We start from the raw sequence: 54392 nt of genomic DNA, 5'->3' as shown, positions 1-54392 counted from the left end.
ACGCCGACCACTTCGAGCACGGCGCGCATCGCACCGCCGGCAATCACGCCGGTACCCTCGGAAGCGGGCTGCATGTAGACCCGAGCCGCGCCGTGGTTGGCCTTGATGGCGTACCACAGCGTGCCGTTGTTGAGCTCGATGCTGACCATCTGGCGCCGGGCGCGCTCCATGGCCTTGGAAATGGCCACCGGCACTTCGCGCGCCTTGCCATAGCCGAAGCCCACGCGACCCTCGCCGTCACCGACCACGGTCAGCGCGGTGAAGCTCATCTGGCGGCCACCCTTGACGGTCTTGGCCACGCGGTTGACGGCAATCAGCTTTTCGAGCAGGCCATCCGAATTTTCGCGATCGTTAGAAGACATGTTTTTTCCATGTGCCCGGCAGCCCGGGGCTTTTGCTTGCGGCTGGGCCGCTTGGAGTTGTAGGTACTTCAAGCGGCTGCCACGCCGGGGCGCGGCAGCCGGCAGATCAGAACTTCAGGCCGGCCTCGCGGGCCGCATCGGCCAGCGCCTTGATGCGGCCGTGATAGCGGAAACCGGAGCGATCGAACGCCACGGCTTCGATGCCGGCGGCCAGCGCGCGCTCGGCGACAGCCTTGCCCACCGCCGCGGCGGCGGTCAGATTCTTGGTGCCCTTCAGGCCATCGGCGACAGCTTTCTGCACCGTGGACGCAGCAGCGACCACCTTGGTGCCCGAGGCATCGAACACCTGGGCGTACAGATGCTGCCCGGTGCGATGCACCGACAGACGCGGCACCGCCAGCTTGCGGATGTGCGCGCGGGTGGACTTGGCGCGACGCAGGCGGGATTCGTTCTTGTTCATCGTCATATTCTCCAGGAAGCGGATCGACTTCGGCCGGCACCCGGGCTTCCCCGGGGCACCGCCTTAAGCCTTCTTGGCTTCCTTCAGCGTGATCTTCTCACCGGCATAGCGCACGCCCTTGCCCTTGTAGGGCTCCGGCGGCCGGAAACCGCGAATCTTGGCAGCCACCTGGCCCACGCTCTGCTTGTCCGAACCCTTGATCAGGATCTCGGTCTGCGTCGGGGTCTCGATTGTCACGCCTTCTGGGGCGTTGAACACCACCGGATGGGAAAAACCGAGGCTGAGATTCAGTGCCTTGCCGGCCATCGACGCGCGGTAACCGACGCCGACGAGTTCCAGCTTGCGCTCGTAACCTTCGGAAACACCCTTGATCATGTTCGCGAGCAGGGCGCGTGCGGTGCCGCCGAACTTGTCGCCCGCACCCTCGGCCAGCTCGATCGTGGCGACACCATCGTTGACCGCCACACTGACGCCCGGCAGGGCATGCACCGACAACGAACCCTTCGGACCCTTCACCGAGATACCCTCGGCGGCAATCTTCAGCTCAACACCCTTGGGCAGACTGATCGGCTTTTTAGCAACACGGGACATCGTCGACTCCTTATGCCACTTGGCCGATGACTTCGCCGCCCAGGCCCTTGGCACGGGCCTGCGCGTCGGTCAGCAGACCGGCGGAAGTCGAAATGATCGAGATACCGAGGCCGCCGAGCACTTTCGGCAGCTCGTCCTTGCCGCGGTACACGCGCAGGCCGGAACGGCTGACTCGGGAAATGGTCTCGATGGCCGGGCGGCCTTCGAAATACTTGAGCTTGATCTCGAGCACCGGCTTGCCTTCCTGCTCGGAAGTCTTGGCGTCGAGGATATAGCCCTCGTTCTTGAGAAGGTTGGCGATCGCCACCTTCAACTTCGACGACGGCATGCTTACGGCCTGCTTGCCCGACAGCTGGGCATTGCGCACACGCGTAAACAGATCGGCGATGGGATCAGTCATGCTCATGAAAACGTCCTTCAGAGTGCACCGATATCCGATAAAACCGGAAATCAATTCTAGATTGTGAGCTGCTGCAAGGCAGCCTGCGTTGCGCAGACCGACAAGTATAACAGCCTTTTCCGGCCTTGGCGAATAACGAGCGCCGTAGCGTCGGCGGCCGGAACACTCCGTCCGCTGGATGGAAGCGTGCCGGGCTGGCGCCCGGCACAACCATCCGATGAGGTATTACCAGCTGGCCTTGCGCAGGCCCGGCACGTCGCCACGCATGGTGGCCTCGCGCAGCTTGTTGCGGCCGAGACCGAACTTCTTGTAGACGGCGCGCGGGCGGCCGGATAGCGCGCAGCGCGTGCGCTGGCGAACCGGGCTGGCGTCACGCGGCAACTTCTGCAGCCGGGTCTGGGCCTCCATCTTCTCGTCGTACGAGGCGTTGGGGCTCAGCACGACCGCCTTCAGTTCGGCGCGCCTGGCGGCGTACTTCTGGACGAGCTTGGTCCGCTTCAGATCGCGGTTGACCATCGAGGTCTTTGCCATGGTTTGTCTCTCGCGTATCAGTTGCGGAACGGGAAGTTGAAGGCTTCCAGCAGCGCCTTGGCTTCGGCGTCGGTCTTGGCGGTGGTGGTGATGGAGATGTCCATGCCACGCATCGCGTCGATCTGGTCGAAATCGATTTCGGGGAAGATGATCTGTTCCTTGATGCCGAAATTGTAGTTTCCACGGCCGTCGAACGCGCGACCCGAGACGCCGCGGAAGTCGCGGACGCGGGGCAGCGAGATGTTGATCAGGCGATCGAGGAATTCCCACATCTGGGCGCGGCGCAGGGTGACCTTGCAACCGATCGGCCAGCCGTCGCGGATCTTGAACGAGGCGACGGACACGCGCGCCTTGGTCGTGATCGGCTTCTGGCCGGCGATCTTGGCCATGTCGGCAACGGCATTTTCGAGCACTTTCTTGTTGCCTGCCGCCTCACCCACACCCATGTTCAGCGTGATCTTGGTGATGCGGGGAACCTGCATCACGTTCTCGTAGCCGAACTTCTCGGTGAGCTTGGCGATGACCTGCTCTTTATAAAAGTTTTGAAGGCGCGTCATGATCGTGTTCCTTACGCGTCCACGACCTCGCCAGACGAACGGAACACGCGGACCTTGCGCCCATCTTCGAGCGTCTTGGTGCCGACGCGTTCACCCTTGTTCGTGGCGGGGTTGAACAGCTGCACATTGGAGAGATGGATCGAGGCCTCACGCTCGACGATACCGCCGGGCTGGTTGGCCTGCGGATTCGCCTTGGTATGGCGCTTGACCAGATTCACGTTGGCGACGAAGACGCGGTCGCCATCGACGCGCAGCACATCGCCACGCTGGCCCTTGTTCTTGCCGGTGATCACGAGGACCTGATCACCCTTGCGGATACGGTTCATGGTTATTACTCCGCTCAGAGCACTTCGGGCGCGAGCGAGACGATCTTCATGAACTTCTCGCTGCGCAGCTCGCGGGTGACCGGCCCGAAAATACGGGTGCCGATCGGCTCGAGCTTGTTGTTGAGGAGGACAGCCGCGTTGCCGTCGAAACGGATCAGCGAACCGTCGGGACGACGCACACCCTTGGCGGTACGCACGACCACGGCGTTGTACACCTCGCCCTTCTTCACCTTGCCGCGCGGGATGGCATCCTTCACGGTGACCTTGATCACATCACCGATCGCGGCGTAACGACGCTTGGAGCCGCCGAGTACCTTGATGCACATCAGTTCCTTGGCACCGCTGTTGTCCGCTGCGGAAAGCGTGCTTTGCATCTGGATCATGTCTGCACCCTCCCCTTAGACGTTGGCGCGCATGAGGATTTCCACCACGCGGTGGTGTTTGGTCTTGGACAGCGGGCGGCATTCCGCGATGCGCACCACGTCGCCCTCATTCGCACCCAGGTCGTCCTGGGCATGAAGCTTGGTGGAGCGGCGGATGATCTTGCCGAGCAGGCCGTGCTGCACCTGGCGCTCGACCAGCACCGTGACCGTCTTGTCCATCTTGTTGCTGACCACGCGCCCCTGCAGGGTGCGTGCCTGTTTCTGATTGTCGCTCATGTCCGCCGTCCCTTACTTCTTGCCGCCGAGCACGAACTTCGTGCGGGCGATGTCGCGCCGAACGCGGCGCAGCTGGTGCGGCTGGATGAGCTGGCCGGTGCCCTTCTGCATGCGCAGATTGAACTGCTCCTTGCGAAGGTCCAGCAGATGCTGGTTCAGCTCTTCGACCGACTTGTTGTTGATCTCTTTGATGGCCATCACATCACCGCCCGGCTGACGAACTGGGTCTGCACCGAGAGCTTGGCGGCGGCCAGGCGGAACGCCTCGCGCGCCGTCGGCTCGTCGACACCCTCGATTTCATAGAGCATGCGACCGGGCTGGATCGGTGCGACCCAGAACTCGACGCCGCCCTTGCCCGCACCCATACGCACTTCGATCGGCTTCTTGGTGATCGGCTTGTCCGGGAACACGCGGATCCACAGCTTGCCGCCGCGCTTCACGAAACGCGTGATGCAACGACGGGCCGCCTCGATCTGACGGGCCGTCAGCGCACCGTGGGTGGTCGCCTTCAGGCCGTACTCGCCGAAACTCACGAGGTTGGAGCTGAAGGCCAGACCGTCGTTGCGGCCCTTGAACTGCTTGCGGAATTTGGTTCGCTTGGGTTGCAGCATGGCAACTCTCCTTACTTCGCCGACCGCTCGCGACGGCCGTCACCGGCCTCGCGACGTGGCTCACGACGACCCTCGCCACTTTCGCGGCGCGGCTGCGACTGCTCTTCCTTCGACTCCTGGCCGATCTGCGCCATGTCGAAGACTTCGCCCTTGTAGATCCACACCTTGATGCCGATGATGCCGTAAGTGGTCTTCGCCTCGGCGGTGCCGTAGTCGATGTCCGCGCGCAGCGTATGCAGCGGCACGCGACCTTCGCGGCTCCACTCGGAGCGGGCGATCTCGGCACCGTTCAGACGGCCCGACACGTTGATCTTCACGCCCAGGGCACCGAGGCGCATCGCGTTGCCCACCGCGCGCTTCATCGCACGACGGAACATGATGCGGCGCTCGAGCTGCTGTGCGATCGACTCGGCCACCAACTGCGCGTCGAGTTCCGGCTTGCGGACTTCGTTCACATTGATGTGCGTCGGAACGCCCATCATCTGGCTGACTTCCTTGCGCAGCTTCTCGATGTCCTCGCCCTTCTTGCCGATCACCACGCCTGGACGGGCGCTGTGGATCGTCACGCGGGCGGTCTTGGCCGGACGCTCGATCTGGATCTTCGAAATGCCGGCCTGCGCCAGCTTCTTGCGAAGCATGTCGCGGACCTTGAGGTCGGCGACCAGATACTTGGCGTAGTCGGCCTTGTTTGCGTACCACTTCGAATTCCAGTCCTTGGCGATGCCGAGGCGGATACCGGTGGGATGAACTTTATGACCCATCGTCTATACCCTCAGTCAGTTGCCAACGACCACAGTGATGTGGCTGGTGCGCTTCAGGATGCGCGAGCCGCGGCCTTTGGCGCGGGCGTACATGCGCTTCATCGCCGGACCTTCGTCCACGAAGATGCGCGAGACCTTCAGTTCGTCGACGTCAGCACCAAGGTTGTTCTCGGCATTGGCGACGGCCGACAGCAGCACCTTGCGGACAAGGGTCGCAGCCTTCTTGTTGGTGAACTGCAGCACGTCGCTGGCGCGACCCACGGGGAGACCGCGGACCAGGTCAGCCACCAGGCGTGCCTTCTGCGCCGAGATGCGGGCGCTGCGCAGGATCGCTTTGGCTTCAGTGCTCATCACTTGCCCTTCTTGTCGCCGCCATGGCCCTTGAAAGTGCGGGTCACCGCGAACTCGCCGAGCTTGTGCCCGACCATGTTCTCGTTGACGAGCACCGGCACGTGCTGGCGACCGTTGTGGATGGCGATGGTCAGGCCGACCATTTCCGGCAGGATCATCGAGCGACGCGACCAGGTCTTGATCGGGCGCTTGTTGTTGGCGGAAACCGCAGCTTCCACCTTCTTGACAAGGTGAAGGTCGACGAACGGACCTTTCTTCAGAGAACGCGGCATGACGGCTTCCTGTTACTTGCGACGACGCACGATGAACTGCTGCGTGCGCTTGTTGTTGCGGGTCTTGTAGCCCTTGGCCGGCGTGCCCCACGGGCTGACCGGATGACGACCACCAGAAGTCTTGCCCTCGCCGCCACCGTGCGGATGGTCGACCGGGTTCATCACCACGCCGCGCACGGTCGGGCGGATACCCTTCCAGCGCTTGGCGCCGGCCTTGCCGAGCTTCTTCAGGCTGTGCTCGGAGTTGCCGACCTCGCCGATGGTGGCGCGGCAGTCGACCGGCACACGGCGCATCTCGCCGGAGCGCAGGCGCAGCGTGGCGTAGCCGGACTCGCGGGCCACCAGCTGCACGGAGGCGCCGGCGCTGCGGGCGATTTGCGCGCCCTTGCCTGCCTTCATCTCGATGCAGTGGATGGTCGAGCCGACCGGGATGTTGCGCAGGGGCAGGCAGTTCCCGGCCTTGATCGGCGAATCCGAACCGGAAACCAGGCGATCGCCCACCGCCACACCCTTGGGCGCGATGATATAGCGACGCTCACCATCGGCGTAGCACAGCAGCGCGATGTGCGCGGTGCGGTTCGGATCGTACTCGATGCGCTCGACGAGGCCGGCAATGCCTTCCTTGTCACGCTTGAAGTCGATGATGCGGTAATGCTGCTTGTGACCGCCGCCGCGATGACGCGTGGTGATGCGACCGTAATGGTTGCGACCACCCGTCTTGGACTGCGACTCGGTCAGCGGCGCGTAGGGCTCGCCCTTGTGCAGACCCTCGGTGCGGACGCTGACTGCGTCGCGGCGCCCGGGCGAGGTCGGCTTGTGCGTAATTAGTGCCATCTCACAGAACTCCTGGCTCAGGCCTTGGCCGACACGTCGATGGTCTGACCATCGGCGAGGCGCACATAGGCCTTGCGCTTGCCCTGGCGGCTGCCAGTGCGGAAACGGAAGGACTTGACCTTGCCCTTGGCGTTGACGAGGTTCACCTGCTCGACCTTGACGTCGAACATCTGCTCCACGGCGGCACGGACATCGGCCTTGGTTGCCTCGGGGGCGACGACAAATACGTACTGGCTGTTCTCGGCGAGGCGCGCGGCCTTCTCGGAGATGTGCGGAGCACGCAGCGTGTTGAGAATGCGTTCGTTGCTCATGCCAGCCACTCCTCGATCTTCTTCACAGCGTCGACGGTCATGACCACGTAGTCGGAACCGACCAGACTGACCGGATTGAGCGCCAGCACGTCCACGACGTGGACATAGGGGATATTCCGCGCGGCCAGGAACAGCGCCTCGTTCGCATCCTCGGACACCAGCAGGACGCGGCCGGACACCTGCAGTTCGGCCAGCCTGGCCACCATGGCGGTGGTTTTCGGACTGTCGATGCCGAACCCTTCGACCACTTTCAGGCGATCGGCACGATTGAGCTCGGCCAGGATCGAACGGATGGCCACGCGATAGGCCTTGCGGTTGACTTTCTGCTCGAAGCTGCGCGGCTTGGCGGCAAACGTCACGCCGCCGCCGACGAAGATCGGGGCGCGGTAGTCGCCGTGACGGGCGCCGCCGCCCTTCTGCTTCTTGAACTTCTTGGTGGTGCCGGACATCTCACCGCGCGACAGCTGCGCCTTGGTGCCCGCGCGACCGCCAGCCTGGTAGGCGACGACCACCTGGTGGACCAGGGCCTGCTTGTACTCGCCGCCGAACACTTCGTCCGATACGCTGAGCGCGGCATTGTCAGGCGATGTTGCGCCAATGACATTCAGTTCCATGGCGTCTCTCCTCAACCCTTGGTGGTCGGACGGATGACGACGTCGCCGCCGGTTGCACCCGGCACCGCGCCCTTCACCGCGATCAGGTGACGCTCGGCGTCGACCCTGACCACTTCCAGCCCCTGCTGCGTGCGGTTGACCGCACCCATGTGGCCGGACATCTTCTTGCCCGGGAACACGCGGCCCGGGGTTTGGCGCTGGCCGATCGAACCCGGCGCGCGATGCGACAGCGAGTTGCCGTGGGTCGCGTCGCCCATCTTGAAGTTCCAGCGCTTGATCGTGCCCTGGAAGCCCTTGCCCTTCGATACGCCGGCTACGTCGACGATCTGCCCGGCGGCGAAGATGTCGTCCGCCTTGATCTCGGCGCCGACGGTGTACTTGCCGAGATCATCGTCAGACACGCGGAACTCCCACAGGCCACGACCCGGCTCGACCTTCGCCTTGGCGTAGTGCCCCTTCAGCGGCCGGGTCAGCAGCGAGGCGCGCTTGACGCCCGCCGCAACCTGCACAGCGCTGTAGCCATCATTCTCTTCCGTCTTCACCTGGGTCACGCGGTTCGGCGTCGCTTCGATCAGCGTCACCGGAATCGAGCGGCCATCCTCAGTGAAGAGTCGGCTCATGCCGCACTTGCGGCCAACCAGTCCGATACTCATCTTCCCGCTATTCATAAGAATGCCCTGTCTATCGCTCAACCGAGCTTGATCTGAACATCGACGCCAGCGGCGAGATCAAGCTTCATGAGCGCGTCCACGGTCTTGTCGTTGGGGTCAACGATGTCGAGTACACGCTTGTGCGTACGGGTCTCGTACTGGTCGCGTGCATCCTTGTCGACGTGCGGCGACACCAGAATGGTGTAGCGCTCGATCTTGGTCGGGAGCGGAATCGGGCCGAGCACCGTCGCGCCGGTGCGCTTGGCCGTCTCGACGATCTCGCTGGCCGAGCGGTCGATCAGACGGTGATCGTACGCCTTGAGCCGAATGCGAATCTTCTGGTTCGCCATAACCGTGTCCTGTTGTCTAAAGAACAATTTCTGTGATCCGGAACGGCTTCTCACCGCCCCGCACAACCCGTGTCGCCACTTGCAGGGACGGTCACCACGGACCGCCCAAAATGTTCGGCAAGCCGGTAAACCGACTTGCCGAGCAGGAAAGTATAAAAGGCGTAAAAACAAAGATCAACAAGGCGCGAGCCCTGATGATCGGTGTCATGGCCTCAGGCGATCCGTGCCAGCGAATTCGAAGCACATCCTGCGCCTCATTTCGCGGTGGGGAGACGCGCCGTTTTGCGGCATGTCATCCATACAACTCATCAAGCATAGCAAGCCTCGATCGGAAAGGAAAGCACAACGCGCAAAATTTCCTGCCGATCGCTCACCGCCACAAAACACAACGGCGGCGATGGCCGCCGTCGTGCTGCACCGCCCTCGGCGCCCCGCAGATGCGGCCCCCCCCCCCCCCCCCCCCCCCCGAAACGGGCTGGTTACTTGATGACCTTGGCCACCACGCCGGCGCCGACGGTGCGGCCGCCTTCGCGGATCGCGAAGCGCAGGCCTTCGTCCATCGCGATCGGGTGGATCAGGCTCACCACCATCTTCACGTTGTCGCCCGGCATCACCATCTCCACGCCTTCCGGCAGCGTCACCGCACCGGTCACGTCCGTCGTGCGGAAGTAGAACTGCGGCCGGTAGCCCTTGAAGAACGGCGTGTGGCGACCGCCCTCGTCCTTCGACAGCACGTACACCTCGGCCTCGAAGTCCGTATGCGGGGTGATCGAACCGGGCTTGGCCAGCACCTGGCCGCGCTCCACGTCGTCACGCTTCAGACCGCGCAGCAGCAGGCCCACGTTGTCGCCCGCCTGGCCCTGGTCCAGCAGCTTGCGGAACATTTCCACGCCCGTCACGGTGGTCTTCTGCGTGTCGCGGATGCCCACGACCTCGATCTCCTCGCCCACCTTGATCACGCCGCGCTCCACGCGACCGGTCACCACGGTGCCGCGGCCGGAGATCGAGAACACGTCTTCCACCGGCATCAGGAACGGCTTGTCGATGTCGCGCTGCGGCTGCGGGATGTAGCTGTCCAGCGCATCCACCAGCGCAATGATCGCCGGCACGCCGATCTCGCTCTGGTCGCCTTCCAGCGCCTTCAGCGCCGAACCCTTGATGATCGGCGTGTCGTCGCCCGGGAAGTCGTACTTCGACAGCAGCTCGCGCACTTCCATCTCGACCAGCTCCAGCAACTCGGCGTCGTCCACCATGTCCGCCTTGTTCAGGAACACCACGATGTACGGCACGCCCACCTGCCGCGACAGCAGGATGTGCTCGCGCGTCTGCGGCATCGGGCCGTCCGCGGCCGAGCACACCAGGATCGCACCGTCCATCTGCGCCGCACCCGTGATCATGTTCTTCACGTAGTCGGCATGGCCCGGGCAGTCCACGTGCGCGTAGTGGCGCTTGGGCGACTCGTATTCCACGTGCGCCGTCGAGATCGTGATGCCGCGCGCCTTCTCTTCCGGCGCCGCGTCGATCGCGTCGTACGCCTTGAACTCGCCACCGAAGCGCTCTGCGCCGATCTTCGTCAGCGCCGCCGTCAGCGTCGTCTTGCCGTGATCCACATGACCGATCGTGCCCACGTTGACGTGCGGCTTGGTGCGCTCGAATTTACCCTTTGCCATGATTCTGACCTCTGGAAAAAAAGAACCGGAATTATAACGAAAGTTGGCCTTGTCAGACCCTCTTGGTGACTTGCTCGGCAATCGACGCCGGCACCTCGGCGTAGTGATCGAATTCCATGGTGTAGGTGGCCCGCCCCTGAGTCTGCGAACGCAGGCTGGTGGCATACCCGAACATCTCGCCCAGCGGCACGAGTGCATCGATCACCTTGCCGGACGTGGCATCGCCGGAACCCCGCAGCATGCCGCGGCGCCGGCTGAGGTCGCCCATCACATCGCCCATGTGCTCCTCGGGCGTGACCACCTCGACGCGCATCACCGGCTCCAGCAGCACCGGACCGGCCTTGGCGAAGCCCTCCTTGAACGCCAACGACCCGGCGATCCGGAAGGCCATATCGGTGGAGTCGACCTCGTGGTACGAGCCGTCGACCAGCCGAACCCTGACATCGACCACCGGGAACCCCGCGAGGGGGCCGACGGCCATCGCCTCCTGGATACCCTTCTCGATCGACGGGATGTATTCCTTAGGAATTGCCCCGCCAACCAGCGCATTCTCGAATTCGAAACCTCTGCCACGCTCCTGCGGAAGGATCTCGATGATCACGTGGCCGAACTGGCCCTTGCCGCCGGACTGGCGCACGAACCGGCCTTCCTGGCGAACCGCCTTGCGAATCGTTTCACGATAGGCGACCCGGGGCTTGCCGACGTTCGCCTCGACCTGGAACTCGCGACGCATGCGGTCGACCAGAATATCCAGATGCAGCTCGCCCATGCCGGCGATGATGGTCTGTCCGGACTCTTCGTCGATACGCACCCGGAAAGACGGATCCTCCGCCGCCAGGCGACCGAGCGCGACGCCCATCCGCTCCTGGTCGGCCACCGTCTTCGGTTCCACCGCCATGGCAATGACCGGCTCGGGGAAGCTCATTCGCTCAAGCGTGATCACGTGATCGCTGGCGCAGAGCGTGTCGCCGGTGGTCACGTCCTTGAGCCCGACCGCCGCGGCGATGTCTCCGGCACGGACCTCGCGGATCTCGTGGCGCTCGTTGGCGTGCATCTGCATGATGCGGCCGATCCGCTCCTTGCGCCCTCTCACCGGGTTGTAAACAGCGTCGCCGGAGTTGAGCGTGCCGGAATACACGCGAAAAAACGTCAGCGCCCCGACCGTCGGATCGATCATGATCTTGAAGGCCAGCGCCGCGAACGGCTGATCATCGGCGGCCGTGCGCGAGTCTTCGCGATCGCGCTCGTCGAGGCCCTTCACGGGAGGGCGATCGGCCGGCGACGGCAGGAACCGGATCACCGCGTCCAGCAGTGCCTGCACGCCCTTGTTCCTGAAGGCCGAGCCGCAGAACACCGGAATCAGGGAAGTGGCGAGCGCCCCTGCGCGCAGCCCGGCCAACACCTCCTCCTCGCTCAGCTCGCCCTGCTCGAGGTACTTGTCCATCAATGCCTCGGAGGTCTCGGCTGCCGCCTCGATCATGAAGCAGCGCGCGCGGCGCGCGGTCTCCAGCAAGTCCTCGGGAATGTCCCGGTATTCGAACTTCATGCCCTGGGATTCATCGTCCCAGTAGATCGCCTTCATCTTGACGAGGTCGACGACACCCTCGAAATCGTCTTCGGCGCCGATCGGCACCTGCATCGGCACCGGGTTGGCACCGAGCCGCGTCCTGAGTTGCGCGACGACCTTGTCGAAATCCGCGCCGGTCCGGTCCATCTTGTTGACGAAGGCCAGGCGCGGCACCGAATACTTGCTGGCCTGGCGCCAGACCGTCTCCGATTGCGATTGCACGCCGCCAACGGCACACAGCACGAACACGGCACCATCGAGCACGCGCAAGGAGCGCTCCACCTCGATGGTGAAGTCGACGTGACCGGGGGTATCGATGATGTTGAAGCGATGCTCGGGCAGCGAACGATCCATGCCCCTCCAGAAGGCCGTGGTCGCCGCGGAGGTGATGGTGATCCCCCGCTCCTGCTCCTGCTCCATCCAGTCCATCGTGGCTGCGCCATCGTGCACTTCACCGATCTTGCGGCTCACCCCGGTGTAGAACAGGATGCGCTCGGTGGTCGTGGTCTTTCCGGCATCGATGTGCGCCATGATGCCGAAGTTGCGATAGCGCTCGATCGGGGTCGTGCGTGCCACGATGCTGACCTCTGAAATGCGAGAAGGCAGTGGACGAGCCTTCGGGCCCGCCCACTGCCTTGCCAGTCACACTTACCAGCGGTAGTGCGAGAACGCCTTGTTGGCTTCCGCCATGCGATGCGTTTCTTCGCGCTTCTTGATCGCGCCACCGCGATTCTCGGAAGCTTCCAGCAGCTCGGCAGCCAGCTTGCGCGGCATCGAGGTCTCGCCGCGCTTGCGCGCCGCGTCGATCGCCCAGCGCATGGCCAGCGCCATGCGGCGACCGGGACGGACTTCGACCGGCACCTGGTAGGTGGCACCGCCCACGCGGCGGGACTTCACCTCGACCGCCGGAGCGATGTTGTTGAGTGCCTTCTCGACCAGAGCCACCGGCTCCGGATTCTTTTCGCCCAGCTGGGTGAGCGCGCCGTACACGATGCTCTCGGCGACGGACTTCTTGCCGCTCTTCATCACCATGTTGATGAAGCGGGCAATCAACTGGCTGCCGTGCTTGGGATCGGGCAGGACCAGACGGGCGGGATGTGAACCTTTACGCGACATGTTGGGTGTCCTTGACTCTTATTTCTTCGGGCGCTTGGCGCCGTACTTGGAGCGCGACTGGCGGCGCTTGGTCACGCCGGCACAGTCGAGGCTGCCGCGCACGGTGTGGTAACGGACGCCCGGGAGGTCCTTGACGCGGCCGCCGCGGATGAGCACCACCGAGTGCTCCTGCAGGTTGTGGCCTTCGCCACCGATGTAGCTGATGACCTCGTAGCCGTTGGTCAGACGCACCTTGGCGACCTTGCGCAACGCCGAGTTCGGCTTCTTCGGGGTGGTCGTGTACACGCGCGTGCAGACGCCACGGCGCTGCGGGCTGCTCTGCAGGGCCGGCGAAGCGCTCTTGTAGCTCTTCGGGCTGCGGGATTTGCGCACCAACTGATTGACTGTCGTCATGCGGAACTGTTCCTGAGAAACATAAAGGCAGACCGATACGTTCGGCCTGCCAAGAAGCGGAAATTTAACATGGGCCATCTGCACAGGGCAAACGGACACCGCGCATCCATGACCCGAACACGAGGCGCCTCCATGCGCCTCATTTCGTATGTCAGCAAGTGAAGCCCGCGAGGGGCCTACTCGACACCACCGTCGCTGACCGGCGCTTCTGCGAAGGAGTGGGTCGAACCGGAGAGGGTTTCCAGTTCCGAGGCGGTGAGACCACCCTGGCGACGACGCTGCGCGTGGTACGCCAGACCCGTACCTGCCGGAATCAGACGGCCGACAATAACATTTTCCTTCAGGCCTCGCAAGGTGTCGCGGGTGCCACGGACCGCCGCCTCGGTAAGCACGCGGGTGGTCTCCTGGAACGACGCGGCCGAGATGAACGACTCGGTCGCCAGCGACGCCTTGGTAATGCCCAGCAGCACCGACTGGTACTCGGCCGGACGCTCGCCACGGGCGACCGCACGATCGTTTTCCTCGTTGATGCGCACGCGCTCCACCTGCTCGCCGCGCAGGTAGTGGCTGTCGCCCGGCTCGGTGATCTCGACCTTGCGCAGCATCTGGCGAATGATCGCCTCGATGTGCTTGTCGTTGATCTTCACGCCCTGCAGGCGATAGACGTCCTGGATCTCCTTGACCAGGTACGAGGCCAGCGGCTCCACGCCGAGCAGGCGCAGGATGTCGTGCGGGCTCGGCTCGCCGTCGACGATGGTCTCGCCCTTCTCCACGTGCTCGCCCTCGAACACGATGACCTGGCGCCACTTCGGGATAAGCTCCTCGTGCTCGTTGCCGTCGACGTCCTTGATGATCAGGCGCTGCTTGCCCTTGGTGTCCTTGCCGAAGCTGACGATGCCCGAGCGCTCGGCGAGGATCGCCGGCTCCTTCGGCTTGCGCGCCTCGAACAGGTCGGCCACGCGCGGCAGACCACCGGTGATGTCGCGGGTCTTGGAGGTTTCCTGCGGGATACGTGCGACCACGTCGCCCACGCCCACTTCCGCACCGTTCTGGATCGACACGATCGCACCGGCCGGCAGGAAGTACTGCGCGGCGATGTCGGTGCCCGGCAGCTTGAGCTCGCGGCCCTTGCTGTCTTCCAGGCGCACGATCGGGCGCAGATCCTTGGCCTGCGTGCCGCGGCGCTTCGGATCGGTCACCACCGCCGACTCCAGGCCGGTCAGTTCGTCGGTCTGGCTCTGCACGGTGACGCCATCGATGAAGTCGATGAAGCGCACGATGCCGGCCACCTCCGACACGATCGGATGGGTGTGCGGATCCCAGTTGGCCACGGTCTGGCCGGCCTTGACCGGATCACCGTCCTTGACCGCGATGGTCGCGCCATACGGCACCTTGTAACGCTCGCGCTCGCGGCCGTTGGCGTCGATCACCGACACTTCGCCGGAGCGCGAGACCGCCACCAGGTGACCCTGGTTGTGCTGCACGGTCTTGAGGTTGTTGAACTTCAGCGTGCCGGTGGTCTTCACCGAGACGTTGTCCACGGCGGCGGCACGCGAGGCGGCACCACCGATGTGGAACGTACGCATGGTCAGCTGGGTGCCCGGCTCACCGATCGACTGCGCGGCGACCACGCCGACGGCCTCACCCATGTTGACCAGATGGCCACGAGCCAGGTCGCGGCCGTAGCACAGGGCGCACACGCCGTGGCTGGCCTGGCAGGTGATCGGCGAGCGGACCTTGATCGACTGCACGCCGGCCTTGTCGAGCTTCTCGACCAGGGCCTCGTCCAGCAGGGTGTCACGGGTGACGATCGGCTGATCGTCGTCGCCAGGGGCGTAGACGTCCTCGACCACCACGCGGCCCAGCACGCGGTCGCGCAACGGCTCGACCACGTCGCCGCCTTCCACGATCGGCTGCATGGTGACGCCGTCCTCGGTGCCGCAATCGGTCGAGGTGATCACCACGTCCTGCGCCACATCAACCAGTCGGCGGGTCAGGTAGCCGGAGTTCGCCGTCTTCAGCGCCGTGTCCGCCAGGCCCTTGCGGGCGCCGTGGGTGGAGTTGAAGTACTGCAGCACGTTCAGGCCTTCGCGGAAGTTGGCCTTGATCGGGGTCTCGATGATCGAGCCGTCCGGACGGGCCATCAGGCCACGCATGCCGGCCAGCTGGCGAATCTGCGCCACCGAACCGCGGGCGCCGGAGTCGGCCATGATGTACAGCGAGTTCATCGACTTCTGGTTGACCGTCTTGCCGTCGGCATCGGTCACCTTCTCGGTGCCGATGCCGTCGATCATCGCCTTGGCGACCAGTTCGTTGGTGCGCGACCAGATGTCGACCACCTTGTTGTAGCGCTCGCCGGCGGTCACCAGGCCCGACTGGTACTGCTCCTGGATCTCGACCACTTCCTTCTCGGCCTCTTCCAGGATCGGCTTCTTCTCGGCCGGGATGATCATGTCATCGATGCCGATGGAGATGCCGGCGCGGGTCGCGAAGCGGAAGCCGGTGTACATCAGCTTGTCCGCGAACACCACGGTTTCCTTCAGGCCCAGCAGGCGATAGCTGGAGTTGATCAGGCGCGAGATGGCCTTCTTGGTCAGCTCGGTGTTGGCCAGCGCGAACGGCAGGCCCTCCGGCAGGATCTCGGCCAGCAGCGAGCGGCCCACGGTGGTGTCGACCAGCGAGGTGGTGGTGGTGCGCGCACCCTCGTCGTCCACGTGCACCTGCTTCAGGCGCACCTTGACCTTAGCGTGCAGCTCGACCGCACGGTTCTCGTAGGCGCGGCGCACTTCGCCCAGTCCGGAGAACACCATGCCCGAACCCTTCACGTTCACCAGCTCGCGGGTCATGTAGTACAGGCCCAGCACCACGTCCTGGGTCGGCACGATGATCGGCTCGCCGTTGGCGGGCGACAGGATGTTGTTCGACGACATCATCAGGGCGCGCGCTTCCAGCTGCGCCTCGATCGACAGCGGCACGTGCACGGCCATCTGGTCGCCGTCGAAGTCGGCGTTGAACGCGGTACAGACCAGCGGATGCAGCTGGATCGCCTTGCCTTCGATCAGCACCGGCTCGAACGCCTGGATACCCAGGCGGTGCAGCGTCGGCGCGCGGTTCAGCAGCACCGGATGCTCGCGGATCACGTCCTCGAGGATGTCCCACACCTGGGCCTCCTCGCGCTCGACCAGCTTCTTGGCGGCCTTGATCGTGGTCGCCTCGCCGCGCGCCTGCAGCTTGGCGAAGATGAACGGCTTGAACAGCTCCAGCGCCATCTTCTTGGGCAGGCCGCACTGGTGCAGGCGCAGCGTCGGACCGACCACGATCACCGAGCGACCGGAGTAGTCCACGCGCTTGCCGAGCAGGTTCTGGCGGAACCGGCCCTGCTTGCCCTTGATCATGTCGGCCAGCGACTTCAGCGCGCGCTTGTTGGTGCCGGTGATGGCACGGCCGCGGCGGCCGTTGTCGAGCAGCGCATCGACCGACTCCTGCAGCATGCGCTTCTCGTTGCGCACGATGATGTCCGGCGCATTGAGCTCGAGCAGGCGCTTGAGGCGGTTGTTGCGGTTGATGACGCGGCGGTACAGGTCGTTGAGGTCGGAGGTGGCGAAGCGGCCACCGTCCAGCGGCACCAGCGGACGCAGGTCCGGCGGCAGCACCGGCAGCACCGTGAGCACCATCCACTCCGGCTTGTTGCCGGATTCCAGGAATGCCTCGATCAGCTTGACGCGCTTGGTGAGGCGCTTGAGCTTGGTCTCGGAGTTGGTGGAGGCGATCTCTTCCTTCAGGCGGATCACCTCGCCCGGCAGGTCGAGCGACTTCAGCAGCTCGTAGACGGCCTCGGCACCCATGCGGGCGTCGAACTCGTCGCCGTGCTCTTCCACGGCTTCCAGGTACTGGTCCTCGCTGAGCAACTGGCCGCGCTCGAGCGCGGTCAGGCCCGGATCGATCACCACAAAGGCCTCGAAGTACAGGATGCGCTCGATGTCGCGCAGCGTCATGTCCAGCATCAGGCCGATGCGCGAGGGCAGCGACTTGAGGAACCAGATGTGCGCGGTCGGGCTGGCCAGCTCGATGTGGCCCATGCGCTCGCGGCGCACCTTGGCCAGGGTGACCTCGGTGCCGCACTTCTCGCAGACCACGCCGCGATGCTTCATGCGCTTGTACTTGCCGCACAGGCACTCGTAGTCCTTCACCGGACCGAAGATGGCGGCGCAGAACAGGCCGTCACGCTCGGGCTTGAAGGTGCGGTAGTTGATCGTCTCGGGCTTCTTCACTTCACCGAAGGACCACGAGCGGATCAGCTCCGGCGAGGCCAGCGCGATCTTGATCGCGTCGAAATCCGGTGTCGCGCGCTGCTGATTGAACAGATTGAGCAGGTCTTTCATTTGAGTCTCCGGTCGGAGCAATTCTTTGGGTCAGGATCCGCGAATGAACAGGGTCCGGTTGCCGGGACCCGGGACCCGGAACCCGGGACTCGGTAGAGCAAAAGCGCGAAGCCTTCTGGCTCTTTCCGAGTTCCGGGTTCCGGGTCCCGAGTCCCGACCTTCACTTGACCTCTTCCAAATCGATGTCGATACCGAGCGAACGGATTTCCTTCACCAGCACGTTGAAGGACTCCGGCATGCCCGCCGTCATCTCGTGGTTGCCGTCGACGATGTTCTTGTACATCTGGTTGCGGCCCTGCACGTCGTCGGACTTCACCGTCAGCATTTCCTGCAGGGTGTAGGCCGCGCCGTAGGCTTCCAGCGCCCAGACTTCCATCTCACCGAAGCGCTGGCCGCCGAACTGCGCCTTGCCGCCCAGCGGCTGCTGGGTGACCAGCGAGTACGGACCGGTGGAGCGCGCGTGCATCTTGTCGTCGACCAGGTGGTTGAGCTTCAGGTAGTGCATGTAGCCCACGGTGACCGGGCGATCGAACGCCTCGCCGGTGCGGCCGTCGTACAGCGTGGTCTGGCCCGACTCGGGCAGATCCGCCAGCTTCAGCATCGCCTTGATCTCGGATTCCTCGGCGCCGTCGAACACCGGCGTGGCCATCGGCACGCCTTCCTGCAGGTTGGTCGCCAGGGTCAGGATCTCCTGATCGGTGAGCGACTTGAGATCCACGTGCTGCACGGCGCCGGAGACGTGGTGGTTGTAGATCTGGTCGAGGAACTCGCGGACCTTCGCCACCTTCTCGCGCGCCTCGAGCATCCTCTGGATCTTCTTGCCCAGGCCCTTGGCGGCCCAGCCCAGATGGACTTCCAGAATCTGCCCGATGTTCATGCGCGAGGGCACGCCCAGCGGATTCAGGCAGATGTCGACCGAGGTGCCGTCCGCCATGTACGGCATGTCTTCCACCGGCACCACGTTGGACACCACGCCCTTGTTGCCGTGACGACCGGCCATCTTGTCGCCCGGCTGGATGCGACGCTTCACGGCCAGGAACACCTTGACCATCTTGAGCACGCCCGGTGCGAGGTCGTCGCCCTGGGTGATCTTGCCCTGCTTCTCCTTGAAGCGCTTGTCGAACTCTTCCTTGTGGCGCTTGATCTGGTCGGCGGCACGCTCGAGGAACTCGGTGACGTCCTCGTCCTTCACGTTGATCTTGAACCAGTCGTCCTTCTTCAGGCCATCCAGGTAGGCGTCGGTGATCTCGGTGCCGCGCTTGAGGCCGCCCGGACCGCTCATCGCGGACTTGCCGACGAGCTGGGTGCGCATGCGGTTGTAGATCGCGCCCTCGAGGATGCGGAACTGGTCGTCAAGGTCCTTGCGGATGCGCTTGATCTCCATTTCCTCGATCTGCTTGGCGCGCTTGTCCTTCTCGATGCCGTCGCGGGTGAACACCTGCACGTCGATGACGGTGCCGTCCATGCCCGGCGGCACGCGCAGCGAGGAGTCCTTCACGTCGGACGCCTTCTCGCCGAAGATCGCGCGCAGCAGCTTCTCTTCCGGCGTGAGCTGGCTCTCGCCCTTGGGCGTGACCTTGCCGACCATGATGTCGCCGGCCTTCACTTCCGCACCGATGTACACGATGCCGGACTCGTCCAGGCGCGCCAGCGCCTGCTCGCCCACGTTCGGGATGTCGGCGGTGATTTCCTCGGCGCCCAGCTTGGTGTCGCGCGCGATGCACGACAGCTCCTCGATGTGGATCGAGGTGTAGCGGTCTTCCTGCACGACGCGCTCGGACAGCAGGATCGAGTCTTCGAAGTTGTAGCCGTTCCACGGCATGAAGGCGATCAGCATATTCTGGCCGAGCGCAAGCTCGCCCAGGTCGGTCGACGAACCGTCGGCCAGCGTGTCGCCCTTCGCCACCACGTCACCGACGTTCACCAGCGGGCGCTGGTTGAGGTTGGTGTTCTGGTTGGAGCGGGTGTACTTGGTCAGCGTGTAGATGTCGACGCCGGCGTCGTTGTCGCCGACTTCTTCCTCGTTCACGCGCACCACGATGCGCGCCGCGTCGACCTGCTCGATCTCGCCGCCGCGCCTGGCGGTGACGATGACGCCGGAGTCGCGCGCCACCGCGCGCTCGATGCCGGTGCCCACCAGCGGGGTCTGCGAGCGCAGCGTCGGCACGGCCTGGCGCTGCATGTTGGCGCCCATCAGCGCACGGTTCGCGTCATCGTGCTCCAGGAATGGCACCAGCGCCGCCGCGACCGACACGGTCTGCATCGGCGAGACGTCCATGTAGTCGACTTCCTTCGCCGGGCGCAGCTCGGATTCGCCGCGGAAGCGGCAGGACACGAAGTCCTCGATGAACGCGCCGTGCTTGTCCAGTGGCGAGTTTGCCTGGGCGATCACGTGGTCGCCCTCCTCGATCGCCGACAGGTAATCGACCTTGTCGGTGACCTTGCCGTTCTCGACCTTGCGGTACGGCGTCTCGAGGAAGCCGTACGAGTTGGTGCGGGCGTACACGGCCAGCGAGTTGATCAGGCCGATGTTCGGGCCTTCCGGCGTCTCGATGGTGCAGACGCGGCCGTAGTGGGTCGGGTGCACGTCGCGCACCTCGAAGCCGGCGCGTTCGCGGGTCAGGCCACCCGGCCCGAGCGCCGACACGCGGCGCTTGTGGGTCACTTCCGACAGCGGGTTGTTCTGGTCCATGAACTGCGACAGCTGCGAGGATCCGAAGAACTCCTTCACCGCCGCCGCCACCGGCTTGGCGTTGATCAGGTCCTGCGGGGTCAGGCCATCGGACTCGGCCAGGCTCAGACGCTCGCGCACCGCGCGCTCGACGCGCACCAGGCCGATGCGGAAGGTGTTCTCGGCCATCTCGCCGACCGAGCGCACGCGGCGGTTGCCGAGGTGGTCGATGTCGTCCACGGTGCCGTGGCCGTTCTTGATGTCGATCAGCACCTTGAGCACGTCGAGGATGTCCGACGTCTCGCCCTGCGCCTTCACCAGCTCCTGCGCCGCCTCTTCCTTGCGTTCGGCGAAGTACTTGTGGTCGTACAGCACGCCCGGGCCCAGGATGTCCTGGCGACCCACGCGGCGGTTGAACTTCATCCGGCCGACGCCCGACAGGTCGTAGCGGTCGAAGGTGAAGAACAGGTTGAAGAACAGGTTCTGCGCGGCATCCTTGGTCGGCGGCTCGCCCGGACGCATCATGCGATAGATCTCCACCAGCGCCTCCAGCGGCGTCTTGGTGTTGTCGATGCGCAGGGTGTGCGAGATGTACGCGCCGCGATCCAGATCGTTCACGTACAGCGTGGGCACCGTCTCGATGCCGGCCTTGCGGAACGCCTCCAGCTGCTCGGCGGTGATCTCGTCGTTGGCCGAGGCCAGCAGTTCACCGGTCTTCGGATCGACCACGTCGATCGCCAGGATGCGGCCGACCGGGTAGTCGTCCGGCACTTCCAGCGCGGTGATGTTCTCGGCCGCCAGCTGGCGCACGTGGCGCGCGGTGATGCGCTTGCCGGCTTCCACCAGCACCTTGTCGCCGACCATCAGGTCGAAGCTCAGGGTCTCGCCGCGCAGGCGCTCGGCGACCAGCTCCAGCGTGGTGCCGCCCTTCTTGCCGAGGTGGAACACGTTGTGCTCGAAGAAGATGCCCAGCATCTCCTCGTTGGTGTAGCCCAGCGCGCGCAGCAGCACCGTCACCGGCAGCTTGCGGCGGCGGTCGATGCGGGTGAACAGGGCGTCCTTCGGGTCGAACTCGAAGTCCAGCCAGGAGCCGCGGTAGGGAATCACACGCGCCGAGAACAGCAGCTTGCCCGAGCTGTGCGTCTTGCCGCGGTCGTGGTCGAAGAACACGCCGGGCGAACGATGCAGCTGCGAGACGATGACCCGCTCGGTGCCGTTGATGATGAAGGTGCCGGTGTCGGTCATGAGCGGAATCTCGCCCATGTAGACCTCCTGCTCCTTCACGTACTTCACCGCCTTCTTCGAGGCCGGGCTGTCCTTGTCGTAGATGACCAGGCGCACGGTCACGCGCAGCGGCGCGCCGAACGTCATGCCGCGGTTGCGGCACTCGCGCTCGTCGAACGCCGGCTCGCCCAGGCGGTAATCCACGTACTCCAGTGCAGCATTGCCGGAGTAGCTGGTGATCGGAAACACCGACTTGAGGGCCGCATGCAGACCCTTCTCCTCGCGCTGCTTGGGCGCAACATGCTCCTGCAGGAACTCCCGGTAGGAGTCGGTCTGGATCGTCAGCAGGTTGGGCACGCCCAGCACGGGCGGACGCTTGCCGAAATCCTTGCGGATGCGCTTCTTCTCGGTAAACGAGTAGGTCATGGTCGGTGACGCCTCGGTTCGCAGTGGCGCCGGCGGTGCACACACCGGCTGAATGATGGAAAGCGGCGATGCTCCGGTCGGTCGCGAAGACCCGACGGGACATCAAAAAGACAGGAGTCAGAGGTCGGCCCGCGGCCTCTCAGTACTGCCTTCCCGGGTGATGCGGTACAGCGGTGAAACTGGCCATCGAACAGCAACAGGCCTTGCAACAGGCAAAGCCCGGGGGCTTACGCCCCCAGGCTTGCGTAACGCTGGATCCAACTGATGGCGCGCAAGAGCGCCAATTACTTCAGTTCGACCGTGGCGCCGGCAGCTTCCAGATCCTTCTTGAACTTCTCGGCGTCGTCCTTCGAGACCGCTTCCTTCACGACACCACCGGCTTCGGTGAGGTCCTTCGCTTCCTTCAGGCCCAGGCCGGTGATCGCGCGGACCGCCTTGATCACCTCGACCTTCTTGTCGCCGGGGCTCTTCAGGATCACGTCGAACTCGGTCTGCGCTTCGGCCGCCGGAGCAGCCGCAGCCGGGCCGGCCACGGCCACGGGGGCGGCGGCGGTCACGCCAAACTTCTCTTCGATGGCCTTCACCAGGTCCATCACTTCCATCAGCGACTTGGCGGCGACGGCTTCAACGATCTGTTCGTTGGACAGGGACATTTGATTTACCTCTGGAAATAGAATCGGTTTGAAAAGGCGTCGAGCTTAAGCGGCGGTTTCGGTTTCGGCCGGCGCGGGCGCGGCATCGCCACCACCCTGCTGATCGGCCACGGCCTTGATGACGCGGGCAAACATCGAAGCCGGTTCGGCCAGCACGCGGGCCAGCATGGCCAGCGCCTGTTCGCGGGTCGGCAACGAGGCCAGCACGTCGACATGCTCGGCCGGGAACAGCTTGCCTTCCACGGAAACGACCTTCGCCTTCAGCTTGTCGTTGCCCTTGGCGAACTCCTTGATCAGGCGTCCGGCGGCACCGGGCTCCTCGGTCGAGAACGCGTACAGCAACGGACCGGTCAGGACGTCCTTGACGACCTCGAAATCGGTACCGACCACGGCGCGCGAGGCCAGCGTGTTCTTGACAACCTTCAAGAAAACGCCGATTTCGCGGGCCTTGCGGCGCATCGCGGTCATCTGCGCGACCGTGGTGCCTGCGTACTCGGCTGCAACCAGGGAGTGGGCCTTGGCGGCGACTTCTGCCAGCTCGGCGACTACTTCTTGCTTCTGGGACAGATTGAGAGCCATTGCACTCCTCCAAATGAACTCCGCTCACGGCTCCTGCCGCTTGCGGTCCTGGGCGACGCCATCCGTGACGTCGGGGACCCGATGAGGTCCCGGGTGGTGGCCTTTCCAGAAGCGATTCCAGAAGGGGCAGCACCATCTGCGCAGGCCGAACTCCCGAGGGACTTCGATTAAGCGGCCCCGCTTGCAACGACGGCGATTCCCTGCCGGCACGAGCTCCCTGCCCGTCGTCGTCGCGCGCTGAACGCGCCTGCGGTCTTTGACGGCGGCCCCGGCACAAGGCCGGGGCTACCCTCAAAAACTGCCTGCCCGGCCCGAAGGCCGGCAGGACTTGAAGTTGCTTATTTCGCCGCGATGGTCAGCGACGAGGTATCGACCGGCACGCCCACGCCCATCGTGCTCGACAGGGCGACCTTCTGCAGGTACTGGCCCTTGGCCGAGGACGGCTTCGCCTTCAGCAGGTCGTTGATGAGCGTGTTGAGGTTGTCCGCCAGCTGGGCGGCCTCGAATGTGGCCTTGCCGATGGTGGCGTGGATGATGCCGGCCTTGTCGTTGCGGAACTTGACCTGGCCGGCCTTGGCGTTCTTTACCGCAGTGGCGACGTCGGCGGTGACCGAACCGTCCTTCGGATTCGGCATCAGGCCGCGCGGACCGAGCAGCTGGCCCAGCTTGCCGACCACCCGCATCGCGTCCGGCGTGGCGATCACGCGACCGAAGTCGAGGTCGCCCGCCTGCATGCGCTCGGCCAGGTCGTCCATGCCGACCGCATCGGCACCGGCGGCCCTGGCGGCCTCGGCCTTCTCGCCGGCCGGCACGAACACGGCGACCTTGACGGTCTTGCCGGTGCCGTGCGGCAGCAGCGAGGAGCCGCGCACGCCCTGGTCGGACTTCTTCGCGTCGATGCCGAGGCGCACGGCCACGTCGACCGACTCGGCGAACTTCGCCTTGGCGTTGTCCTTGATGATCTTCAGTGCGTCGTCCAGGGCATACACCTTGCCCGGCTGCACCGCGGCACGGGCCGCCTTCAAACGCTTCGTCAGCTTTGCCATGTCTCAGCCCTCCACTACCAGGCCCATGGAACGGGCACTACCGGCGATCGTACGAACCGCCGCATCCAGATCGGCCGCCGTCAGGTCGGCATCCTTCTGCTTGGCGATCTCTTCCAGCTGGGCGCGGGTCACCTTGCCCACCTTGTCGGTGTTCGGCTTGGGCGAACCCTTCGGCGTATTGGTGAGCTTCTTCAGCCAGTAGGTGGCGGGGGAGGTCTTCATCACGAAGGTGAAGCTGCGGTCCGAGTACGCGGTGATGACCACCGGCACCGGAGCACCCGGCTCCATCTTCTGCGTGGCGGCATTGAACGCCTTGCAGAACTCCATGATGTTCAGGCCACGCTGACCGAGCGCGGGGCCGACGGGCGGCGACGGGTTGGCCTGCCCGGCCTTGACCTGAAGCTTGATGTAGCCAGTGACTTTCTTTGCCATGGGATTTTCCTCGCGAGTGCAGGCGCCTTGCGGCTCCTCGCAGCATGTCGTTCCTTGACGATGGAATACCCGCCTCCTGGCGGACATCTGAAAACGCGGACACGCAGAGACGGGAAGTCTCCGGCGTGAACCGCGCAGTTTAGAGATTGATCATGTTTTAAGCAAGCGCCGGGCCAGCGCCACAGGATCCGGCAGCGAGCATCCATACGGAGCGACCCGCTGCGCCGACGCGGCGGCGCAGCGAAGCCGGGTCAGGCCTTCTCGACCTGGCCGAACTCCAGCTCCACCGGCGTCGAACGACCGAAGATCAACACGGCCACGCGCAGGCGGCTCTTCTCGTAGTTGACCTCCTCGACGACGCCGTTGAAGTCGTTGAACGGACCCTCGGTGACGCGGACCATCTCGCCCGGCTCGAACAGCACCTTGGGACGCGGCTTCTCCACGCCCTCACGGACGCGGCTGAGGATGGCATCTGCCTCGCTGTCGCGAATCGGCAACGGCTTGTCGGCGGTGCCGCCGATGAAACCCATTACCTTCGGGGTTTCCTTCACCAGATGCCAGCACTCGTCGTCGATGCGCGGCCCCTTGCCCTCGGTGTTGGTCTCGATCTGCACCAGCACGTAGCCCGGAAAGAACTTGCGCTCGCTGCGGCGTTTCTGGCCGGCGCGCATCTCGATCACTTCCTCGGTCGGCACCAGCACCTCACCGAAGCGCTCCTCCATGCCGGCGCGCTTGATGCGCTCGTCCAGCGCCCGCTTCACCTGATTCTCGAAGCCCGAATAGGCGTGCACCACATACCAACGCTTGCTCATGCCCACACCTCACGAACCCAGCTTGAGCAGCCAGTCGAGCACGACCGACTTAAGGATCAGGTCGATCAGACCCAACAGGAGCGACAACACGATGACCACCAGGATGATGACCGCCGTGGTCTTGACCGTCTCGTCACGCGTGGGCCATACGACCTTGCGCAACTCGAACTGCGACTCGGCCACGAAACCCTTGACGCGGCGACCCGGCGCGGTGAACGCGGCGATGGCCAGCGCGGCGATGATCGACACGATGACGCCGAGCACGAGTACCGACTGCGGCACGCTGCCGTCATTGTCATACCAGGAGTACGCAACAATGCCGGCGGCGAGCACCAGCCCGGCCAGCACCAACTTGCCAATGTCACCGGCGCTCGTGCCCCGGGATTGTTCTGCCTTGGTATTCATGCGCACCCGACGGATGCAGCGACGACCGTCATGGCGACCGATCCCGCGCTATCCGCCCATCGCTCCTCGCAAAGATGGCACGCCAGGAGGGACTCGAACCCCCAACCTGCGGTTTTGGAGACCGCTGCTCTGCCAATTGAGCTACTGGCGTAACTAAAACGGGATTGGGGATTCGGGATTCGGGATTCGCCGGATGCGAAAGAGCCCACGCCCTTCCGAATCCCGAATCCAAAATCCCGAATCCCCGCTTTCAGCTTACTTGATGACCTTGGCCACCACGCCGGCGCCGACGGTGCGGCCGCCTTCGCGGATCGCGAAGCGCAGGCCCTCGTCCATCGCGATCGGGTGGATCAGGCTCACCACCATCTTCACGTTGTCGCCCGGCATCACCATCTCCACGCCCTCCGGCAGGGTCACCGCGCCGGTCACGTCCGTCGTGCGGAAGTAGAACTGCGGCCGGTAGCCCTTGAAGAACGGCGTGTGGCGACCGCCCTCGTCCTTCGACAGCACGTACACCTCGGCCTCGAAGTCCGTGTGCGGCGTGATCGAACCGGGCTTGGCCAGCACCTGGCCGCGCTCCACGTCGTCGCGCTTCAGACCGCGCAGCAGCAGGCCCACGTTGTCGCCCGCCTGGCCCTGGTCCAGCAGCTTGCGGAACATTTCCACGCCCGTCACCGTCGTCTTCTGCGTGTCGCGGATGCCCACGACCTCGATCTCCTCGCCCACCTTGATCACGCCGCGCTCCACGCGACCGGTCACCACCGTGCCGCGCCCGGAGATCGAGAACACGTCTTCCACCGGCATCAGGAACGGCTTGTCGATGTCGCGCTGCGGCTCCGGAATGTAGCTGTCCAGCGCATCCACCAGCGCGATGATCGCCGGCACGCCGATCTCGCTCTGGTCGCCTTCCAGCGCCTTCAGCGCCGAACCCTTGATGATCGGCGTGTCGTCGCCCGGGAAGTCGTACTTCGACAGCAGCTCGCGCACTTCCATCTCGACCAGCTCCAGCAACTCGGCGTCGTCCACCATGTCCGCCTTGTTCAGGAACACCACGATGTACGGCACGCCCACCTGCCGCGACAACAGAATGTGCTCGCGCGTCTGCGGCATCGGGCCGTCCGCGGCCGAGCACACCAGGATCGCACCGTCCATCTGCGCCGCACCCGTGATCATGTTCTTCACGTAGTCGGCATGGCCCGGGCAGTCCACGTGCGCGTAGTGGCGCTTGGGCGACTCGTATTCCACGTGCGCCGTCGAGATCGTGATGCCGCGCGCCTTCTCTTCCGGCGCCGCGTCGATCGCGTCGTACGCCTTGAACTCGCCACCGAAGCGCTCTGCGCCGATCTTCGTCAGCGCCGCCGTCAGCGTCGTCTTGCCGTGATCCACATGACCGATCGTGCCCACGTTGACGTGCGGCTTGGTGCGCTCGAATTTACCCTTTGCCATACGCTTTAAACCCCGATGGAGTCAATTGAAATGAAGAAATCTCTTTCGCGGAGAAAGCCGGACAAGCCGGCCTTCCGCTGGACTGGTGCTCATGACTGGAATCGAACCAGCGACCTCTTCCTTACCAAGGAAGTGCTCTACCGACTGAGCTACATGAGCGAATTGCGTGAGGCCGAGTTCAATGGAGCGGGAGACGGGAATCGAACCCGCACCATCAGCTTGGAAGGCTGAGGTTCTACCGTTGAACTACTCCCGCCTCGATCGAATCAACCTTTGCGGAACCTGACTGGTGGAGGGAGGTGGATTACTCCGGGCATCCCGCCCTTCGCCCTCCGGGCCGCGCCGCTTTCGCGTCGCGTTCGACATCGCATCCTGCGATGTCGTCGAACCGTCATCCCGTTTCGGTGGTTCAAATCCACCTCCAAGGCTTCGATTCACGATCCATCGCCAGTCGACCGTCTCGCCATGATCGAACTGGTGGAGGGAGGTGGATTCGAACCACCGAAGGCGTAAGCCAGCAGATTTACAGTCTGCCCCCGTTGGCCGCTTGGGTATCCCTCCAACAAAGAACGCCTATTGTCGCCACGCCCCCGGAAACTGTCAACAGTGTTGCGGACATTTCCGGACCACGGGACGACCGCACCAAGGCGCGGGGAACGAATCATGCGCGGATGGGGCAACAGCCACAAGGCTCGCCCGTCGCGGCCCGCCTCGGAATCCCAGGAAGCTCAGGGCAGCGGCAGCGGCACGGCGGCATGCAGCGACAACACCTGCCGCTCCATCGACTTGGACAGGTCCATCAGCCGGCGCGCGTATTGCTGCAGGCGTACGTCCTCGTCGTTGCGGGGCTGCCACGCCGGCACCGGCGTGGGCCTGCCGTCGGGACGATCGAGCGCCACGAACACCATCACGCAGCTGGTCGCCAGGCGCGGCTCGCCGCTGCGCAGGTCGCTGGCCTGCACGTCCACCGCCAGGTGCATGCTGCTGGTGCCGGTGTGGATCAGCCGCGCCTTCACCGTTACCAGGTCGCCGATCAGGATCGGCTTGACGAATTGGATGCCGCTGACCGACGCGGTCACGCAATACGCGCCGCTCCAGCCCACGGCGCAGGCGTAACCGGCCTGGTCGATCCACTTCATCACCATGCCGCCGTGCACCTTGCCGCCGAAATTGACGTCGGTGGGCTCGGCGAGGAAGCGGAAGGTGACTTCGTTCTGCTGGCCGGGCATGACGGACTCCAGGGGACGGAAAGTGTGAAGTATGCGGCCTGCTGCGGCCTTGCGGCTGACCTCCTGCCGAGCTGGATGCGCCGGGAACGGGAGGTGTCCATGAGGGTTCGCAGTAGCGCCGCACGCCTGTCGTCGTGATGCCTGCCCGGCTCGCACGCCGTGCCGACGGCCACCGGCGTGCGGCCGCCGGGCGATGTGCACGAACAGTGGCCGCCCACCGCGCACCGCGAGGGAGGTGCGCTCAGACGTTGAACAGGAAGTGCAGCACGTCGCCTTCCTTGACGATGTACTCCTTGCCTTCCTTGCGCAGCCGTCCGGCCGCCGCCGCGCCCGCTTCGCCCTTGTACTGGATGAAATCGTCGTAGCCGATCGTCTCGGCACGGATGAAGCCACGCTCGAAATCGGTGTGGATCACGCCGGCGGCCTGGGGGGCGGTGGCGCCCTTCTTCACCGTCCAGGCGCGCACTTCCTTCACGCCCGCGGTGAAGTAGGTCTGCAGGCCCAGCAGCCTGTAGCCGGCGCGGATCACCCGGTTCAGGCCCGGCTCTTCCAGCCCGAAGTCCTTGAGGAATTCATCGCGGTCGGCGTCATCCAGCTGCGACAGCTCTTCCTCGATCGCCGCGCACACCGGCACCACTTCGGCGCCTTCGCTGGCGGCGCGCGCACGCAGCGCGTCCAGGTGCGGATTGTTCTCGAAGCCGTCCTCGCGCACGTTGGCGATGTACATCAACGGCTTGAGCGTGAGCAGGAACAGGTCGCGCACCAGCACCTGCTCTTCCTCGTCCAGACCGAGGCTGCGCGCGGAACGGCCCTCGTTGAGGCCGGCGGAAAGCTTCTGCAGCACCGGGTTCTTCGCCAGCGCCTCCTTGTCGTTGGCCTTCGCCGCACGCTCGGCGCGGTTCAGCGCCTTGTCCACCGACTCCAGATCGGCCAGCGCCAGCTCGGTGTCGATGGTCTCGACATCGGCGATCGGATCGACCTTGCCAGCCACGTGCACGATATCGCCGTGCTCGAAGCAGCGCACGACGTGGGCGATCGCGTCCACCTCACGGATGTGCGCCAGGAACTTGTTGCCCAGCCCCTCACCCTTCGACGCGCCCGCCACCAGACCGGCGATATCGACGAATTCGACCGCGGTGGGAATCAGCTTCTGCGGCTTGACGATCTCGCCCAGTGCATTGAGGCGCTGGTCGGGCACCGGCACCACGCCGACGTTCGGCTCGATCGTGCAGAACGGGAAGTTCGCCGCCGCGATGCCGGCCTTGGTCAGCGCGTTGAAGAGCGTGGACTTGCCGACGTTGGGCAGGCCGACGATGCCGCATTTGATGCCCATGGTTTGGATCCGGGAATGGGAAATGGAAAATCGGGAATGGTAGAACCTGGAGCGCGGGACGCCTTTGCGATTCCCCTCTCCCGATTCCCTATTCCCGGCTGGTATGTAACTGCTGCATCGCCTTGTCGAACTGCCCGTCCACCGCCAGCGGCAGCACGTCCAGCGCGCGGGAAATACCGGCAAGGATCAGATCCTCGTCCTGTGCCGACGGTCGGCCGAGCACCCACGGGGTGACCCGATCCTTGTGGCCGGGATGGCCGATGCCGATGCGCAGCCGATGGTACTTGCCGTGGCCGAGGTGCGCGGCGATGTCGCGCAGGCCGTTCTGGCCGCCGTGGCCGCCGTCGAATTTCATCCGCACGGCGCCCGTCGGCAGGTCGAGTTCGTCATGCGCCACCAGGCACTCGGACGGCTCGATCTTGTAATAGCGCAGCGCCGAAGCCACGGCGATGCCGCTCTTGTTCATGAACGTGGACGGCTTGAGCAGCCACACCGGCTCGCCGCCGATGCGCACGCGGCAGGTCTCGCCGTGCAGCTTGCCGTCGAAGGCGAACCGCTCGCCCTGCGACGCCGCCAGGGCGTCCACAAACCAGAACCCGGCGTTGTGCCGGGTTCGGAGATATTCGGTACCGGGGTTGCCCAGTCCGACGATGAGTCGAAGTCCCGCCATGCGTCCGGCCAGCCGATTCCGCCCGCGCCACGAGGGACGCGGGCGGATGCAGGCTTACTTCTCCGGCTTCTCTTCGCCTTCGGCGGCGGCCGGGACCTCTTCGACCTCTTCCTTCACCGTGTTGGCGGTGACCACGGCGATGTCGTGGTCGGCGCCCAGCGCCAGCGCCGGCAGCTCCACACCCTTCGGCAGCTTGATCTGCGAGAGGTGGATGATGTCGCCGGGCTTGAGCTCGGACAGATCGAGCTCGATGAACTCCGGCAGGTCCTTCGGCAGGCAGGACACGTCCAGCTCGGTCAGGTTGTGCGATACGACCACGCCGGAGGTCTTGCCGGCCGGCGAGCTTTCCTGGTTGAGGAAGTGCAGCGGCACGCTCACGCGCACGGCGGCGTTCTCGTCGATGCGCAGGAAGTCCATGTGCATCATCTGCTGCTTGTACGGGTGCTTCTGCCAGTCGCGCACCAGCACCTTCTGCACGGTGCCGTCGACGTTCAGGTCGAGCACCGAGGAGAAGAACCACTCGTGCTTGGCGGCGAGCAGGATGGTGTTGTGCTCGATCTGGATGCTCTGCGGCGGCAGCTTGCCACCGTAGACGACGGCCGGCACGAACGACGCACGACGCAGGCGGCGGCTCGCACCTTTCCCCTCGTCCTTGCGGCTCTCGGCCTTGATTTCATGGGTCTGGGACATTGTTTGTTACCTTGGGTTGGAAACGCGGCCTCGCGGCGGCTTGGGTGACTTCCCCGCGACCAGGGAAGCCGGTCTTTTTGCGGGATTCGGAATTCGATATTCGGGATTCGAAAGAGCTCCGTTGTCGGCTCTGACGAATCCCAAATCCCAAATCCCAAATCCCGAATCTCAATCCACGTACAGCGAACTCACCGACTCGCCGAAGGCGATGCGGCGAATGGTTTCGGCCAGCAGCTCGGCCACCGAGAGCTGGCGGATCTTGGGGCATGCCAGCGCGTCGGCGCGCAGCGGCAGCGTGTTGGTGACCACCAGCTGGTCGAGCTGGGAGCCCTCGATGTTGCGGATGGCCGCGCCGGACAGCACCGGGTGCACGCAGTACGCCACCACCTTGCGCGCACCGCGCTCCTTCAACGCCGCGGCGGCCGCGCACAGCGTGCCGGCGGTGTCGACGATGTCGTCCACCAGCACGCAGGTCTTGCCGTCGACGTCGCCGATGATGTTCATCACCGTGGCCACGTTGGCCTTCGGGCGGCGCTTGTCGATGATCGCCAGGTCCGCGTCGTCCAGCCGCTTGGCCAGGGCGCGGGCGCGCACCACGCCGCCGACGTCCGGGCTGACCACGATCAGGTCGTCCATCGAGTGGTTGCGCCAGATGTCCGCCAGCAGGATCGGCGAGGCGTAGACGTTGTCCACCGGGATGTCGAAGAAGCCCTGGATCTGGTCGGCGTGCAGGTCGACCGTGAGCACGCGGTCCACGCCGACGGTGCCGATCAGCTTGGCCACCATCTTCGCCGTGATCGGCACGCGCGCCGAGCGCGGGCGGCGGTCCTGGCGCGCGTAGCCGAAGTACGGGATCACCGCCGTGACGCTGGCCGCCGAGGCGCGCGTGAGCGCATCGACCAGGGTCAGCAGCTCGAACAGGTTCTCCGCGCTCGGCGCGCCGGTCGGCTGCAGCACGAACACTTCCTGCCGGCGCACGTTCTCCTCGATCTCGATCTGCACCTCGCCGTCGCTGAAGGTGCCGACCAGCGCCTTGCCCAACGGCATGCCCAGGCGGTGCGCCACATCCTCGGCCAGTGCGCGGTGCGCATTGCCGGTAAAGAGCATCGGACTGGATGACATGTCCACGGAATTCCTCTCGACCTACGGCCCTGGTTGGATGGCTGGGGCGGCAGGATTCGAACCTGCGCATGCGGGAATCAAAATCCCGTGCCTTAACCAGCTTGGCGACGCCCCAGGATGACTACGTTGTATGTCGCACCCGCCCTGGCTGCGGCGCGCCCTGGAAACGCGCCAGCGAGCGGTGCAGCATCGAGCGATCCGCTCCGGCGGCGACCTGCGCGATCCATGCGTCAGGACAGCGCGCGGCAACCGACAGCGCCCGCCACGCGGAGGGTGCCTCCAGAAACACGCACCCACCACTGCCGGACAGCTTCGCCCGCCCGAAACCGCCGAGCCACTCCAGCGCCGCGTCCACGCGCGGATGCAGCGCGCGGACGACCGGTTCGAAAGCGTTCTCGGCTGCTTCGCCCGAAACAAAGGACGAAATTGTCGCCCGGGCGGCATTTCGTGTCAATTCAGGTGCTTGAAACAGCGCCGCGGTCGACACGTGTTCGCGCGGATCGAGCACCACGTAGTGGCGCCGCGGCAGGTCGAGCGGCGTGAGCAATTCGCCGACGCCCTCGGCCCAGGCCGAGCGGCCGCGCACGAACACCGGCACGTCGGCGCCGAGCCGGCGGCCGAGCCCGGCCAGCGCATCCTCGTCGAGCCCGGCGCCCCACAGGTGATTGAGCGCCACCAGCACGGTGGCCGCGTCGGAGCTGCCGCCGCCCAGTCCGCCACCCATCGGAATGCGCTTGTCGATGCCGATGTCGGCGCCGAGCGCGACGCCGGCCCGCGCCTGCAGCAGGCGCGCGGCGCGCACCGTGATGTCCTCGTCCGCCGGCACGCCGGGCAGTTCGCCGTGGCGCCGGATCGCACCGTCGGCGCGCACCCGCAGGCGCAGCTCGTCGCCCCAATCGAGCAGGCGGAACACGGTCTGCAGCTCGTGGTAGCCGTCCGGCCGGCGGCCGGTGATGCGCAGGAACAGGTTCAGCTTGGCCGGCGCCGGCCACACGCTCCATTCGTCCGCCGCCAGTGGCCGCAGCGGACGGCTCATGAACACGCGCAGCGCGTCGGGAAAGCCGTTCTCGCGATCGCGCTTCCACGCGCGGGCAAACGCGGGATCGCGCTTGTCGACCACCGCGAAACCGTGCTTCGCGTAGAACGGGGCGTTCCACGGCACGTCCGCCAGCGTGCCCAGGCCCACCCGCCGGTAGCCTGCCGAACGCGCCCATGCGCAGGCATGCTCCAGCAGCGCGGCGCCGATGCCGCGACGACCGTGCGAAGGCAGCACGTCCAGCTCGCCGATGCCCACCGCATCGCCGCCCAGGTCGTCGTCGAGCCAGACGAAACCCACCGGCTCGCCCTGCTCGACCGCCACCCACACCAGCCCGCGCGCCACGGCGCCGTGCAGCAGCTCGGGCGGAATCGCCATGGCGGCGTAGGCGCGCCACGCCGGATGGCCGCGGAACAGCTGTACCGCGGCGCGTTCGATGGCGCACAGGGCGTCGACCTGGGAAGGCCGGGCGCGCTCGATGAGAACGGTCATGACGGCTCGGGAAGTGGCACGGGCGCCGGCATGACGCCCACGAGGGCCGCCAGCCTAACCCAGATCAGCGAACACGCTCAGGGTTGATCTGAGCAACCCTAGCAGCCCGGCCGAGCAAAGCCCGACAGGCTGCTAGTGCAGGGTCCAGGCGTTCACCGAGAGCCGCACCTTGTACGGCGGCTTGCTGGCGAACACCTTGGTCGGCAGTGCGGGCTGGCGGCTGGTGTCCCAGGCGCGGTACTCCACGTGCCAGCCGTCCTGCTCCAGCACCGCGGGCAGTCGATCGGTGCCGAAGCGGAGCTGCGCCGGCGAGCCCGGTGCGCGCAGCCCCAGCACCCAGGCGCGCAGCGATTCCAGCGGCACCGACCAGCCGGTCGCCTTGCGCATCAGCGCTTCGGCGTCCGTGCCGCGGATCGGCTGCTTGCCCACGCCTTCGAGCACGGCGCCCCGGGGATCGCCGCTGAGCCGGTAGTCGTAGCCGAAGCCGCCGTTGACGGTGAATACATAGCTGTCGCCGCGCTGCTGCCAGCTCAGGCTGCCGCTGCCGTTGCCGCGGGAGTCGCTGGCGTTGCTGATGCCCAGGCGCCCGTCCAGGCTCCAGTCGCGCACCTCACGCAGGGCATCCTCGCGGGCCGCCTGCGCGGCCATCAGGCCGGCGTCGGCGGCCACCGTCCCGCCGCGCGGCGGCAGGCTCACGCAGCCGGACAGCGCCGCCACGCCCAGCCCCAGGGCGATCTTCCGGCACGTTCCGGTCATGGCTGCAGCCGCTTGAGCGTGTCGCGCAGGATCGCGTTGCCCGGGTCGATCTTGCGTACCTGCTCGAACACGCGGGCCGCCTCGTCGCGCTGCCCGCTCTTCCACAGCACTTCGCCCAGATGCACGCCCACATCCGCATCGGGCCGCTGCTTCCAGGCCTGCCGCAGCACGCGGGCCGCTTCGTCCAGATGGCCCAGCCGGTACTGCAGCCAGCCCCAGGAGTCGGCGATCGCCGGATCGTCCGGCTTGGCCTTGCGCGCCTGCGCGATCAGCCGCTCGGCCTCGGGCAGGTCGCGGTTGGCATCGGCCAGCGTGTAGCCCAGCGCGTTGCTGGCATCGACGTCGCGGGGCTTGAGCTGCAGCAACCGGCGCAGGTCGGTGACCGCCTGGTCGATCTTGCCGGACTCGGCGTAGGCCAGCCCGCGGCCGTAGAGCAGACCGGGATCGTCCGGCACCACCTGCAGCGCCCGGCTGAAGGCCATCTCCGCCTGCGGATATTTCTGCTCGGCCATGTACAGGTCGGCATCGGCCTCGTAGGCCTTGCGCAGCTGCCCGGGCTGGTCGAGGTAGGCGGTCTCCAGCTGGCCGAGCAGCTCGTGCGCCTCGGCCCGCCTGCCCTGGCCGTGCAGGATCACCGCGCTGCGCAGGTCCGCGTCGAAGGCGTGCGGATCCTCGTCGCCCACCTGGTCATACCACGCCAGCGCCTCGGCCTTCAGGCCCTGCATCTCGGCCAGCTGGCCGAGCAGGAAGGCGCTGGACTGGCGGATCTCGTCGGGCGACTTCTGCAGCTGGCGGTACAGCATGGCCAGGGTCTGCTTGTCGTTGGCCTGGGACGCCAGCGCCGCGCGCAGGTTGTAGATGTCCGCGCTCTGCTTGCCGCTGGCCAGGAACTTCGCCGCTGCCGGGTAATCGCCGCCCTGCGCCAGCATGGTGGCGTAGGCCAGGCGCAGGTGGGTGTCGCCGGGGGCACGGGCGATCGCCTGCTTCAGCAGCGCCTGCGCGGCGGCGCGATCGCCGGCGCGCAAGGTCATCTGGGCGGCCCAGGCGTAGGTGGCCGACGAATGGAAGCGCGCGGCCGCGGCGTTGGCGATGCGCAGGGCATAGGCACGACGGCCGAGCCGGTCGCCCAGCTCGCTCATCGCCAGCCAGGCCTGCTCGTCGGCTGGCAGCCGCTCCGGTATGGCCAGCGCCTCGAGCAGCCGGGCCGCCTGTGCCGCATCGCGCGCACCGACCAGCACCCGGCCGAACTGGCGCCAGGCATCGTCGCCGCCGAGCTTGAGCACGTTCTCCAGCTGGCGCCGGGCCTCGGCCGCGTTGCCGCGATCCAGCGCCAGCTCGGCGCGGGCCTGGGCCAGCGCGGCCGGTTTCGCGCCCAGCGCCTGCCAGCGCTGCAGCGCGCGTGTCGCCGACGCGTCGTCGTGCACGGCCAGCGCCAGCGCGGTGGCGCGCTCGGCCACCTGCGGGTCGCTGGACAGGGCCGCGGCCTTGCCGTAGGCCGCCGCGGCCGTCTTGAGATCGGAGTGGGTGAGCGCCATCTCGCCGGCCATGAGCTGGGCCATCACATCGTGATCGGCATCGGGCGTGGCCACCACCAGCCGGGCCAGCGGTTGCGGCGAGGCGGCCACCGGCGCTGGCCGCACGGCTGGCGCCGCGGCACATCCGGCCATCGTCACGGCCACCACGCTCGCCATCGCAAAATGCCGCATTTGCTTGAACTTGCCCGACCCGCTGAGCACACTATTGATCATCTGTTCGCCTGTTTCGGCCGTATCCGTCACCACGTGCGACGAGCGCCAAGCTTAGCCTACGCCGCCGGACACCCCGCCGCCGAAATGCCGTCCTCGCCATGCCACTGATCGCCCTCGGGCTCAATCACCTCACCGCGCCGGTCAGCCTGCGCGAGCAGGTGGCGTTCGACGCGCACGCCGCCGGCGAGGCCTTGCAGGAGCTCACCCGCGAACCCGGCGTGGAAGAGGCGATGATCCTGTCCACCTGCAACCGCACCGAGCTGTACGTGGGGGTGGCCGAAGGCGCCGAGCACGTGCCGCAGGCATGGCTCAACCGGCATCACCGTCTGACCCCCGGCAAGCTCGACGAGTTCCTCTATCGCCACGACGAGGACGACGCCGTGCGCCACATGTTCCGCGTCGCCACCGGGCTGGACTCGATGGTGCTGGGCGAACCGCAGATCCTCGGCCAGGTGAAGGACGCCTACCAGCAGGCGCGCGAGGCGCGGACGCTGAAGGCGCCGCTGGACCGCCTGCTGCAGCACACCTTCGCCGTGGCCAAGCGCGTGCGCACCGACACCCGGATCGGCGCGCATACGGTCTCCGTGGCGTTCACCGCGGTGCGCCTCGCCGAGCAGGTGTTCACCGACCTCAAGCAGGCCTGCGTACTGCTGATCGGCGCCGGCGACACCATCGAACTGGCCGCGCGCCACCTCGCCGACAAGCAGGTGTGCCGCCTGATCGTGGCCAACCGCACGCTGGAGAACGCGCAGGAGCTGGCCACCCGCTACGGCGGCTACGCGATCGCGCTGGCCGACCTGCCGCAGCATCTGGCCGAAGCGGACATCGTGATCGCCTCCACCGCCGCGCGGCAGCCGGTGCTGACCCGCGCGATGGTCGAAAAGGCCGTCATCGAGCGGCGGCACAAGCCGATGTTCATGGTCGACATCGCGGTGCCGCGCGACATCGAGGCGGGCGTGGGCGAACTGCAGGACGTGTTCCTCTACGGCATCGACGACCTGCGCCAGGTGATCGACCACAACCGCCGCTCGCGCGAGGCCGCGGCGCGCGAGGCCGACGCCATCATCGACCTGCAGGTGGAGCGCTACATGGCCTGGCGCCGCGCGCTGGGCGTGCGCAATCCGGCGGTGGACATGCGCCACCATGCCGAGGTCTACCGCGACGAAGTGCTGGACAAGGCGCGCGGCATGCTCGCGCGCGGCAAGTCGCCGGAGGAGGCACTCGCCTTCCTCGCCAACACGCTCACCAACAAGCTGCTGCATCATCCCAGCGCGGCGCTGCGCGAGGCGGCGCTTAGCGGCGATCTCGACCTGCTGCACGCGGCCGGGCGGCTGTACGGACTGCAGCGCGAGGCTGGCGAGGATTAGCGGCGCGAACGTCTGGCCGCCCGCCCGTTCGCCCGCCCTGCCCTCACCGATGCCCGCCCATGACACCGTCCATCCGCGCCAAGCTCGAAGCCCTGTCCGAACGCCACGAGGAAGTCGGCCTGCTGCTGACCCAGCCGGAGGTGATCGGCGACAACGCGCGCTTCCGCACGCTCTCGCGCGAGTACGCCCGGCTCGGCCCGGTGGCCGCGGCACTGCGCGAGCACGACGACGCCCAGCGCGAGCTGGCCGAGTCGCGCGCCATGCTGGCCGATCCGGAACTGCGCGAGATGGCCGCCGACGACGTGACGCGGCTGCAGCAGCGGCTGGTGGAACTGGACCAGGAGCTGCAGATCCTGCTGCTGCCCACCGACCCGCGCGACGAGGGCAACCTGTTCCTGGAAGTGCGCGCCGGCACCGGCGGCGACGAGGCGGCGATCTTCGCCGGCGACCTGCTGCGCATGTACCTGCGCTACGCCGAGCAGCGCGGCTGGAAAACCGAGATCGAGTCGGCGCACGCGGGTGAACACGGCGGCTACAAGGAAGCCGTGGCGCACATCGAGGGCAAGGGCGCGTTCTCGCGACTGAAGTACGAATCGGGCACGCACCGCGTGCAGCGCGTGCCGGCCACCGAGTCGCAGGGCCGCATCCACACCTCGGCCGCCACCGTGGCGATCATCCCCGACGTGGAGGAGATCGAGGACATCGCGATCAACCCGGCCGATCTCAAGGTGGATACCTTCCGCTCCTCCGGCGCCGGCGGCCAGCACGTCAACAAGACCGACTCGGCGATCCGCATCACCCACCTCCCCACTGGCCTGGTGGTGGAGTGCCAGACCGAACGCTCGCAGCACGCCAACCGCGACAAGGCGATGAAGCGGCTGAAGGCGCAGCTGCTGGACGCCGAGCGCGCGAAGCAGGACGCCGCCGAGGCCGAGTCGCGCCGCGTGCAGGTGGGCTCGGGCGACCGCAGCCAGCGCATCCGCACCTACAACTTCCCGCAGGGCCGGATCACCGACCACCGCATCAACCTCACCCTCTATCGCCTCCCGGAAATCCTGCAGGGCGACCTGGACGAACTCGTCGATGCGCTGATGCGCGAGGATCAGGCCGACCAGCTCAAGGCGCTCACCGACGCCGGCTGACGCGGTGACGCCGGGAACGCGCGACGCGCTACCCTCGTCCAGCCACCCCGCCGGAGATCGCCCGATGAAGCGCAAGGCTTACGAGCAGCAGCTGGAAGCGCTGCAGATCGAGCTGACCGGGGTGCAGCGCTGGCTGCGCAAGAGCGGACGGCGCCTGCTGGTGATCTTCGAAGGCCGCGACGCGGCCGGCAAGGGCGGCACGATCAAGGCGATCACCGACCGGCTGGACACCCGCGGCTATCGCGTGGTGGCCGTGCCCAAGCCGGACGATCGCGAAGCCTCGCAGTGGTACTTCCAGCGTTACGTGGCGCATCTGCCCGCCGCAGGGGAACTCGTGCTGTTCGACCGCAGCTGGTACAACCGCGCCGTGGTGGAGCCGGCGATGGGCTTCTGCAGCCAGGCGCAGTACGCGCAGTTCCTCGACGACTGCCCGGCGTTCGAACGCATGCTGGCTGACAGCGGCATCCTGATTCTCAAGTATTGGCTGGCGGTGGACCAGGACGAGCAGGAAGCCCGCTTCGCCGAGCGCGTGGCCGACCCGCTCAAGCGCTGGAAACTCTCTCCGGTGGATCTGGCCGCCCGCGAGAAATACGCCGAGATCGGCCACCTGCGCGACGTGATGATGGAGCGCACCCACGCCGCGCACGCGCCCTGGTTCGTGGTCGACTACAACGACCAGAAGCAGGGGCGCCTCGCCCTGATGCGCCACCTGCTCGACCAGCTGCCCGACGTGCGCGTGCCCGACGTCAAGGTCAAGCTGCCCAAGCTGCGCGGTAGGCCCAAGCGCGAAAAGCTCGCCGACGCCAGCTTCTGGATCGCGCCACCGCGCTGAGCTCAGGCGGTGGTGAATCCGGCGCCGGTCCACTCGGCACAGGATTCGCGCAGCACCTGCTCGACGCGTGCCGCCGGCGGGCCATCGTGCAGCCAGCGCTCCAGCATCGCGATCGCCTCCTGGTCACCGCAGGCAATCACCTCTACCCGGCCGTCGGCCAGGTTGCGCGCCACGCCCCGCAGCCCCAGCGCCAGCGCCTGCTCGCGCGCGCCGGCGCGGAAGCACACGCCCTGCACGCGGCCGCTGACCAGGAAGCGCGCGGTCGGCATCACTTGGCGTCGTCGATCGCGGCCTTCAGCGCATTGCCGGAGATCGGTCCGACGAAGCGCCTGGCGACCGTGCCGTCCGGCGCGATCAGATAGGTGGTGGGCAGGCCGCGCGGCTCGTCGAAATCCTTCGGCGGATTGTCCAGCGTGACCTGCGCGATCGGGTAGCTCACCGGATGCCTGGCGACGAAGGCGCGGATGTCGGCGATGTCGCTGTCGTCGTAGGCCAGGCCGATCGCGGTGACGTCCCTGCGCCTGCTGACGAAGGCGGAGATGTCGGGCATCTCCTTGATACACGGCACGCACCACGTCGCCCAGTAATTCACCACCACCCAGTGGCCGCGCTGCGCGGCGAGGTCGTACGGCTTGCCGTCCAGCGTGGTCACCTTGAGCGTCGGCCTGGCCGGCATTGCCGCGTGGGCGGGCGCCGCGATCGCAGCGACGGCAAGCAGGACCAGCGGAATGAAGCTCTTCATGGCACGGACTCCTCGGAAACATCCGCCGCATCGGCGGACGGGGGATAGATACGGTCGAGCCGGGTACCCAGCGCGGCATCCAGCGCCTGCGCCACCATGCCCAGCAGCTGGATCAGCACGTCGGGCAGGACAATGCCCAATGCCTGCGCCTCCTCGGCCGGATGCAGCGGCAGCCGGTACTGCGTGCCGGCATACACGTGCAGCAGGTCGGTACTGTCCAGGCTGCGGGTCAGCAGCCAGCCGCCGGCCTCGCTGCGCTGGATCAGGTCGGCGCGCAGCAGGTCGTCGAAATAGCAGCTTACCTGGCTGGAACGCAGATACGGCTCCTGCAACTGCACGGATGCCGGGTCCACGCATTCGCCGCGCCGCTGCGCCTGCACGAAATGCTTGAGCACCGCCAGCAGGCCGAGGAACTCCGCCCCCTCGGGCAGCGCGTGCGCCGGCGGGTGGTATTCGAACGCGTTGATCGAGGCGGCGATCGACGCGCCCAGGATCACGATCACCCACGACAGGTAGATCCACAGCAGGAACGTGGGAATCACCGCCAGCGCGCCGTAGATCTGCTGGTAGGTCTGCGCGTTGCGCACGAACAGCGTGAAGCCCCAGCGCGCCAGTTCGAACAGGATCGCCCCCAGCAGCGCGCCGATCGCCGCATCGCGCACCACCACCGGGCGATTGGGAATCACCGCGTACATCAGCCACAGCGTGATGTAGGTGACCACGAACGGCAGCAGCGCCAGCAGGTGCTGGCCGATGCCCGGGTTGAACTGCCCGGCCGCCTGCTGCAGCAGCGGCAGCGCAGTGACGTACGACGAGGCCGCCAGCCCGCCCACCACCAGGATCGGCCCCAGCGTCAGCGCCGCCCAGTACAGCAGCAGGCGCGAGCCCCACGGCCGCGGCTGGTGCACGCGCCAGATGCGATTCAATCGATCCTCGATGCTCACCATCATCGACAGCGCGCTGAACAGCATCACCAGTACGCTGATGCCGGTCAGGCCGCTGGCATTGCTGGCGAAACTCCCCAGCGCGCGCTGCAGCTTCTCGCCCGCCGCCGGCACGAAATTGTTGAACACGAACGACAACAGCGCGTCGCGCGCAGGGGCGAACGCGGGGAACACCGAGAACATCGCGAACACCGCCACCATCAACGGCACCAGCGACACCAGCGTGGTGTAGGAGAGCGCGCCGGCCGTCTCGAAGCACTTGTCGTCGACGAAGCGTTGCCAGATGAAGCGCGCGAAACTGGCGGTGCGGTCGCGGTTGAACGGCTTGGCCATCGGGGTCCCCGGGATGGGCGAGGGAAGCGTGGAGCGCGGGCGCGGTGGCGTGGCACGACCTCCGGCCCGGAGGCGAACGTTACACTAGCGGGCCGCCACTGAACCGCCCACGCGCATGAGCCACAGCATCCTTGTCCTGTACTACAGCCGCAGCGGCCACACCGCCCAGCTTGCGCGACTGATCGCGCGCGGCGTGGAGGAAATCCCCGGCATGCAGGCGCGATTGCGCCAGGTGCCGCCGGTGGCGCCGGTCACGCAGACCGCGCAGCCGCCCGAGCCGGACGACGGCGCGCCCTACGCCACCGGCGAGGATCTGCTCGACTGCGCCGGCCTCGCGCTGGGCAGCCCCACCCGCTTCGGCAACATGGCTGCGCCGCTCAAATACTTCCTCGACGCCACCGGCGCCGAGTGGGCCAGCGGCACGCTGGTCGGCAAACCGGCGGCCGTCTTCACCTCCACCGGCACCATGCACGGCGGGCAGGAATCGACCCTGCTCAGCATGGCCCTGCCGCTGCTCCACCACGGCATGCTGCTGCTCGGCCTGCCCTACACCGAACCGGCGCTGAGTTCCACGCTCACCGGCGGCACGCCCTACGGCGCCAGCCACGTCGCCGGCCCTGCCGGCGACAACGCGATCAGCGAGCACGAGCGCGAACTGGCCCGTGCGCTGGGCCGCCGCCTCGCCGACACCGCCCGCAAGCTGGCACTCGGCGCATGACCGGCGCATCCGCACCGCTGCGGCCGGTCTACCGCGTCGGCCTCGCCGCCTGGGCGGCGCTGCTCGTGCTGCAGCTGGCCTGGCACGCCTGGCTGGTACCGCCCGAGCGGATGCCGCTCGCGCTGGTGCTGGCGATCACCGTGCTGCCGCTGCTGCTGCCGCTCACTGCGTTGCGCAACGTGCGCCGCGCCCTGTTGTGGGTCGGCGTGCTCAGCCTGTTCTATTTCTCCCACGGCATCGCCGAGGCGTGGAGCTCGCCGGCCGAGCGCTGGCTCGGCCTGATCGAGGTCGCCTTCACCGTGCTGCTGATCGGCACGCTCGGCGCCGGCGTCACGCACCGGAAAAGCTGAGCCGGACCCGGCGTCGCGGCAAGGCGCACGGGGGCGTTCACCGCGCGGCAGGCGATGCCGCGCGGTGCTGCCCCAGGCCGCTTCCTGCGACCGCTACTCGTGCTCCAGCCCCCAGATGCGGTGCGCATCGACCAGCAGCCGGTAGCGCGCGCGCAGCGCCGTCACCCGCGCATCCAGTGCGCTGCGGGCGGCGTCCAGCGACTGCCGGCGGGCCAGCAGCAGGGTCTGCAGATCGGCCTCACCCAGCGCATAGGCGCGCTGGGTGAGGCGCGCCGTGTCGGCGGCCTGCTCCGCGCCGGTGCGGGCCAGTTGCCAGCGCGCGTAATTGCTCCTCGCATCGGCAAGTGCCTCGGCGATGGCGATCTCCTCCGTGCGCCGCTCCCGATCCCGCGCGGCGGCGGCGGCATCCACCGCGCTCAGCGCCTGGCCCAGGCGCTCGCGGCGGTAGCCGCCCGGCAGCGGCACCGACACGCTGACGCCCACGATGCGCTCGCGGCCGAACATTTCCGACGCGGTGAACAGCCCCACGGTCGGATCGGGCAGACGGTCGGCGCGGGTGCGCGCAGCCTGCTGCTGCGCCTTGCGCAGCTCCAGCTCGGCCATGCGCAGCGGATCGCTGGTGGCCAGCACGCGCTCGCGCCAGGCCGCGGACGATCCCTCGATCGCCTGCGGCTCGCCCAGCGCCGGCGCGGTGGCCGGCGCGGCCGGAAAGCGGATGCGCAGCCGCGCCGCGGCCTTGGTCGCCTCGGCCTCGGCCTCGGCGAGGCGCTGGCGCACCTCGCCGAGATCGCCGGCGGCGACGTTCACCTCCAGCCGCGAGGCGTCGCCCGCGCGCTGGCGCTTCTGCACGGCGTGCAGACTGGCCTGCGCGAAGCCGGCCTGCGCGGCCATCAGCTCTCGGGCCTGCTCGGCATGCAGCCAGTCCATCCACAGCTCCAGCAGGCTGCGCGCCGCCTCGTGGATCGCCTCGCCCAGCCGGGCCTCGGCCAGCGCGATTTCCACGTCGCCCAGCTCGCGGTCCATCGCGCGCTTGCCAGGCAGCCGGATCGTGCGCTCCAGTTGCACCGACCACTCGTTCGAGCTCGGCCCCACGGCATAACGGCGCTGCTGGCCGATGGCCTTGAGCGCCCACTCGTGCGGCGAGGCGCGCAGCTGTCCGGCCACATGACCGGCGCCGGACAACTCCGCCACCGCCTGGCGCACGGCGGGATCCTGGCGCAGCCAGTCCTGCGCCGCCGCGGTGGACGGCAGGTCGGCGGCGATACGCGGCTCGCTTCCCTGCGCGGCGGCCGACGCCGTCGCCAGGCCGAGCAGCAGCACAGAGCACCAGCGCCTCATGCCAGCGCTCCTTCGCGCACGACCGGCAGCATCCAGTAGCGGATGCCGGTGCCGGCGAACTCCTCGTGCAGGCGCTGCACCAGCGCATCGGCCGCCGCCGGCGCGAGCAGGATCTGCACCAGCACCGCGCGCCGGCGTCCGAGCACCTGCTCGCGCGGGTCCAGCTCCGCGCTGGCCAGGCCGTGGGAAAACGCCGGCTGGCTGGTGAACACCGCCTCGCCGAAATGCAGCAGCAGCGCGTCGAGCAGGTTCTCCTCGACGTCGCTGCTGCAGACCATGCAGACACAACACTTATCCATGACGCACCTCCGCGGCGGGATGGGCAAAACGCAGGTAGAGGATGGGCAGCAGGATCAGCGTCAGCGCGGTGGCGCTGACCAGACCGCCGATGACCACGATGGCCAGCGGGCGCTGCACCTCGGAGCCGGGGCCGCTGGCGAACAGCAGCGGGATCAAGCCGAACGCGGTGATCGAGGCGGTCATCATCACCGGCCGCAGCCGGCGCTCGGCGCCGACGATCACGCACTGCAGCCGACTCAGGCCCTCGGCGTGCAGCTGGTTGAAGTAGCTCACCAGCACCACGCCGTTGAGCACGGCGATGCCGAGCAGGGCGATGAAGCCCACCGACGCGGGCACCGAGAGGTATTCGCCGGTGAGCCACAGCGCCACCACGCCGCCGACCAGCGCGAACGGGATGTTGCTCAGCACCAGCAGCGACTGGCGCACCGAGCCGAAGGTGGCGAACAGGATCAGGAAGATCACCCCCAGCGCCACCGGCACCACCAGGCCCAGCCGCGCCGCGGCGCGCTGCTGGTTCTCGAACTGGCCACCCCAGCTGATCCGGTAGCCGGTGGGCAGCGGCACCGCCCTGGTGATCTTCGCCTTGGCCTCTTCCACGAAGCCGACCAGGTCGCGTCCGCTGACGTTGGCGATCACCACGCTGTAGCGGCTGCCCATCTCGCGATCGATCTTCACCGGGCCACCGTCGCGCACCAGCCGGGCCACGCTTTCCAGCGGCACGCTGGTGCCGTCGGCCGCGGTCAGGCGCAGCGCGGCGAAGTCCGCGGGCGAGCGCCGTACCCGGTCCGGTCCGCGCAGCACGATCGGCACGCGCTGGTTGCCCTCGATCACCAGGCCGGCACGCTCGCCCTCGATCTGCGCGCGCAGGGCGTCCTGCACGTCCTCCACCGACAGCCCGAAGTGGCCGGCGGCGAGCCGGTCGATGATCACGCGCAGGTACTGCACGCCGTCGTTCTGCACGGTGTAGACGTCCTGGTTGCCCGGCACGGTTTTCATCTGCGCCTCGATGCGGCCGGCCAGCTCGTTGAGCACGGCCAGATCCGGACCGAACACCTTGATGGCGAGGTCGCCGCGCACGCCGATGATCATCTCCTGCACGCGCATGTCGATCGGCTGGGTGAAGCTGTACTTGATCCCCGGCAACTGGTCGAGCACGCTGCGGATCTTCGCGATCAGCGCGTCCTTGTCCGCCACCTGCCAGTCCCTGACCGGCTTGAGCACGAGAAAGGTGTCGGTCTGGTTCAGCCCCATCGGGTCCAGCCCGATCTCGTCCGAACCGGCGCGCGCCACCACCCCGACCACCTCGGGCACCCTGGCCATCAGCGCCTGCTGGATCTTCAGGTCCAGCGCGGCGCTTTCCTCCAGGCTCACGCTGGGCAGCTTCTCGATGCCCACGATGAGGTCGCCCTCGTCCATGGTCGGCATGAAGGTCTTGCCCACCAGCGCATACACGCCCACGGCGAGCGCCAGCAGCACGCCGGCAGCGACGAACACCACGCGCTGGCGCCGCATCGCCCAGGCCAGCGCGGGGCGATACAGCAGCAGCAGCTTGCGCGGCAGCCACGGATCGTCGTGCGGCACGCTGCGCAGCACGAACGAGGCGATCACCGGGATCGCCGTCAGCGACAGCAGCAGCGACCCGGCCAGCGCGAACACGATCGTCAGCGCCACCGGCACGAACATCTTGCCTTCCAGGTCCTGCAGCGTGAGCAGCGGCAGGAACACGGTGATGATGATCGCGATGCCCGCGGTCACCGGCACCGCCACCTCGCGCACCGCGCGGTAGATCACGTGCAGCCGCGGCAGCTTGCGGCCGGCCTGGTCATGACCCAGGTGCTGCACGATGTTCTCCACCACCACCACCGCCGCATCGACCAGCATGCCGATCGCGATGGCCAGCCCGCCCAGGCTCATCAGGTTGGCCGACATGCCGCCGGCCCGCATCAGGATGAAGGTGCCCAGCGCGGCCAGCGGCAGCACCAGCGCCACGGTGACCGCCGCGCGCAGGTTGCCCAGGAACGCACCCAGCAGCACCAGCACCAGCAAGGTGCCCTCGATCAGCGCCCGCGACACCGTGCCGACCGCCTTGTCGACCAGTTCGGCGCGGTCGTAGAACACCTGCAGCTTCACCCCCGGCGGCAGGCTCGGCGCCAGCTCCGCCAGCTTCCTGCGCACGCCGTCCACCACCTCGCGCGCGTTGGCGCCGGCCAGCCCGAGCACCAGCCCTTCCACCGCCTCGCCGCGGCCGTCCTTGGTGACCACGCCGTAGCGGGTGAGCGCACCGATGCGCACCTGCGCCACGTCGCCCACGCGCACCGGCACGCCGTCCTTGCGGGTGAGCACCACCGCGCGCAGGTCGTCGAGGTGGCGGATGTTGCCCTCGGTGCGCACCAGCAGCACCTCGTCGCCCTCGCCCAGGCGGCCGGCGCCGTCGTTGCGGTTGTTGGCGCCGATCGCCCGCTGCAGGTCGCCTGTGGACAGGCCCACCGCGGCCAGCTTCACCGGATCGGGCACCACCTCGTAGCTGCGCACCACGCCGCCGAGCGCGTTGACGTCGGCCACGCCCGGCACCGAGCGCAGCGCCGGACGGATCACCCAATCGAGCAGGCTGCGCCGCTCGGCCAGCGTCATGTCCTCGGCCTCCACGGTGAACATGAACATCTCGCCCAGCGGCGTGGTGATCGGCGCCATGCCGCCGCCGATGCCCGGCGGCAGGTCGGCGAGGATGCCGTTGAGGCGTTCGGCCACCTGCTGGCGTGCCCAGTAGATGTCGGTGCCGTCGTTGAAATCGATGGTCACGTCGACCAGGCCGTACTTGGTCACCGAGCGCAGCATGCGCTGGTGGGGAATGCCGAGCATCTCCACCTCGATCGGGATGGCGATGCGCGTCTCGATCTCCTCCGGCGTCATGCCGGGCGCCTTCATGATCACCTTGACCTGGGTGCTGGAGACGTCCGGAAAGGCGTCGATCGGCAGGCGCTGGAAGGCGAACCAGCCGGCGGCGGCGAGCAGTACGGTGGCCAGCAGCACGAACAGCCGCTGCGCGAGGGCGAATTGGATCAGCCGCTGCAGCATGTCATTCGCCTCCGCTCTCGCCGAGCCAGGCGGCCTTGAGCGCGATCACGCTGCGCACCGCCACCGCGTCGCCGGCCCCCAGCGGGCCCTGCACGCTTACCGCCTCGCCGGCGCTGTCCAGCACCGTCACCGGGCGCGCCTCGAAGCCCTTGGCCGTGCGCACGAACACGTAGGCCTGCCCGTCCTGGCGCACCACCGCGACCAGCGGCAGCGGCCAGGCGTCGGTGCGCTCGACAAACGGCACCTGCACCTGCACGAACTCGCCCGGCCGCAGCTGCCCGACGCCTGCGGTGACCCGCGCGCGCAGGCTCACCGTCTGGCCCTCGCCGACCACCGCGCCGGCCTGCATGGCGCGGGCGGTCACGCTGCGTCCGATCACGGTGATGTCGCGATCCTTCGCCCACGCGTCGGCGCGCTGGGCGGGCAGCTGGATGTCCAGCCACAGCCGGCTGGGATCGGTAATGCGCAGCAGCGGATCGGCCGCCGCCACGCGCTGGCCGGGGCGCGCCAGCAGGTCGACCACCAAGCCGGCGCTGCGCGATTTCACCGTCAGCGACGGCTGCAGCGGATGGGTGGCGGCGGTCAGCCGGGCGATCGCCGGCGGGTCCAGTCCGGCCAGTTGCAGGGCCGCCTCGGCCTGGTACGCGGCGGCACGGCTGTCGCTGGCGGCGGCCTCCGCCTCGCGCAGGCGCCGCTCGGGCACGATGCCTTCGGCGAACAGCTGCCGCTCGCGGCGCAGCGCCTGCTGCGCGAGCCGGTTGCGGTTGGCCGCCTGCAGCGCAGCCAGCTGCATCTGGCCGAACTCCGGGCTGGCCAGGCGCAGCAGCGGCTGGCCCGACACCACCGGCTCGTGCTCGCTCACCAGCACCTGCTCGACCACGCCGGCCACCGGCGCGCTGACCGCCACGTCCTGCGCCGGCGGCAGGATCACCCGCGCCGGATAACTCAGACCGCGGATCGCCCGCGGCTTGTCCAGCCGCTGCACGGTGACGCCGAGCGCGCGCATCTGCCCGGCGGAAACAACAAACTCTGCCGGCGTGGCAGCCTGCGCGGCCAGCGGCAACAGCACGGCGCTCGCCAGCACGCAGCGCGCGCCGGCTCGCCAGAAGCGATCGATCATGGGGAAGGACTCCGTAAGGGGGGCAAGCGCCGCCGCGCCGCGAAGGCGCGGCCAGCGGGCGCGAACGCGCACGGCAGAAGGCCGGCTGCCCGTGACGATGGACAACCCGGCACGCCCGCGCGCGGCAGGCGAAAGACAGCACAGGAAAGACACGGCCGTACTCCGGACAGATCGGGATCGACGACAGGCCGCGGGCGGCCGTCGGGCGTTTCGATCAGGAGTTCAGGCGATCGGAGGGCGGTGCGGCGTAGCCAACAGGCGCGGCGGTGCGCTGGCGCGACGCCCCGGCGGGCAGGTACTGCCCGGCAGATGCAGCGGCAGGCTGTCGATCAGCGCGGGCAGCGTGAACGCCGTCCCGGCGAGGTAATGCGCATGCGCGTGCTCCTCGTCGACGGAGGCGCCGGCGGCGACACCGGAATCGACATCGTGGTGATCCAGCGCCTGCGCGACACCGAGCACCATCGTCGCCGTGGCGTGCTCGCCGTGGGCGTGGGTCAGCCAGCGCGGCATGGTCGACAGCGTGACCATCGTCAGGACCAACGCCAGCACCGCCGCCATCCACCGGGGATGGCGGCGTCGCAGCAGGCGGATGGCAGGCAGGGAAGGCATGGCCTTTCAGCATGCAGGCTGCGGGCGCCGCAGACAAGTAGTCACCATGCAGGCGCCCGGAACCCTGCCTGCCCGGCCGAGCAAAGCCCGACAGGATCCTAGCCCGCGGTGCCCTCCGCGGCGGACCAGGCGATGTGCACCGGCGTGCGGATGTCGCGGGTCGGGACGCTGACGGTGGCCTCCGACCGGGCGGTGCTCCAGCGCCACCGCACCGGCTCGCCGTCCACCGTGACGGACCGTGGCTTGCCGGCCGCATGGATGCGCAGCTCGTAGGCGCGTTTCGGCACCTGCCCGCGGTAGCTGCCGTCGGTTGCGCCGATCGACAGCGCGTAGCCCCCGTCGTCCGTTCGTGCGTAGGTAATCGGGGTGGAGGCGTGCGCCCCCTGTGCGAAGTCCAGCGAACGCCCATCGTCTTCGTACAGGTCGAAGCGCCCCGCCGCGGTGCCATAGACGTCCAGTATTAGCCGATCCAGCGGCCGGGCGTCCGAATACAGGCTCGGCGCCTGTTCGGGCACGATGCCGCCGTCGCGCACGAACACCGGCGTGGCATCGACCGCGTAGTGCGCGGTGAACGTGCGTCCCCCGGCGTAACGCTTGCCGGTGAAGAAATCGAACCACGCGCCCGCCGGCAGGTAGATGCTGACGTCGCCGCTGGGGTCGGTGACCGGCGCCACCAGCATCTGGTCGCCGAAGAAGTATTCGTGCGGATGCCGGTAGGCTTCGTCGCTGTCGGGATCGACGAGGTACAGCGGCCGCAGCAGCGGCAGTGCCTGCGTGTGCGCCTGCCAGGTGTAGCTGTAGATGTAGGGGATCAGCTGGGTGCGCAGGGTGAAGTACTTGCGCAGGAAGGCGACGCCTTTCTCGCCGTAGTTCCACGGCATCCGCGTGTTGCCCTCGCGCGGGTTGGCGTGCGCGCTGTGCAACCGCAGGATGGGACTGAAGGTGCCGAACTCGACCCAGCGCGCGTAGAGATCAAACGGGATCTTCGCACCGTGGAAGCCGCCGATGTCGTGGCTGACGTAGGGCACCAGCACGTTGCCGGCGCGGGTGGTGTAGGCCACCTCATAGCGCAGCACCGGCCATTCGGAATAGGTGTCGCCGGTGAAATAGGCCGGATAGCGCTCGCTGCCCCAGTCGCCGTAGCGGCTCAGGATGAAGCCGCGCTCGCCGGTCGCCTGCCGGGTGGCGTCATAGAACACCTTGTTGGTCCACAGCTGCTTGTTCAGGCCGGGCATGGTCACGGCGCCGCTGCCGCCGTCGACCCACCAGAACGCCACGCCCTGATCGAGCAGCGGCTTGTGCAGCGCCTCCATCGACGCGGCCGCCTGCCGCTTGTCGGACAGGTCGAAGAAGATCCGCGGCGGCGGCTCGATATCCTGCAGCGCGATGTCGCTGCCGATCAGCCCGCTGCCGCGTTCGCCCGCCTGCACGCGCAGGGTGATCGTGTTCCTTGCGCCGGCCTTCAGTACGCCGGCAACGTCGGCGTAGGTCAGCCGTTGCGGCCATTGCACCGTGCTGTGGGCGACCTCCTGTCCATCGATGTACAGCGTGTAGTGACCGCCGACCTCGCCGAACACCAGAAACAACGGCGAGGGCAACTGCGCCGGCGCGCGCATCGTGGTGCGGTACCAGGCGACCCCGGCATAGCGCGGGTGCCCCTGGCGCTCCCACGGCTCGCCGATGCGCACGTCGGTCCACTGCGCGCCCTGGCCATCGGCGAACCAGCGCGCCTGCCGCCCCGCATCGTGCGGGTCCAGGGCGAACTGCCAGTGCGCCGGCACCGCACGCCGGAAGCCGGGCCTGGGCGGCATCGGCCTGCCGAGCGCGGCCAGCGCGGCAGCGGCATGGCTGTCCTTGTGCGAGACCACGGCCTCCTCGGTATTGGCGTAGCCGGGATGATCGTTGAGGCCCACCTTCACGCCGCGCCCGGCCAGCCAGTGCAGCAACGCCGGCGGGTGCCGGATCAGCGGGCTCCAGTCGAAGCCGCCGTCCCAGCCGTAGTTGTGCCAGGCGAAATCGAGCACCAGGACGTCCAGCGGAATGCGGTCCCTGCGCAGCCGGGCGACCTCGTTCTTCAGGTGATCGGCGTCGTAGCGCTTGAAGGCGGGGCTCTTCGAGGCCGCACTGCCGGGGAAATACTCGAAGTTGAAGTCGGTGATCCAGGCACCGAGCGTGTAGCGGGGGATCATCGGGATCGGCCCGCACAGCGCGGCATATTCCTTGAGCACGCGGCGATAGTCGTGGCCGTAGGTGAACAGATACCAGTCCTGCTGGCCGACCTGCCGGCGCGGCTCGATCCACTGCGTGGCGCGGTTCCACACCGGCGTGGTGCTGTCGTCGATGAACGCGTAGCCGCTGCGGCTGAGCAGCCCCGGCTTGGCCTTCGGCAGGCGGATATTGATGCCCGGGATGACGTCGTTCACCGGGCTTTCCAGGTCGCTGCCGTCCGTGGGCAGGTTGACCTCGGCGACGTTGTCCAGCGAATAGGTGAGCCCGCCGAGGTTGCCCGGATCCACGTCGCCCGGGTGCCAGGTGCGAAGCGGCGCGCCCGCGTCGTCATGCCAGGTCACTTCCAGGTTCTTCGCATCGAACGGTCCGGACTGCAGCCGGTAGCGCACGGTCATCGCGTCGGTGCCGGCGACCAGCCAGCCGTGCTCACGCGTCGTGTGCACGGCAACGGCAGGCCAATCCCGCTTCTGCACGACGGCGGTCGGCGCATCCACGAACGCACCGGACGGTGCGTACTCCATCCGCAGCAGTGTCGGGGTCAGGAACTCGAAGCGGGTCTCGCCCGCCACCACCGTGCTGCCGCTGGCGCGCATGACCGGCGCAACCTGGCCCGTCGCACGACCGGGCAGCAGGATGGCCGCGCCTGCGATGAATAGGTAGGCCACAGCCTGGTGGAACGTACGACCGACGAAGCGCATGACGGGGCTCTCCTGGGAATGCATCGTGTACCGGGCCGACGGGCAGCGGTCGATGCTAACAGCCTGTCGGGCTTTGCTCGGCCGGGCTGCTAGCACCGGGCTGCTAGCGCACAGCGAAGAAGCACAAGCGGCTGCGGGCTGCGCCCGGTGTTCGCGCAGTCCGGTCCAATGCCATCACCATCCGCATCGCGAGGCGGGAAACGGGTCCCGGGTTTTCCTGTTCGCGGCGCCCGCCGCGCAGCCTGCATTTCCGCGCGCTCCAGCGTCGAGCGGTCATCCCCGATGCGGGGCGCCGGTTTATTCCGGGGCAATGGCCCGACATGCCGTTGATGCGCCGCTCCGTATACTCACGCCCATCCATCACGGACGGAGATCGCCATGTCCTTCCTGCAGGATGCGCCGGTGCTGGCGCATCCGTATCGCAACGATCGATCGCTGCTGGCGCTGCTCGGCAGGGCCCTGCCCGCCGAGCGGCGCGCGGCACTGGATGCCGACCTGGACGCGCTCGGCGATTACGCACTGCATGCGTGGGAGCGCGCCGGTACGAGCAGCCGGCGCAAGCCGGTGCTGACCCAGTGGGACGCCTGGGGGCGGCGGGTCGACCGCATCGAACTGACCCCGGCCTGGCAGGAGGGCGCCGCCGTCACCACCCGTCACGCCGTGCTCGCCGCCGGCCATGCCGACAGCGCACACGCGCGGCTGGAGGAATTCGCCCGCGTCTACCTGTATCACGTGGCCAGCGAGTTCTACACCTGTCCACTGGCGATGACCGACGGCGCGGCCACCGCGCTGAAGGCCGCCGGCAACACCGCGCTGATCGAGCGCGCCCTGCCGCGCTTTCTCGGTCGCGATCCGGAAACCTTCTGGCTCAGTGGGCAATGGATGACCGAGACGCCCGGCGGTTCGGACGTGGGTCGCACCGAGACGGTCGCGCGGCAGGATGCCGACGGTCAGTGGCGCCTGCACGGGCGCAAGTGGTTCAGCTCCGCGGTGGTGGGCGAGGCGGCACTGGCGCTCGCCCGCCCGGAGGGTGCCGGCGGCGGCACCGCGGCACTGGCCCTGTTCTACGCCGAAACCATGGATGGCGATCGCCGCAAGCCGGAGCTGGTCATCGACCGGCTCAAGGACAAGCTCGGCACGCACGAGCTCCCGACCGCCGAGATCCATCTCGAGGGTCTGCCTGCATGGCCGGTCGGCGAACTGGCGCATGGGGTGCGCCAGGTGGCGCCGATGCTCAACGTCACCCGCACCTGGAACGGCATCTGCGCGGTGGCGAGCATGCGTCGCGCGCTTGCGCTCGCCCGCGACTACGCCGCGCGGCGCGAGGCGTTCGGACGTCCGCTGATCGAACAGCCCCTGCATGCGCGCACGCTGGCCGACATGCAGGCACAGTTCGAGGCCGCCTTCGCGCTGGCCTTCGAGGTCGCCACCCTGCTCGGCCGGGTCGAACACGGCGCGGCCGAACCCCACGAGGCCGCCGCGCTGCGCCTGCTGACGCCGCTGTGCAAATTGTGGACCGGCAAGCTGGCGGTGAAGCTCTGCTCCGAGGCCTTGGAATGCTTCGGCGGCGCGGGCTACATCGAGGACACCGGCTTGCCACAGCTGCTGCGCGATGCGCAGGTCTATGCGATCTGGGAAGGCACCACCAACGTGCTGTCGCTGGACAGCCTGCGTGCGCTGGCCGGCGATGGCCTCGGCGCACTGCGCCGCGTGGTCGGCGATTGGCTGAACGGCAGTGACGACATGCATGCGGTGAGCGCGATCCAGCAGACCCTGGAGGCCGCCTCGCGCTGGCTTGAACGGCACGGCGCGACGCGCGACGAACTCGAATCGGGCGCGCGTGGACTGGCGTTCACGCTCGCCCGCTGCAGTGCGGCCGCACTTCTTGCGCGCCAGGCAACCTGGTCGCGCCAACGCGGCGATGCGCGTCCGGCGGCGGCGCTGCGGCGTTTCGTCGGGCACGGACTGCACCGGTTGGCCTCGCCGGATACCGGCGACACGGCACTGCTGCTGGGATGACGCCGCTGGCATGTTGTAGGAGCCCACCCTGTGGGCGA

The 54392-nt window shown here is 67.3% G+C and carries 55 protein-coding genes, 5 tRNA genes and 1 other RNA gene (1 of these 61 running past the window's edge); 6 read left to right on the top strand and 55 right to left on the bottom strand.

The window, feature by feature from the left end:
• The 46 genes from rpsE to ACO2Q2_RS02320 all read right to left on the bottom strand — a co-directional run.
• Positions 1–362, bottom strand: the 5' portion of a protein-coding gene (rpsE, locus tag ACO2Q2_RS02545; protein ID WP_404630806.1) for a 30S ribosomal protein S5. Its footprint begins 148 nt before the window's first position; the window shows 362 of its 510 coding nt (coding positions 1–362); its start codon is at positions 360–362; its stop codon lies off the left edge, out of view.
• Positions 363–468: 106 nt separating this feature from the next.
• Positions 469–828 carry a 50S ribosomal protein L18 gene (gene rplR, locus ACO2Q2_RS02540; protein ID WP_423254191.1) on the bottom strand — a complete coding sequence of 120 codons (360 nt, stop codon included), beginning with the start codon at positions 826–828 and terminating at the stop codon, positions 469–471.
• A 57-nt stretch (positions 829–885) separates the two neighbouring features.
• Complete coding sequence (rplF, locus tag ACO2Q2_RS02535; protein WP_423254190.1) at positions 886–1413, bottom strand: 50S ribosomal protein L6; 528 nt, start codon at positions 1411–1413, stop codon at positions 886–888.
• A gap of 10 nt (positions 1414–1423) precedes the next feature.
• Positions 1424–1819 (bottom strand): 30S ribosomal protein S8, encoded by a 396-nt coding sequence (gene rpsH, locus ACO2Q2_RS02530; RefSeq protein WP_423254189.1) that lies wholly within the window; start codon positions 1817–1819, stop codon positions 1424–1426.
• A 219-nt stretch (positions 1820–2038) separates the two neighbouring features.
• Complete coding sequence (gene rpsN, locus ACO2Q2_RS02525; RefSeq protein ID WP_423254188.1) at positions 2039–2344, bottom strand: 30S ribosomal protein S14; 306 nt, start codon at positions 2342–2344, stop codon at positions 2039–2041.
• A 17-nt stretch (positions 2345–2361) separates the two neighbouring features.
• On the bottom strand, positions 2362–2904 hold the full coding sequence (gene rplE / locus ACO2Q2_RS02520) for a 50S ribosomal protein L5 (protein WP_423254242.1): 543 nt from the start codon (positions 2902–2904) through the stop codon (positions 2362–2364).
• 8 nt (positions 2905–2912) lie between these two features.
• On the bottom strand, positions 2913–3227 hold the full coding sequence (gene rplX, locus ACO2Q2_RS02515; RefSeq protein ID WP_324896979.1) for a 50S ribosomal protein L24: 315 nt from the start codon (positions 3225–3227) through the stop codon (positions 2913–2915).
• Between the two features lie 14 nt (positions 3228–3241).
• Positions 3242–3610 (bottom strand): 50S ribosomal protein L14, encoded by a 369-nt coding sequence (gene rplN, locus ACO2Q2_RS02510; RefSeq protein ID WP_007513359.1) that lies wholly within the window; start codon positions 3608–3610, stop codon positions 3242–3244.
• Between the two features lie 15 nt (positions 3611–3625).
• Entirely contained in the window at positions 3626–3886 is a 261-nt protein-coding gene (gene rpsQ, locus ACO2Q2_RS02505) for a 30S ribosomal protein S17 (protein WP_423254187.1), read from the bottom strand.
• Between the two features lie 12 nt (positions 3887–3898).
• Positions 3899–4084: a 50S ribosomal protein L29 gene (gene rpmC, locus ACO2Q2_RS02500; RefSeq protein ID WP_423254186.1), complete on the bottom strand. Its 186-nt coding sequence runs from the start codon at positions 4082–4084 to the stop codon at positions 3899–3901.
• On the bottom strand, positions 4084–4497 hold the full coding sequence (rplP, locus tag ACO2Q2_RS02495) for a 50S ribosomal protein L16 (RefSeq protein ID WP_423254185.1): 414 nt from the start codon (positions 4495–4497) through the stop codon (positions 4084–4086). The genes rpmC and rplP overlap by 1 nt, the downstream gene beginning before the upstream one ends.
• 11 nt (positions 4498–4508) lie before the next feature.
• Positions 4509–5258, bottom strand: coding sequence for a 30S ribosomal protein S3 (gene rpsC / locus ACO2Q2_RS02490; RefSeq protein ID WP_423254184.1), 750 nt, complete (start codon positions 5256–5258; stop codon positions 4509–4511).
• 15 nt (positions 5259–5273) lie between these two features.
• The gene (gene rplV / locus ACO2Q2_RS02485; RefSeq protein ID WP_404630789.1) at positions 5274–5609 is read right to left on the bottom strand and encodes a 50S ribosomal protein L22; all 336 of its coding nucleotides are present in this window, start codon (positions 5607–5609) and stop codon (positions 5274–5276) included.
• The gene (rpsS, locus tag ACO2Q2_RS02480; RefSeq protein WP_017461870.1) at positions 5609–5881 is read right to left on the bottom strand and encodes a 30S ribosomal protein S19; all 273 of its coding nucleotides are present in this window, start codon (positions 5879–5881) and stop codon (positions 5609–5611) included. The genes rplV and rpsS overlap by 1 nt, the downstream gene beginning before the upstream one ends.
• Before the next feature lie 12 nt (positions 5882–5893).
• The gene (gene rplB, locus ACO2Q2_RS02475; protein ID WP_423254183.1) at positions 5894–6715 is read right to left on the bottom strand and encodes a 50S ribosomal protein L2; all 822 of its coding nucleotides are present in this window, start codon (positions 6713–6715) and stop codon (positions 5894–5896) included.
• Positions 6716–6732: 17 nt separating this feature from the next.
• Positions 6733–7026: a 50S ribosomal protein L23 gene (rplW, locus tag ACO2Q2_RS02470; RefSeq protein ID WP_423254182.1), complete on the bottom strand. Its 294-nt coding sequence runs from the start codon at positions 7024–7026 to the stop codon at positions 6733–6735.
• Positions 7023–7640, bottom strand: a complete 618-nt coding sequence (gene rplD / locus ACO2Q2_RS02465) for a 50S ribosomal protein L4 (protein ID WP_423254181.1) — start codon at positions 7638–7640, stop codon at positions 7023–7025. Before rplD ends, rplW begins: the two co-directional genes overlap by 4 nt.
• 11 nt (positions 7641–7651) lie before the next feature.
• On the bottom strand, positions 7652–8293 hold the full coding sequence (gene rplC / locus ACO2Q2_RS02460) for a 50S ribosomal protein L3 (RefSeq protein ID WP_423254180.1): 642 nt from the start codon (positions 8291–8293) through the stop codon (positions 7652–7654).
• Positions 8294–8328: 35 nt separating this feature from the next.
• Entirely contained in the window at positions 8329–8640 is a 312-nt protein-coding gene (rpsJ, locus tag ACO2Q2_RS02455; RefSeq protein ID WP_017461875.1) for a 30S ribosomal protein S10, read from the bottom strand.
• 479 nt (positions 8641–9119) lie between these two features.
• Complete coding sequence (tuf, locus tag ACO2Q2_RS02450; protein WP_423254179.1) at positions 9120–10310, bottom strand: elongation factor Tu; 1191 nt, start codon at positions 10308–10310, stop codon at positions 9120–9122.
• Positions 10311–10362: 52 nt separating this feature from the next.
• Positions 10363–12453 (bottom strand): elongation factor G, encoded by a 2091-nt coding sequence (fusA, locus tag ACO2Q2_RS02445; RefSeq protein WP_423254178.1) that lies wholly within the window; start codon positions 12451–12453, stop codon positions 10363–10365.
• A 72-nt stretch (positions 12454–12525) separates the two neighbouring features.
• The gene (gene rpsG, locus ACO2Q2_RS02440) at positions 12526–12993 is read right to left on the bottom strand and encodes a 30S ribosomal protein S7 (RefSeq protein ID WP_404636153.1); all 468 of its coding nucleotides are present in this window, start codon (positions 12991–12993) and stop codon (positions 12526–12528) included.
• Positions 12994–13011: 18 nt separating this feature from the next.
• Complete coding sequence (gene rpsL, locus ACO2Q2_RS02435) at positions 13012–13386, bottom strand: 30S ribosomal protein S12 (protein WP_404636151.1); 375 nt, start codon at positions 13384–13386, stop codon at positions 13012–13014.
• Between the two features lie 176 nt (positions 13387–13562).
• On the bottom strand, positions 13563–17768 hold the full coding sequence (gene rpoC, locus ACO2Q2_RS02430; protein WP_423254177.1) for a DNA-directed RNA polymerase subunit beta': 4206 nt from the start codon (positions 17766–17768) through the stop codon (positions 13563–13565).
• A gap of 160 nt (positions 17769–17928) precedes the next feature.
• Positions 17929–22089 carry a DNA-directed RNA polymerase subunit beta gene (gene rpoB / locus ACO2Q2_RS02425; protein ID WP_423254176.1) on the bottom strand — a complete coding sequence of 1387 codons (4161 nt, stop codon included), beginning with the start codon at positions 22087–22089 and terminating at the stop codon, positions 17929–17931.
• Positions 22090–22373: 284 nt separating this feature from the next.
• Positions 22374–22742, bottom strand: a complete 369-nt coding sequence (gene rplL, locus ACO2Q2_RS02420) for a 50S ribosomal protein L7/L12 (RefSeq protein ID WP_423254175.1) — start codon at positions 22740–22742, stop codon at positions 22374–22376.
• A gap of 45 nt (positions 22743–22787) precedes the next feature.
• Positions 22788–23321: a 50S ribosomal protein L10 gene (gene rplJ, locus ACO2Q2_RS02415; RefSeq protein WP_423254174.1), complete on the bottom strand. Its 534-nt coding sequence runs from the start codon at positions 23319–23321 to the stop codon at positions 22788–22790.
• Positions 23322–23659: 338 nt separating this feature from the next.
• The gene (gene rplA, locus ACO2Q2_RS02410; protein WP_423254173.1) at positions 23660–24367 is read right to left on the bottom strand and encodes a 50S ribosomal protein L1; all 708 of its coding nucleotides are present in this window, start codon (positions 24365–24367) and stop codon (positions 23660–23662) included.
• Positions 24368–24370: 3 nt separating this feature from the next.
• Positions 24371–24799: a 50S ribosomal protein L11 gene (gene rplK, locus ACO2Q2_RS02405; protein ID WP_423254172.1), complete on the bottom strand. Its 429-nt coding sequence runs from the start codon at positions 24797–24799 to the stop codon at positions 24371–24373.
• Between the two features lie 251 nt (positions 24800–25050).
• Positions 25051–25611 carry a transcription termination/antitermination protein NusG gene (gene nusG / locus ACO2Q2_RS02400; protein WP_423254171.1) on the bottom strand — a complete coding sequence of 187 codons (561 nt, stop codon included), beginning with the start codon at positions 25609–25611 and terminating at the stop codon, positions 25051–25053.
• Between the two features lie 9 nt (positions 25612–25620).
• A complete protein-coding gene (secE, locus tag ACO2Q2_RS02395; protein ID WP_423254170.1) occupies positions 25621–26016 on the bottom strand; it encodes a preprotein translocase subunit SecE in 396 nt (131 codons plus the stop codon).
• A 75-nt stretch (positions 26017–26091) separates the two neighbouring features.
• Positions 26092–26167: transfer RNA gene (locus ACO2Q2_RS02390), tRNA-Trp, on the bottom strand.
• A 104-nt stretch (positions 26168–26271) separates the two neighbouring features.
• Entirely contained in the window at positions 26272–27462 is a 1191-nt protein-coding gene (gene tuf / locus ACO2Q2_RS02385; protein ID WP_423254169.1) for an elongation factor Tu, read from the bottom strand.
• A gap of 83 nt (positions 27463–27545) precedes the next feature.
• Positions 27546–27621, bottom strand: a tRNA-Thr gene (locus ACO2Q2_RS02380).
• A 23-nt stretch (positions 27622–27644) separates the two neighbouring features.
• Positions 27645–27718: transfer RNA gene (locus ACO2Q2_RS02375), tRNA-Gly, on the bottom strand.
• Positions 27719–27749: 31 nt separating this feature from the next.
• Positions 27750–27898, bottom strand: a non-coding RNA gene (locus ACO2Q2_RS02370) — RtT sRNA.
• A gap of 39 nt (positions 27899–27937) precedes the next feature.
• Positions 27938–28023, bottom strand: a tRNA-Tyr gene (locus ACO2Q2_RS02365).
• 167 nt (positions 28024–28190) lie between these two features.
• Complete coding sequence (locus ACO2Q2_RS02360) at positions 28191–28691, bottom strand: acyl-CoA thioesterase (protein ID WP_423254168.1); 501 nt, start codon at positions 28689–28691, stop codon at positions 28191–28193.
• A gap of 241 nt (positions 28692–28932) precedes the next feature.
• A complete protein-coding gene (gene ychF / locus ACO2Q2_RS02355) occupies positions 28933–30024 on the bottom strand; it encodes a redox-regulated ATPase YchF (RefSeq protein WP_423254167.1) in 1092 nt (363 codons plus the stop codon).
• A gap of 88 nt (positions 30025–30112) precedes the next feature.
• The gene (gene pth, locus ACO2Q2_RS02350; RefSeq protein ID WP_423254166.1) at positions 30113–30694 is read right to left on the bottom strand and encodes an aminoacyl-tRNA hydrolase; all 582 of its coding nucleotides are present in this window, start codon (positions 30692–30694) and stop codon (positions 30113–30115) included.
• A 54-nt stretch (positions 30695–30748) separates the two neighbouring features.
• The gene (locus ACO2Q2_RS02345; RefSeq protein WP_423254165.1) at positions 30749–31384 is read right to left on the bottom strand and encodes a 50S ribosomal protein L25/general stress protein Ctc; all 636 of its coding nucleotides are present in this window, start codon (positions 31382–31384) and stop codon (positions 30749–30751) included.
• Positions 31385–31552: 168 nt separating this feature from the next.
• Entirely contained in the window at positions 31553–32506 is a 954-nt protein-coding gene (locus ACO2Q2_RS02340; RefSeq protein WP_423254164.1) for a ribose-phosphate diphosphokinase, read from the bottom strand.
• Between the two features lie 38 nt (positions 32507–32544).
• Positions 32545–32621: transfer RNA gene (locus ACO2Q2_RS02335), tRNA-Gln, on the bottom strand.
• 6 nt (positions 32622–32627) lie between these two features.
• Positions 32628–34034, bottom strand: coding sequence for a 4-(cytidine 5'-diphospho)-2-C-methyl-D-erythritol kinase (gene ispE / locus ACO2Q2_RS02330; RefSeq protein ID WP_423254163.1), 1407 nt, complete (start codon positions 34032–34034; stop codon positions 32628–32630).
• Positions 34035–34166: 132 nt separating this feature from the next.
• Entirely contained in the window at positions 34167–34790 is a 624-nt protein-coding gene (gene lolB, locus ACO2Q2_RS02325; RefSeq protein WP_423254162.1) for a lipoprotein insertase outer membrane protein LolB, read from the bottom strand.
• A complete protein-coding gene (locus ACO2Q2_RS02320; protein ID WP_423254161.1) occupies positions 34787–36538 on the bottom strand; it encodes a tetratricopeptide repeat protein in 1752 nt (583 codons plus the stop codon). The genes lolB and ACO2Q2_RS02320 overlap by 4 nt, the downstream gene beginning before the upstream one ends.
• 98 nt (positions 36539–36636) lie before the next feature.
• Between ACO2Q2_RS02320 and hemA the strand changes: the two genes are divergently transcribed.
• From hemA to ppk2, 3 genes are all read left to right on the top strand, one after another.
• Positions 36637–37905 (top strand): glutamyl-tRNA reductase, encoded by a 1269-nt coding sequence (hemA, locus tag ACO2Q2_RS02315; protein ID WP_423254160.1) that lies wholly within the window; start codon positions 36637–36639, stop codon positions 37903–37905.
• Between the two features lie 59 nt (positions 37906–37964).
• Positions 37965–39047, top strand: coding sequence for a peptide chain release factor 1 (gene prfA, locus ACO2Q2_RS02310; RefSeq protein WP_423254159.1), 1083 nt, complete (start codon positions 37965–37967; stop codon positions 39045–39047).
• Positions 39048–39111: 64 nt separating this feature from the next.
• A complete protein-coding gene (gene ppk2, locus ACO2Q2_RS02305) occupies positions 39112–39879 on the top strand; it encodes a polyphosphate kinase 2 (RefSeq protein WP_423254158.1) in 768 nt (255 codons plus the stop codon).
• A gap of 2 nt (positions 39880–39881) precedes the next feature.
• On the opposite strand, the gene ACO2Q2_RS02300 is transcribed toward ppk2, so the two are convergent.
• Genes ACO2Q2_RS02300 through ACO2Q2_RS02290 form a run of 3 tightly spaced genes read right to left on the bottom strand, consistent with a single transcriptional unit; the run spans position 39882 to position 41898 of the window.
• A complete protein-coding gene (locus ACO2Q2_RS02300) occupies positions 39882–40148 on the bottom strand; it encodes an acylphosphatase (RefSeq protein ID WP_423254157.1) in 267 nt (88 codons plus the stop codon).
• Positions 40148–40621, bottom strand: a complete 474-nt coding sequence (locus ACO2Q2_RS02295; protein ID WP_423254156.1) for a TlpA family protein disulfide reductase — start codon at positions 40619–40621, stop codon at positions 40148–40150. The genes ACO2Q2_RS02300 and ACO2Q2_RS02295 overlap by 1 nt, the downstream gene beginning before the upstream one ends.
• Positions 40618–41898, bottom strand: coding sequence for a YihY family inner membrane protein (locus ACO2Q2_RS02290; RefSeq protein ID WP_423254155.1), 1281 nt, complete (start codon positions 41896–41898; stop codon positions 40618–40620). The genes ACO2Q2_RS02295 and ACO2Q2_RS02290 overlap by 4 nt, the downstream gene beginning before the upstream one ends.
• Before the next feature lie 115 nt (positions 41899–42013).
• Between ACO2Q2_RS02290 and wrbA the strand changes: the two genes are divergently transcribed.
• Both wrbA and ACO2Q2_RS02280 read left to right on the top strand, forming a co-directional pair.
• Positions 42014–42616: an NAD(P)H:quinone oxidoreductase gene (gene wrbA, locus ACO2Q2_RS02285; RefSeq protein ID WP_423254154.1), complete on the top strand. Its 603-nt coding sequence runs from the start codon at positions 42014–42016 to the stop codon at positions 42614–42616.
• Positions 42613–42966 (top strand): DUF2069 domain-containing protein, encoded by a 354-nt coding sequence (locus tag ACO2Q2_RS02280; RefSeq protein ID WP_423254153.1) that lies wholly within the window; start codon positions 42613–42615, stop codon positions 42964–42966. The genes wrbA and ACO2Q2_RS02280 overlap by 4 nt, the downstream gene beginning before the upstream one ends.
• 93 nt (positions 42967–43059) lie before the next feature.
• Here the strand turns inward: ACO2Q2_RS02280 and ACO2Q2_RS02275 are convergent, their stop codons facing one another.
• From ACO2Q2_RS02275 to ACO2Q2_RS02250, 6 genes are all read right to left on the bottom strand, one after another.
• Positions 43060–44304 (bottom strand): TolC family protein, encoded by a 1245-nt coding sequence (locus tag ACO2Q2_RS02275; RefSeq protein WP_423254152.1) that lies wholly within the window; start codon positions 44302–44304, stop codon positions 43060–43062.
• Positions 44301–44603 carry a DUF3240 family protein gene (locus ACO2Q2_RS02270; protein ID WP_423254151.1) on the bottom strand — a complete coding sequence of 101 codons (303 nt, stop codon included), beginning with the start codon at positions 44601–44603 and terminating at the stop codon, positions 44301–44303. Before ACO2Q2_RS02270 ends, ACO2Q2_RS02275 begins: the two co-directional genes overlap by 4 nt.
• Positions 44596–47679 (bottom strand): efflux RND transporter permease subunit, encoded by a 3084-nt coding sequence (locus ACO2Q2_RS02265; RefSeq protein ID WP_423254150.1) that lies wholly within the window; start codon positions 47677–47679, stop codon positions 44596–44598. Before ACO2Q2_RS02265 ends, ACO2Q2_RS02270 begins: the two co-directional genes overlap by 8 nt.
• 1 nt (position 47680) lies before the next feature.
• The gene (locus ACO2Q2_RS02260; protein WP_423254149.1) at positions 47681–48799 is read right to left on the bottom strand and encodes an efflux RND transporter periplasmic adaptor subunit; all 1119 of its coding nucleotides are present in this window, start codon (positions 48797–48799) and stop codon (positions 47681–47683) included.
• Positions 48800–49021: 222 nt separating this feature from the next.
• Positions 49022–49408, bottom strand: coding sequence for a hypothetical protein (locus ACO2Q2_RS02255; RefSeq protein WP_423254148.1), 387 nt, complete (start codon positions 49406–49408; stop codon positions 49022–49024).
• Positions 49409–49506: 98 nt separating this feature from the next.
• Positions 49507–52335, bottom strand: a complete 2829-nt coding sequence (locus ACO2Q2_RS02250; RefSeq protein WP_423254147.1) for a TIM-barrel domain-containing protein — start codon at positions 52333–52335, stop codon at positions 49507–49509.
• Between the two features lie 378 nt (positions 52336–52713).
• Between ACO2Q2_RS02250 and ACO2Q2_RS02245 the strand changes: the two genes are divergently transcribed.
• Positions 52714–54354: an acyl-CoA dehydrogenase family protein gene (locus ACO2Q2_RS02245; RefSeq protein WP_423254146.1), complete on the top strand. Its 1641-nt coding sequence runs from the start codon at positions 52714–52716 to the stop codon at positions 54352–54354.
• The last annotated feature ends 38 nt before the right edge of the window (positions 54355–54392 follow it).

Source organism: Dyella sp. KRB-257 (genome assembly GCF_049445995.1).
GTDB lineage: Bacteria > Pseudomonadota > Gammaproteobacteria > Xanthomonadales > Rhodanobacteraceae > Dyella_A.
The sequence above is the reverse complement of the archived record's forward strand: the minus strand, read 5'-3'. Positions and strand labels throughout refer to the sequence as shown.

What these genes read in the sequence shown, in the direction of transcription:
- pth (WP_423254166.1), bottom strand. Translation starts at nt 30,694, where the DNA reads ATGGCGGGACTTCGACTCATCGTCGGACTGGGCAACCCCGGTACCGAA.
- rplN (WP_007513359.1), bottom strand. Translation starts at nt 3,610, where the DNA reads ATGATCCAGATGCAAAGCACGCTTTCCGCAGCGGACAACAGCGGTGCC.
- ACO2Q2_RS02275 (WP_423254152.1), bottom strand. Translation starts at nt 44,304, where the DNA reads ATGAGGCGCTGGTGCTCTGTGCTGCTGCTCGGCCTGGCGACGGCGTCG.
- rplF (WP_423254190.1), bottom strand. Translation starts at nt 1,413, where the DNA reads ATGTCCCGTGTTGCTAAAAAGCCGATCAGTCTGCCCAAGGGTGTTGAG.
- rplJ (WP_423254174.1), bottom strand. Translation starts at nt 23,321, where the DNA reads ATGGCTCTCAATCTGTCCCAGAAGCAAGAAGTAGTCGCCGAGCTGGCA.
- rplA (WP_423254173.1), bottom strand. Translation starts at nt 24,367, where the DNA reads ATGGCAAAGCTGACGAAGCGTTTGAAGGCGGCCCGTGCCGCGGTGCAG.
- ACO2Q2_RS02255 (WP_423254148.1), bottom strand. Translation starts at nt 49,408, where the DNA reads ATGCCTTCCCTGCCTGCCATCCGCCTGCTGCGACGCCGCCATCCCCGG.
- rpsN (WP_423254188.1), bottom strand. Translation starts at nt 2,344, where the DNA reads ATGGCAAAGACCTCGATGGTCAACCGCGATCTGAAGCGGACCAAGCTC.
- ACO2Q2_RS02290 (WP_423254155.1), bottom strand. Translation starts at nt 41,898, where the DNA reads ATGGCCAAGCCGTTCAACCGCGACCGCACCGCCAGTTTCGCGCGCTTC.
- ACO2Q2_RS02280 (WP_423254153.1), top strand. Translation starts at nt 42,613, where the DNA reads ATGACCGGCGCATCCGCACCGCTGCGGCCGGTCTACCGCGTCGGCCTC.
- nusG (WP_423254171.1), bottom strand. Translation starts at nt 25,611, where the DNA reads ATGAGCAAGCGTTGGTATGTGGTGCACGCCTATTCGGGCTTCGAGAAT.
- ACO2Q2_RS02270 (WP_423254151.1), bottom strand. Translation starts at nt 44,603, where the DNA reads ATGGATAAGTGTTGTGTCTGCATGGTCTGCAGCAGCGACGTCGAGGAG.
- rpmC (WP_423254186.1), bottom strand. Translation starts at nt 4,084, where the DNA reads ATGGCCATCAAAGAGATCAACAACAAGTCGGTCGAAGAGCTGAACCAG.
- rpsQ (WP_423254187.1), bottom strand. Translation starts at nt 3,886, where the DNA reads ATGAGCGACAATCAGAAACAGGCACGCACCCTGCAGGGGCGCGTGGTC.
- rpsG (WP_404636153.1), bottom strand. Translation starts at nt 12,993, where the DNA reads ATGTCGCGTAAAGGTTCACATCCCGCCCGTCTGGTCCTGCCCGATCCC.
- rplB (WP_423254183.1), bottom strand. Translation starts at nt 6,715, where the DNA reads ATGGCACTAATTACGCACAAGCCGACCTCGCCCGGGCGCCGCGACGCA.
- ispE (WP_423254163.1), bottom strand. Translation starts at nt 34,034, where the DNA reads ATGACCGTTCTCATCGAGCGCGCCCGGCCTTCCCAGGTCGACGCCCTG.
- ACO2Q2_RS02265 (WP_423254150.1), bottom strand. Translation starts at nt 47,679, where the DNA reads ATGCTGCAGCGGCTGATCCAATTCGCCCTCGCGCAGCGGCTGTTCGTG.
- ACO2Q2_RS02345 (WP_423254165.1), bottom strand. Translation starts at nt 31,384, where the DNA reads ATGTCCCAGACCCATGAAATCAAGGCCGAGAGCCGCAAGGACGAGGGG.
- rplP (WP_423254185.1), bottom strand. Translation starts at nt 4,497, where the DNA reads ATGCTGCAACCCAAGCGAACCAAATTCCGCAAGCAGTTCAAGGGCCGC.
- tuf (WP_423254169.1), bottom strand. Translation starts at nt 27,462, where the DNA reads ATGGCAAAGGGTAAATTCGAGCGCACCAAGCCGCACGTCAACGTGGGC.
- ychF (WP_423254167.1), bottom strand. Translation starts at nt 30,024, where the DNA reads ATGGGCATCAAATGCGGCATCGTCGGCCTGCCCAACGTCGGCAAGTCC.
- hemA (WP_423254160.1), top strand. Translation starts at nt 36,637, where the DNA reads ATGCCACTGATCGCCCTCGGGCTCAATCACCTCACCGCGCCGGTCAGC.
- rplL (WP_423254175.1), bottom strand. Translation starts at nt 22,742, where the DNA reads ATGTCCCTGTCCAACGAACAGATCGTTGAAGCCGTCGCCGCCAAGTCG.
- rplD (WP_423254181.1), bottom strand. Translation starts at nt 7,640, where the DNA reads ATGGAACTGAATGTCATTGGCGCAACATCGCCTGACAATGCCGCGCTC.
- ACO2Q2_RS02245 (WP_423254146.1), top strand. Translation starts at nt 52,714, where the DNA reads ATGTCCTTCCTGCAGGATGCGCCGGTGCTGGCGCATCCGTATCGCAAC.
- rplK (WP_423254172.1), bottom strand. Translation starts at nt 24,799, where the DNA reads ATGGCAAAGAAAGTCACTGGCTACATCAAGCTTCAGGTCAAGGCCGGG.
- ACO2Q2_RS02250 (WP_423254147.1), bottom strand. Translation starts at nt 52,335, where the DNA reads ATGCGCTTCGTCGGTCGTACGTTCCACCAGGCTGTGGCCTACCTATTC.
- rplC (WP_423254180.1), bottom strand. Translation starts at nt 8,293, where the DNA reads ATGAGTATCGGACTGGTTGGCCGCAAGTGCGGCATGAGCCGACTCTTC.
- rpsH (WP_423254189.1), bottom strand. Translation starts at nt 1,819, where the DNA reads ATGAGCATGACTGATCCCATCGCCGATCTGTTTACGCGTGTGCGCAAT.
- prfA (WP_423254159.1), top strand. Translation starts at nt 37,965, where the DNA reads ATGACACCGTCCATCCGCGCCAAGCTCGAAGCCCTGTCCGAACGCCAC.
- wrbA (WP_423254154.1), top strand. Translation starts at nt 42,014, where the DNA reads ATGAGCCACAGCATCCTTGTCCTGTACTACAGCCGCAGCGGCCACACC.
- rpsC (WP_423254184.1), bottom strand. Translation starts at nt 5,258, where the DNA reads ATGGGTCATAAAGTTCATCCCACCGGTATCCGCCTCGGCATCGCCAAG.
- rpoB (WP_423254176.1), bottom strand. Translation starts at nt 22,089, where the DNA reads ATGACCTACTCGTTTACCGAGAAGAAGCGCATCCGCAAGGATTTCGGC.
- secE (WP_423254170.1), bottom strand. Translation starts at nt 26,016, where the DNA reads ATGAATACCAAGGCAGAACAATCCCGGGGCACGAGCGCCGGTGACATT.
- ppk2 (WP_423254158.1), top strand. Translation starts at nt 39,112, where the DNA reads ATGAAGCGCAAGGCTTACGAGCAGCAGCTGGAAGCGCTGCAGATCGAG.
- ACO2Q2_RS02260 (WP_423254149.1), bottom strand. Translation starts at nt 48,799, where the DNA reads ATGATCGATCGCTTCTGGCGAGCCGGCGCGCGCTGCGTGCTGGCGAGC.
- rplW (WP_423254182.1), bottom strand. Translation starts at nt 7,026, where the DNA reads ATGAGCAACGAACGCATTCTCAACACGCTGCGTGCTCCGCACATCTCC.
- rplR (WP_423254191.1), bottom strand. Translation starts at nt 828, where the DNA reads ATGACGATGAACAAGAACGAATCCCGCCTGCGTCGCGCCAAGTCCACC.
- tuf (WP_423254179.1), bottom strand. Translation starts at nt 10,310, where the DNA reads ATGGCAAAGGGTAAATTCGAGCGCACCAAGCCGCACGTCAACGTGGGC.
- ACO2Q2_RS02340 (WP_423254164.1), bottom strand. Translation starts at nt 32,506, where the DNA reads ATGTCATCCAGTCCGATGCTCTTTACCGGCAATGCGCACCGCGCACTG.
- rplX (WP_324896979.1), bottom strand. Translation starts at nt 3,227, where the DNA reads ATGAACCGTATCCGCAAGGGTGATCAGGTCCTCGTGATCACCGGCAAG.
- ACO2Q2_RS02300 (WP_423254157.1), bottom strand. Translation starts at nt 40,148, where the DNA reads ATGCCGACCGCGCGCTTCCTGGTCAGCGGCCGCGTGCAGGGCGTGTGC.
- ACO2Q2_RS02360 (WP_423254168.1), bottom strand. Translation starts at nt 28,691, where the DNA reads ATGCCCGGCCAGCAGAACGAAGTCACCTTCCGCTTCCTCGCCGAGCCC.
- ACO2Q2_RS02295 (WP_423254156.1), bottom strand. Translation starts at nt 40,621, where the DNA reads ATGAAGAGCTTCATTCCGCTGGTCCTGCTTGCCGTCGCTGCGATCGCG.
- rpsL (WP_404636151.1), bottom strand. Translation starts at nt 13,386, where the DNA reads ATGACGACAGTCAATCAGTTGGTGCGCAAATCCCGCAGCCCGAAGAGC.
- lolB (WP_423254162.1), bottom strand. Translation starts at nt 34,790, where the DNA reads ATGACCGGAACGTGCCGGAAGATCGCCCTGGGGCTGGGCGTGGCGGCG.
- rpoC (WP_423254177.1), bottom strand. Translation starts at nt 17,768, where the DNA reads ATGAAAGACCTGCTCAATCTGTTCAATCAGCAGCGCGCGACACCGGAT.
- rplV (WP_404630789.1), bottom strand. Translation starts at nt 5,609, where the DNA reads ATGAGCACTGAAGCCAAAGCGATCCTGCGCAGCGCCCGCATCTCGGCG.
- rpsJ (WP_017461875.1), bottom strand. Translation starts at nt 8,640, where the DNA reads ATGGCGAACCAGAAGATTCGCATTCGGCTCAAGGCGTACGATCACCGT.
- ACO2Q2_RS02320 (WP_423254161.1), bottom strand. Translation starts at nt 36,538, where the DNA reads ATGATCAATAGTGTGCTCAGCGGGTCGGGCAAGTTCAAGCAAATGCGG.
- rpsS (WP_017461870.1), bottom strand. Translation starts at nt 5,881, where the DNA reads ATGCCGCGTTCTCTGAAGAAAGGTCCGTTCGTCGACCTTCACCTTGTC.